The organism is Neorhizobium petrolearium, assembly GCF_017873175.1.
Taxonomy (GTDB): Bacteria; Pseudomonadota; Alphaproteobacteria; order Rhizobiales; family Rhizobiaceae; genus Neorhizobium; species Neorhizobium petrolearium.
The window spans coordinates 1-54,707 of sequence record NZ_JAGGJW010000023.1; the positions used below are offsets into that span (position 1 = coordinate 1).

The following is a 54,707-nucleotide window of genomic DNA, read 5'->3' on the forward strand; positions in this document are numbered from 1 at the left end:
AAATCGACTTGACGCAGGACCAGATCGACATTCTGCGCGCTCGCGCTCAACGTAATAGACGATCGAGGAAACAGGCATCATGAAATCATTGGTGATGCCAAGATGACCACCGCGCTTCTCGACCGGCTCACCCATCATTGCCACATCCTTGAAACCGGAAACGACAGCTTCCGCTTCAAGAACAGTTCAGCGCATGAACCAAAATCGACAAAGGAGAAACGGAGGAGCTTGACCACCACGACGGACACGAACGATATCTAAAAGGCGGGTCACTTCTCGGTGCAAATCCCGGGTCAGCTCTCAACGCAAATCAACAGCATCGACGAACGCGAAACCTCGGAAAAGCCTCGCGATTACTATTATTCTGCTCTCTGGTCACCTTACCGGCCCACCATCGTCTACATAGGGACGATCGCCGTGGGATTGACGATCGTTGAAGCGTCGGAAAAAGTCCTGATGCGGTATATCGGAAACAGCAAGTACATTCGCGAGGCGGATTATACTCCGCCAAGACGATCGCGATATGCAGCCGACCATACGTGGACAACGACAAAAGAAATCCCGTCTGGCCGTCTAAAGCTCGTGATCTGCTGCCCATACCATAGCGTGACCTGGCTCGAGGAATGGGTGGAAACTTCCAAATCGTCGCTGAGTGGCCGTATTCCCGAGATTGTCAGACGTATTGAGAAAGCTGCGGAGGAACTAGTTCCGAAACTCCAGGAAGCGGACCGTCAGGCGGAAGTCCGGCATAAGGAATGGCTTGCCGCCGTCGAACGCTCTCAACGCCAGGAGGACAGGCGGAAAGTGGAACAATCGGTCAAGGATAGCCGTGAAGATCTCGCGCAGATAATTCAACGGTGGTCACATGTTATTTCGGTCGAGCGATTCCTAACGGGGGTTGAGCAGCGCGCGAACGAATTGGACCAGGACAGGCGGGGGCAAGTCCTAGAGCGACTAAACATGGCCCGCGACTTCCTCGGCACGCAGGATCCATTGGATTTCTTCTTGAGTTGGCGAACGCCGGTTGAACGCTATCGCCCCCAGTATCCAGAGGCAGAAAACAATTGAGACCTGAACTCCGATCCTGTGGCGCGATTTCTGTCGGGCGCCATTCTCACCCGCCCGAGTGGTGCTTGTTGAATGGTGCATACGCAGGATTTTGCTTCAACGTGCTTCCGCGTGATCCAACGGGACTGAGCGTGATGCACAACCATCCGAGCGGCGACCCGACGCCCTCGCGCGCCGATATCGATATGACAAAGACGATCATCGACACCGCCAAACCGCTCGGGATCACGGTGCATGACCATATCATCATCGGCAAGGACGGGCATGTCAGCCTGAAAGGCCTCAGGCTGATCTGATTTCCCGGACGTTAGGCCACCTGCACCAGGTGCCCCGCCGATACCTCACGATATTCCCGTTTCGGCGGCCGGTAATCCATCGGGCGCACGGGGCTCTTCAGTTCGTCGTTGGAAATGCCGCGGCGGATGCCGCGCCGCGCCGGGTCCGGCACCGGAACGGCAGCCATCAGTTTCTTTGTATAGGGATGTTGCGGGTTCTCGAAGACGGCAGCCCGCGGTCCGATCTCGACGATCTCGCCGAGATACATCACCGCCACCCGATGGCTCACCCGCTCCACCACCGCCATGTCGTGAGAGATGAACAGGAAGGCGAGGTTCAGGCTCTGCTGCAGGTCGAGCAAAAGGTTGCAGACCTGCGCCTTGATCGACACGTCGAGCGCCGAGACGCTTTCGTCCGCCACGATCACCTTCGGATCAAGCGACAGCACCCGGGCGATAGCAATGCGTTGCCGCTGGCCACCGGAGAATTCGTGCGGATAACGGCTCGCCATGTCGGGTGAAAGCCCCACCTTGCGCAAGAGGTCGGCGGTCTTCTCCCTCGCCTGCTTCACCGTGCCGAGCCTGTGCTTGATGAACGGCTCGGCGATCGCCTGGCCTACCGTCATGCGGGGGTTGAGCGATGAAAACGGATCCTGGAAGATCATCTGGATCGTCTTGCGCATATTGCGCAGGCCGAGCTGATCCAGCCGCAGCACATCGTAGCCGTCGAGCGCCACCTCGCCACCGGTCGGCTCGATCAACCGCATGATTGAACGGCCGGTCGTCGACTTGCCACAACCGGATTCACCGACCAGTGACAAGGTCTCGCCCTGGAAGAGGTCGAAGGAAATGTTCTCGACCGCATGCACGGCACCGGTCTGGCGCGCGAAGAGGCCGGAGCGGATCGGAAAGCGGGTGATAAGGTTCTTCACCGCGAGCACCGGCGTCTTGCGCGTATCGACAGTGCCCGCGACCTCGGCGGGTTCGGCCGCCTCGCCGGTCGAAACATCGACCACGGGGAAACGCGTCGGCCATTCGCGGTTCCGCATCGAGCCGAGCCGCGGCACAGCGGAGAGAAGTGCGCGCGTATAGGGATGCTTGCCGCGGTGGAAGATTTCCTCCGTCGGGCCGCTCTCCACCGCCTCGCCCCGGTACATGACGATGGTGCGGTCGGCGATCTCGGCGACGACGCCCATATCATGCGTGATGAAGAGGACGGACATGCCCTCTTCTTCCTGCAGCACCTTGATCAGATCGAGGATCTGTCCCTGAATGGTGACATCAAGCGCCGTTGTCGGTTCGTCGGCGATGAGCAGTTTCGGCCTCGAGGCGAGCGCCATGGCGATCATCACCCGCTGGCGCATGCCGCCCGAGAACTGGTGCGGGTAATCATCGAAGCGCGCCGAGGCGTTCGGAATGCGCACCTTTTCCAGAAGCCGCACCGTCTCGGCGCGCGCCTCCTGCTTCGACAGGCCCTTATGGCGGGTCAGCACCTCCGAGATCTGCCGACCGATAGTGAAAATCGGGTTGAGCGAGGTCATCGGCTCCTGGAAGATCATCGAGGCATCGTTGCCGCGCACGCCGCGCATCTCCTTCTCGGAGAGCGCCTGCAGATTCTTGCCGGCCAGCAGGATCTTTCCCTCGATGCGGCTCGACCCCGGCGCGAGCAGCCGCATGATCGAAAGCGAGGTGACGCTCTTGCCGGAGCCGGATTCCCCGACGATCGCCACCGTTTCGCCGGGGCCGACGTCGAAGGAGATGTCTCGCACGACGCTCTTCCATTCGCCGTCGACCAGGAAGGAGGTCGTGAGGTTCTTGACGGAAAGGACGGGTGTTTCGCTCATTGGGGCTTCCAGGGCGTGGCAAAGGAGGCGGAGGGGCGGCCTTCCGCCTCGCGGGCGGCTTCAAGTGCTGCGATCTTCTCGTCGATCACCCGGCGGTCGATCATGCCGTGCGGGTTCTCGCGGGTCGGCATGGTCTCGGCGACATGCAGGTAACGCTCCTGCGCCACCGCGTAGAGCCGCCGCAGTTCATGCAGCGGATCGGCATGATCGTCGGCGTGGATGCGCAGCCACGGATAATCCTGGTCGCGATAGATAACCATGGCGGCGGATTGCTTGCCCCGCTTGTCGCCGCCGGCCGCCTCGCCCGCGTCCATGGCATCGAGCAGCCGTTCGGCAAGCGGCGCGCCGACCGCCGCCCTCTCCTTGTAGACGCGCAGCGTCTCGGCGATCACCTGCGGCCCCGCCAGCATGTTGCCAGCGACGGACACATTGTCGTCCACCAGATGGCCGGCCCAGTCGACGCAGTTCTCGCCGGTATAGGCGGCGTTGCGGCCGCTCGCGTCGATCAGGTGGAACTGGCGCTGCCGCCGTCCGTCATCGCGGGCCGTCAGCGTCCCGATGATCTCTTCCGGCAACTTTCCCTCTTCGAGCAGTTTTAGCCCCTCCGTACCGTAGAGCGGACTGACGAAGGCTTGGGTAGCGACCGCGCCCACCCTGCCCCTGATATGCGGCACGGCGGCACCGACGGCGAAGAAGCGGCTCGCGACGGCAATCCCCAGATGACCCGTTTGCGGGTCGCGTGCGACGATCGACCAGGTCATGGACTACCTCCCCACCGCATAGGCTTGCATCAGGCGCGGCGTCGCCGCTGCCCGCATCAGGCCGTCTGCATCGCGGCGGGCGGCGGTCAGACGACCAACGCTCCAGGGATCGGCGACGGTGATCTGGTGGCCGCGGCGGCGCAGTTCGTCCAGGACCTCGGCGCCGATATTGCTTTCCACCATGATGTTTCCCGGCTGGCTGGTGCGCGGATAGAAAGAGCCCGGGAAGTGCGTTGTGTGGAAGAGCGGCATGTCGATCGCCGCCTGCAAGTTCTTCTTGTAGTGGACGTACCGCAGGAAGAACGGCAGTTGCCACTGGTCCTGCTGATCGCCGCCGGGCGTGCCGAAAACCAGTGTCGGCCGGCCCTGGTGCAGCGCAAGCGATGGCGTCAGCGTGGTGCGCGGCCGCTTGCCCGGTGCGAGCGAGGTCGGCAGGCCGGGCTTCAACCAGAACATCTGGGCACGCGAATTCAGTGCGAAACCAAGGCCGGGCACGATCGGCGAAGACTGCAGCCAGCCACCGGACGGGGTGGTCGAGACCATGTTGCCCCAGCGGTCGATGACGTCGATATGTACCGTGTCGCCGCGCTTTTCGGTGAGGTGCGACATGGTCGGCTCGTAAACAGCCCCCTTGCCGCTTACTTTCGCCAGCATCGCCATCGTCAGGTCGAACTGGTTATCGTAACCCGGCACGCGGCCGGGGCGGAGTTCAAGCGAGGCTTCCTTGGTGATCAGCTTGCGGCGCTCGGCGTTGTAGCCTTCCGACAGCAGGTATTCGGTCGGGATCTGGGCAAAGTCCGGATCGCCGTAATAGACCTCGCGGTCGGCATAGGCGAGCTTCATGGCTTCCACCACCACATGCACGAAATCCGGGCCGGCCGGGTCCATCGACGACAGGTCGAAACCCTTCAGGAGCGCCAGCGATTGCAGCAAGACCGGTCCCTGCCCCCAGGCCGGCGTCTTGGCGACGGTCCAGTCGTGGTAATCATAGGTCTGCGGTGCCTCGACGGTGGCACTCCAGTTCGCCATGTCGTCGGCGTTGAGAACGCCCTTATGCCTGGCGCCGCTCGCATCCATCACCGCGGTGGTGCTGACATACTTGTCGATCGCCTCCGCCACGAAGCCGCGGTAGAAGGCGTCGCGGGCAGCCTCGATCTGGTTTTCGCGGCCGGTCTTCGCCTCGGCCTCGGCAATGATGCGCTTCCAGGTTTCGGCAAGGACCGGGTTCCTGAAATTCGCCTGCGGCTCGGGTGCGGCGCCGCCCGGCAGCCAGGTCGCATAGGAGGTCGGCCATTCCTTCTCGAAGAAGCCGGCGAGCCCCTTGATGGTGGCGGAAACACGGGCAAGCACCGGATGGCCGTTTTCGGCGTAGTAGATCGCCGGCTCCAGCACTTCGCGAATGCTCATCGTGCCATAGTCACGCAGCATCAGCATCCAGCCGTCGAAGGCGCCCGGGATGACGGTCGCGAGCAGCCCGTCGCCGGGGATTAGCGTCAGGCCTTCCGACGTGTAATGCTCGATCGTCGCGCCGGCCGGCGCCGGCCCCTGCGCGCAGATGACCTCGACCTTGTCTTTTCTGCTCGAATAGAAGACGGCCGGCATGTCACCGCCCGGACCGCAGAGATGCGGCTCGACGATCTGCAGAACGAAGCCGGTCGCAACCGCCGCATCGAAGGCATTGCCGCCCTTTTCCAGGATCGCCATGCCGACAGCGGATGCGATCCAGTGGGTGGAGGTGACGACGCCGAACGTGCCGAGGATTTCGGGCCGTGTGGTGAATTCGGTCATAATATCGATATTCCTTTCAAATCAGGATTCACGCGGGTCGAGCGCGTCACGCAGACCGTCGCCGAGCAGATTGAAGCCGATGACGACGAGGAAGATGGCCGCGCCGGGCCACATCGCCATCCACGGCGCCTGGGTGAGAAAATTCTTGGCGACGTTCAGCATCGAACCCCAGGAGGGCGCCGGCGGCTGCTGGCCGAGGCCGAGGAAGGACAGGCTGGCCTCGGCTATGATGGCGGTCGCCACCGTCAGCGTCGCCTGCACGATGATCGGTGCGAAGACGTTCGGCAGGATGTAACGAACCATGATCTCCACATGGTTCAGGCCGACGGCACGCGCGCCTTCGACATAATCTTCAGTCTTTACCGCAAGCACCTGGCCACGGGTCAGCCGCACGAAGATCGGCATGGCCGAAAGCCCGATGGCGATCATCGCATTCATCAGGCTCGGGCCCAGGAAGGCGGCGAGCGCGATCGCCATGATCAGGAACGGCATGGCGAGCAGCGCCTCGGTGATGCGCGAGATCACCATATCCACCCAGCCGCCGAAATAACCGGAAACGAGGCCGAAGGGCACGCCGATCACGACGGCGATCGCCACCGAGACGACGCCGGCCATCAGCGATGCCTGCGCACCCCAGATCATCCGGGAGAGGATATCACGGCCGAGATCGTCGGTGCCGAGCCAGTACGCCGCGGACGGCGCCTTGCGGATCGCCGACCAGCTCGTGGCGATCGGATCGATGATCGGCAGGATCGGGGCGGCGACCGCCAGAATGGCGAAGAAAAGAACGATTGCCGCGCCGACGAGCGAGCTTCTGTTTCGCTTCATCTTGCGCCAGGCGCGGCTTTCCCCGCGCTTTGCCACCGTTATGGACGGCACTTGATCGATCGTGGTCATAGCGTTGCCCTCAGACGCGGATTGAGCAGAACGTAGAGAACGTCCGCGATGAGATTCATGAGGATGAAGCCAACGGCCGTGCACAGCACGACGCCCTGCACCACCGCGTAGTCGCGGTTGAAGACGGCATCGACGATCAGCTTGCCGAAACCCGGAATGGTGAAGATCTGTTCTGTCAGGACCGCGCCAGCAAGCAGCTCGCCGAAAAGCAGCGCCGAGAGCGTGACGACGGGAAGCAGCGCATTGCGGAAACTATGGCTCAGGACGACCTCGCGGGGCGAAAGCCCCTTGGCGCGGGCGGTGCGGATATAATCGGCGCTCATGACGCCCACCATGGCGGAGCGCGTATGGCGCATGAGCTGGGCTGCGAGCGCGGTGCCGAGCACAAAGGCCGGCATGATCATGGTCTGTAGAGAGCGCACGGGGTCGACAAAAATCGACTCGTAACCGGAGGCCGGCAACCAGCCGAGATTGACCGAGATCAGCAGGATCAGCATGATTCCGAGCCAGAAATTCGGGATCGACAGCCCGGAAAGCGCGAAGATGTTCGCGATATAGTCGAGGGCCGTATTCTTCTTGACGGCGGCCAGGATGCCGGCCGGTATGCCGATCACGAAGGCGATGATCATCGACATGACAGCAAGCTGAATGGTCACCGGCAACTTCTGCAGGATGAGTTCGAGCACCGGTTGATTGGTTCTCAGTGAAATCCCGAAATCGCCCTGCACGATGCCGCCGAGCCAGCGGACATACTGCACCGGCACGGGATCGTTCAGATGGTATTTCTCGCGCAGGAATTCGATCACCGCCGGATCACGCTCCTCCCCGGCCATGGCGAGAATCGGATCGCCGGGTAAGAGCTTCTGCAGCGAAAAGACGAAGACGGAGATGATCAGCAGGGTCGGGATGGCGACCAGCAGACGCTTTCCAATATAGACAGGCATGATGCCGTCCCTTGTTGAAGTATGCGTTTCAAAGGTGCGAGGGAAAGGTGCCGCACGGGAATCCCCGCGCGGCACCGGCAGATCAGCCTTCTTTCTTGATGCCTTGCAGGCGGATCATCCCGTCGGGGCTCGGCACAAAGCCGCTGACGCTGTTCTTGTAAGCCCAGATCCATGACTGGTGGCCGAGATAGATGACCGGCAGTTCGTCGTTCAGGATGGCGGTCGCCGCGTCGTACTTCTCCTTGCGGATCGCATCGTCGGTCGAGGCGCGCGCCTCGTTGAGCAGCTTGTCGACTTCCGGGTTGCAGTATTTGGTATCGTTGATGCCACCCTTGCAGGTGACGAACTGATGGATATTGCCGTCGGGATCGACGCGGCCGGACCAGTCGGAGCGGCTGAGCTGGTAGTTGCCACGGGTCTGCTCGTCGAGCAGGGTCGCAAATTCCGTCGACTTCAGGCTGACGTCGAAACCGGCTTCCGCCACCATCGACTGGACGATCTGCATCATCTGCTGGGCGACCGGGTTGTTCGGAATCTGCATCTCGATCGGCACACGGTCGAAGCCGGCTTCCTTGATCAAGGCCTTGGCCTTTTCGACATCGCGCGCCGGGACCGGAATCGCTTTGTTGAACCACGGGCTGTTCGGCGGGAAAGGCTGGTTGCCGCCGACGGCCGTGCCTTCATAGACGATCTGGGTCAGGGCATCGCGATCAATCGCCAGCGAGAAGGCCTGGCGCAGGCGCTTGTCCTTGCCGAACGGATTGTCGGCGCGCGGGCCGTTGCCGATGTTCGCATAAAGCGCCATGTAACCGATGTTGACGACGGCATCATATTTCAGGCCGGAATCCCCCTTGACGGACGCAACATCCGTTGGCGCCAGACGCTCGATGAAATCGAGGTCGCCGGAACGCAGGTTGGCGAGGCGAACGGTCGTGTCCGGAATCGGGAGGTAGGTGACCTTATCGATGAAGATCTTGTCCTTGTCCCAGTAATCGGCGAACTTTTCGAGTACGATGCGGTCCTGCTGGACGCGCTCGACAAATTTGAACGGGCCGGCGCAGGCGGGCTTGGAGCCGAAATTGGCGCCGAGTTCCTTGGCAGCCGTCGGCGAGACGATCATGCCCGCGCGGTCGGAAAGCTGGGCGAGCAGCGTCACGTCGGGGGCCTTCAGCGTAAACTTGACTTCCAGCGGGCCGGTCGCCTCGACCTTTTCCACCGAGGAGAGCTCGCTCTTGCGTCGGGATTCGGGCAGCGTCATGTTGCGTTCGATCGTGGCGACCACGGCAGCCGCATCGAGCGGCGTTTCGTCATGGAACTTGACGCCCTCGCGGATCTTCATCGTCAGTTCCTTGCCGTCGGCGGACCAATTCCATTCGGTCGCAAGCTGCGGAACGATTTTCAGATCCGGGGAGACATCGACCAGCTTGTCGCACATGGCGGTGTAGACGATGCGGCCCACGAAGGTGCGGGACTGGGCGGGGTCGAGAACATCCGCATCGTCCTGTAGACCGATACGGAGTTCGGCGGACATGGCCGGAAGAGCAAACAGCGCGCCGGCAAGCAACGCTGTCGTCAGCTTGGCAAGTCGTTTCATATGGTCATTCCTCTCTTTTGGTTTTCTGATTCCTGTTTTTCTGCTGTCCGGCTTGGCTGCCGGCTTCTCATGCAGTCACGTTCCTTGTCTTCAAATCCTCCGGGGCAGTCTCTGCGCCCGTGTGATCGACGGAGGTCGCACGGATCAGCACTTCCTGGAGCCCGAGAAGATGTTCGCGCATCGCCTCCCCGGCTCGCGCCGGGTCCCGTACCTCGATCGCGTCAATGATGCCGGCGTGCTGGATATGGATGGCGCCCTGTCGGCGGTTGCTGGCACGCGCCCGCTCCCGGATAGCCTGCCAGGCTTCGTCCTGGCGAACACGGTTGATGAGGTCGAAAATCGACAGGAAGAGCTGGTTGCCGGCCGCCTGCGCGATCTGGCGGTGAAACGCGCCGTCCCAAAGCTCCTTCGAATCCGCGTCAGTGCTCTCGGCGATCTTGCGGGCAAGATCGCGCATCTTCTCCACATCGCGAGGCTTGGCGCGCATGGCCGCAAGCTGGGCAAGCTGCGGCTCGATCCTCAACCGGACTTCCATGATTTCCATGAAATCGGTGCCGGCGACGAGATCGCCGAGATGTTCGCTCCAGCGAGCGGGCCGTTCGCCGATGAACGTTCCCGAGCCCTGGCGGCGCCAGATCAACCCCTCGGCTTCCAGCACTTCGAGCGCCCGGCGTACCGCGCGACGGCTGATCCCGAGCATCTCGGCCAATGCCCGCTCGGTCGGCAAACGTCCCTCGGCGCCGAATTCCCCGGCAGCCATAAGCTCCCTCAGGCGATCAAGCGCATAGTTCGAATTGTCGTGAGCCTCGCTCGTTTTCCCCTGAACCATTTTTGTACCAATTCTTGATTGGTTCAAGTGGATGGCATTTCGCGTGCACAGTCAAGACACTTTTTCATCATTTTTTGCAACGCACAAAATTTGTGCAGAAAGGTCGAAATCGAGGCTTGGACGCACCGCAATCAAAACTTTAGAATAGGTGGTTACAAACGGAATCGTGAGCGCTGCCGCAGTGCGGCAGCCGGAGTTTCGAAGCGGAGTAATCCATGAACCAATACGACCTCATCGTCGTCGGCAGTGGCCCGGCAGGCCGCCGGGCGGCCATCCAGGCAGCCAAACTCGACAGGAAGGTGCTTGTCATCGAGCAAGGCCGCCGGGTTGGCGGCGTCTCCGTCCATACCGGCACCATTCCGTCGAAAACGCTTCGCGAAACGGCTCTCAACCTGTCCGGCTGGCGCGAGCGCGGCTTCTACGGACGCGCCTATCGCGTCAAAGAGGAAATCAGCGCGGAGGACCTGCGCCGCCGCCTCCTGATCACGCTCGATCACGAGGTCGAGGTCCTGGAGCATCAGTTCGCGCGCAACCGGGTCCAGCACATGCGCGGCAAGGCCAGTTTCGCGGCGAACGAGACATTGGCCATCGTCAAGGACGACGGCGACATCATGCACGTCACCGGCAAGTCGATCCTGCTGGCCGTCGGCACGCGGCCCTTCCGGCCCGACTACATACCCTTCGACGGCAAGACGGTTCTCGACAGCGACGAGTTGCTGGAAATCGAAGAGCTACCGAGGTCCATGGTGGTGATCGGCGCAGGCGTCATCGGTATTGAATATGCGACGATCTTCAGCGCACTCGATACCGCCGTCACGGTCATCGATCCCAAGTCGACCATGCTCGACTTCATCGACAAGGAGATCGTCGAGGACTTCACCTATCAGCTCCGCGACCGCAATATGAAGCTCCTGCTCGGCCAGAAAGCCGAGAAGGTGGAGCGCCTGCCCGGCGGCAAGGTCTCGGTGACGGTCGACAGCGGCCGCCGCCTCGTCACCGACATGGTGCTTTTCGCCGCGGGCCGCATGGGCGCCACCGACACTCTGAATCTCGCCGCCGCCGGCCTGGAAGCCGACAGCCGCGGACGTTTGAGAGTGAACCCCGAGACTTTTGAAACCAACGTTCCGGGCATCTATGCGGCCGGCGATGTCGTCGGCTTCCCGAGCCTTGCCTCGACCTCGATGGAGCAGGGCCGCATCGCCGCCCGTGTCGCCGTCGGCGCGATCGCCAAGGAGCCGCAGAAATATTTCCCCTACGGCATCTATGCCGTGCCGGAAATCTCCACTTGCGGCCTCACCGAAGAAGAAATGAAGGAGCGCGGCATCCCTTATGAATGTGGCATCGCCCGTTTCCGCGAAACCTCGCGAGGCCATATTATGGGCCTCGACACCGGCCTTCTGAAGCTCATCTTCTCGCTGAAAACCCGCCGCCTGCTGGGCGTGCATATCGTCGGCGAAGGCGCCACCGAACTCGTCCATATCGGCCAGGCCGTACTGAACCTCAAAGGCACGGTGGAATATTTCGTCGAGAACACGTTCAACTATCCCACACTCGCCGAAGCCTACAAGATCGCCGGCCTCGACGCCTGGAACCGCATGGGCGAACTGCCGAAGGAAGCACCGATCGCAACCGCCCAGCCGCTCGACACGGCAACCACCGTGACGGGGGCCGAAACCGCAACGACGGAAAAGAAAAAAGCCGCCTCAAAATGAAGCGGCTTTTCCGGAGCCTCGATATGAAAATGGCCCCTTCCGGGGGCCATTTCGTCAGGATCAACGCGAATAGAATTCGACGACCAGATGCGGTTCCATGATGACCGGATACGGCACGTCGGAAAGGCTCGGAACGCGGACGAAGGTTGCCGTCATCTTGTTGTGGTCGGCTTCGATATAGTCCGGAACGTCGCGCTCAGCGAGGCTTACCGCTTCCAGAACCGAAACGAGCTGCTTCGACTTCTGGCGGACTTCGATCACATCACCGGCCTTGCAACGGTAGGAGCCGATGTTGACGCGAACACCGTTGACGGTCACATGGCCGTGGTTGACGAACTGGCGGGCCGCGAAAACCGTCGGCACGAACTTGGCGCGGTAGACGATGGCGTCGAGGCGCGATTCCAGAAGGCCGATCAGGTTCTCGGACGTGTCGCCCTTGCGGCGGTTGGCTTCGTCATAGGTGGCGCGGAACTGCTTCTCGCGGATGTCGCCGTAATAGCCCTTCAGCTTCTGCTTGGCGCGCAGCTGCACGCCGAAGTCGGAAAGCTTGCCCTTGCGGCGCTGGCCGTGCTGGCCCGGGCCGTATTCGCGGCGGTTGACCGGGGACTTCGGACGACCCCAGATATTTTCGCCCATACGGCGGTCAATTTTGTACTTGGACGATTCGCGCTTGCTCATCGCATTTCCTTCTCAATAGGTTACACCGGTTTGTTGCCAAACCGGATCAAGGAAACACGCCCTCCTCTGAGCCTCGATCGAGAAGCTCTGACAGGTTTCTCACGAAAGCGATCGGAGACAACCACGGGACATGTCAAATGAAACACCGGGCGTTGCCACCCGGTGCTGGCGGGGTCTTTAGGCGGATGTCATGGAAATGTCAACAGCAGCGGTTCCTTAACCTCTCAGCAAGGCTGTTTCCAAGGTCGGTTTGACTCTTCGAATCTTCAACCCATCTCATACCTGAGGGAGGTAATGTGTCATGAGACGCACAAACTGGACCAGCCCGTTGAGAGTCGAGGATCCCGAAACCGGCATCATCCGCACTGTCAGGACGGTGCGACAGGCAAAGACCGTACTGGACCGCTTCTGGCCGGCCTATCACGGCAGCCAGCATCATCGGGCCGAACAGGCCTGCGAGGATGCCCTGAAGGGAAAATCCGATCCCACGGAAGCGCGCCGAGCCTTCATCGCCGCTGCCGTGGAAGCGCATTTCCACATTCAGTAAGATCTATTCGGCTGCGGCTCTCGCTTCGCCCTCGTCGGCCGCATCTGCATTGCCGGGCGCGGTTTCCGCCTGCAGGTCCGGGAAGGCGACGACGCGTTTTCCCGAAAAATCCGTGTGGACGACGATCAGCCCCTGCTCCTCGAAGTAACCGAGCAGACGCCGCGCACGGCGGGCCGAATGGGTGCCGTAGGCCCGTGCGATCCGGGCATCCGACGGGCATGGATCGCCGGCAATCGCCGCCTTGGCAATCATCAGGAAAACGCCCTGCAGGTCATCGGAAACACCGGCAGACAGGGACACCGCCGTGGCCCAGGCCTCGCCCGCGGCGGTCTCGGCATCGACGCCCGAGCGGGCGATCGCCGCACGGCGCCGGAATTCCGAAAGCGACAGCGGTGGGCCCGGCAGACGCCGCATGCGGGCGCGCACCAGGAAATCCTGGTAAAGCACTGAATCGGTCCGGTAACCCGATTGCGGATCGTCCAGGATTTCCGAGAGCACGGCGGAAAGCCGTTCCTCACGCTCCTCCGGCGATATCTCCTGCTGGGCGGCGCGCGGCTCCTGCGGCGCGGACGTAGCGGCCGGCATGGAGCGGGAAAGCTCGGCAAGGATATCCGTCGTCGGGCGCAGCGCAGGCGTTGCCCGGCGCACCACGATCGGCCGGGTGAATTCTTCCGGGTCGGGCGTGAAAATCAGATCCTCGACGTCCTGAGGCGCGTCCGGCAGCGGCATCAGCTTCGGGCTCGACGAGCGGGCGGACGTTTCGACCGCGCCGATCACGATCGGCAGCGGCCGCCGCGAGAGCGCCGGGCCGAGGGCGACGAAATTGCCGCGCTTCAAATCCCGGAACATTTCAGCCTGGCGGCGGTCCATGCCTAAAAGGTCGGCGGCACGCGCCATGTCGATATCGAGGAAGGTGCGGCCCATCAGGAAGTTCGAAGCTTCCGCTGCAACATTCTTGGCAAGCTTCGCCAGGCGCTGGGTGGCGATGACACCGGCGAGCCCCCGCTTGCGGCCGCGGCACATGAGGTTGGTCATCGCACCAAGCGACAGCTTTCGCGCATCTTCGGACACATCGCCGCCGACGGAAGGCGCAAACATCTGCGCCTCGTCCACCACGACGAGCACCGGATACCAGAATTCCCGGTCGGCATCGAACATGCCGTTCAGGAAAGCGGCGGCAGCCCGCATCTGCTCCTCGAGGTCGAGGCCTTCGAGCGTCAGCACGCAGGAGACCCGGTGCTGGCGGATGCGATTGGCAATGCCGGCAAGTTCGGCTTCGGTGCGTTCTCCATCGACCACCACATGGCCGAACCTGTCGGAAAGAGTGACGAAGTCGCCTTCCGGATCGATCACCACCTGCTGCACCCATTGGGCCGATTGTTCGAGCAGGCGCCGCAGGAGATGCGACTTACCTGAGCCGGAATTGCCCTGCACGAGCAGGCGGGTGGCCAGAAGCTCCTCGATATCGAGCTTGGCCGGATCGCCCCCGGACACAATTCCCATATCGATGCCGACTTGCAATGCACTTTCCTCTTACGCCGTCTCTTCGCGGCTCCTCACTGGGCCGCGACTCTTGAGCCTTAACAGAGATCGGGATTCGTTTCGCCGGGCAAGAGCGAAAATGCACAGGGCTTTGCAGCTACTCGAAATTGATCTGCCAGGAAACGCCGAAGCGGTCGTTCAGCCAGCAGAACTTTTTGCTGAAGCCGTAATTGTCGATCGGCATCAGAAAGGACCCGCCTTCACCCAGAGCTCCAGCCAGCCGCTCAAGTTCCTCCTCCGTCCCGCATTCCACAAAGAACGAAAAGGATGGCGTGAAATCGAAGGCGTGCCTGACCGGACTGTCGATGCAGTCGACCTTCTGGCCGGCAAGCTCGAAGGTGGCGCGAAACACGCTGCCTTCCGCTCCCATCTCGCCTGGTTTGTAATGCTTGATGTCGATTACCCGGCTTTCCGGCAGAACCGAGGTGTAGAAAGTGATCGCTTCCTCGCATTTGTTGCCCTGGAACATCAGGAAAGGCCGGACGGATTTGGTCGGGCTTACCATTATATTCTCCATCAGGATGCGGCTCGACGGTAGAACGCAAGCGAACCGGCAAGCGCCAGAAGTGCGCCGCCGCAGGCACGGTCCAGCCAGAGCGCGCCTTTCCGCTTCAGCAGATGCACGGCCCGTGACCCGAGCAGCGCATAGGCAAACATGACCATAAAGTCGATCAGAGCAAAAACGATCGCGAGAATGGCATATTGCGGAACCTGCGGCGCATCAGGCGCGATGAACTGCGGCAGGAAGGCCGAGAAAAATAGATACCCCTTGGGATTGGTGACAGCGACGAGAAAGCTCTTCAGGAAAATCGACCTTGCAGACCCCGAGCCTGACGCCGTCGCACCTTCCGTAACGTCAAGCGACCCCTTCGACCTCAAAAGCATGATACCGAGGAAGGTGAGATAGGCCGCTCCCAGCCATTTGACGATCGTGAACCAGAATTCCGAGGCGGCAAGCAGCGCGCCAAGACCGAGCGCTACAGCACCGATCAGCACGAAATCCGAGAACATGGCACCCGCCATGCCGGGAAGCGCGCGGCCGAGACCGTAGCGCGAGCCGTTTGTGAGCGCCAGCAGCACGGTCGGTCCGGGCGTTGCGATACCAATGAAGGCGACGATCGCGAATGCGAGCAAGGTCACTTCACTCATCTCTCCCTCCTACCAAAGATTCTTGCCGTCGATGACCGTATGCGGCCACTCCTCGGCGTCGAAATCGTCGAACAGACGCGCGTTCACCCCGAAGCGGCGCGTCTTGCCATCCCAGGTGCCGTCCATCTGGAAATCCGGGCTGTCGCTATAAGTCGTACAGCCACAGATGCCGCAGAAATGGTGCGCCACCAGCTTCGTATTCCAGCGGTAGACGCTGTCGCTCGCGGGATCCGCCTTCACGCGAACCTGCTTCGGCTCGTAGTAGGCGTAAAGCGTGCCGCGCCTGGAGCAAAGGGAACAGGTGCAGCGGGTGAGCGCCTGCGGCAGTTCGCCGTCGATTTCGAAAACGGTCCCGCCGCAATGACAACGTCCGGTCAGCATCGGATACTCCTCCCAGATTTCCTCAGGCGGCGGCGCGCTTGAAGCCGATCGACAGGAGGCCTGCGCCGATCATCAGCGAACCGCCGGTGCGGTTCACAATCCTCTGGACCTTCGGCTTGCGGATCTGATTGCGCGCCAAAGCGGCAAGCAGCCCGTAAAGGGTGGCATTGAGCGTCGCGAGCGTCAGGAACGTTACCTCGAAAATCGCCATCTGCATAAAGAGCGGCTGGGTCAGATCCAGAAACTGCGGCAGGAAAGCCACGAAGAAGACGATGCTCTTCGGGTTCAGCGCCGTCACCGCGTAGGCATGCAGGAAGATGCGGAAGGGTTTTGCCGATGGCGTCTCAGCCTCTTCCAAATCGGCCGCACGTTCGGAGACCGGAGCGCGCCAAAGCTTGATGCCGAGATAGATGAGATAAGCGGCCCCCGCCCATTTCAGAACCGTAAAGAGCGCCGCGGATGTCGCAAGCAGCGCGCCGAGGCCGAGCATCGAGGCCGTCATCGCGGTGAAATCACCAAGCGCGACCCCTGCCACAGTCGCCGAGGCGACATTTCGTCCGTGGCTGAGCGCATAGGAAATGACGAGCAGGATCGTCGGGCCGGGAATGGCGAGCAGGACGGACGAAGCGGCGACGAAGGCGAGCCAATGTTCAAGCGACATGCGGAATTCCTCTCGATGGGAACGCGAGCAAGCCACCGATTTTTCCACTTGGCAAGCGGTGTTTTGTTCAGTTTTCACGTACCCATCGATAAAGCACGTCCGGCTCCTTTTCCTCGTTCGCCGCGCCGTCGGTCTGTGCGACGGCCATGAAGCCGTGCCGCTCATAAAAGCGGCGGGCAGCGATATTGCGCTGAAAAGTCCAGAGGAAAAGCCGCGAATAGGCCGTCCTGGCGATATCCAGAAGCGCCGAACCAATCCCCTGCGCCTGCGCTTCCGGCAGGATATAAAGCTGGTCGATCCAATCCTCGCGAAAAGCGATAACGCCGAGCAAGGTCCCGTCCCGCTCGGCGCCCCATATTTCGCAGACCGGGAAGAGATGATTACTCCAATAGCCGTGATCCTCCTGCGGCGTATGCAGGCCGGCGAGCCAGGGCAATCGTTCGTCAAAGGCGGCGCGATGCACGCGCGCGGCAGCCGGTATGTCGGTAAGGGTTAGTCTGAGGATGTTCTGCATCATCGTATCGTCAGCCGAAAAGAGCCCCGGCGAACAAGCCGTCAGGGCCCAATCGTATCCCATCTCAAGGCCGGACGTCCCAAAAGGAACGCCTCGCCTCGCCGGGCGCGTCCTCGCTTTCCGGCAAGCCGATATCCCGGCGCATCCGGTTGGACAGGTCGGCGATGTCGTTCCTCACCCGGCGACGCCTCCAGACAGCGAGGAACAACGCATGCGCCGTTTTCCAGGCGCCATGTTCCCGGCACAGTTCATCGACCGTCGCCGAAAGAGATTCGGCAACCAAAGATTGCATTCTGGACATAGTTTTTCCGTCCCGGCGCCGTCACGCGGCCAGGTCCTCTCGAAGAGAAAGACGCATGCGGGCAGACGACGAAATTCCGTCAGCCGCTCACGTCAGTTCAGGTTTGGGAAACGCCAAAAGGCGGATTACGAGCGTATATCAGGCCCGGAAGCAGATTCCGGTTGGCTTGGATACGCCAAGCATCGACCCTGCAAGGGTCGCTCCGCCAAACAGGCGTACAGACACGGTCATCGATTCCATTGCACGCCTCCTTTATTCGAGTTGCGGATGGCGTTCATGATACACGAGCGCCGGCGCTCGGCAAGAACACAATCGCGAATTGCAAAGATCCCGCGAATCCGTTGCGGAAATACAACACAAACCAAGGACACTTACGCCCGCAAGCCGAACCCCTGCATCAGCCGCCGGGTCGCGAAATCCGGATTGCCGGAGGTGAAGACGGCGAAGTCGGAATTGTCCGGATGCTCGGCCCCATCCATGAGCGGTACTTTCCGTCGCGCCTGTCTTGCGATCGCCTCTGCCGGATCGAGCCAGTCGACCGGCCATGGCGCCAGCCGCCGGAAGACATTGGCCATGAAGGGATAGTGGGTGCAGGCAAGCACGACGATATCGGTCTTCCTGCCGTCCTTTTCGATGAAGCAGGGAGCGATTTCTGCCATCACCGCTTCGTCGGGGATCGTCTCGCCGCGGATATAGGCTTCCGCCATGCGGGCGAGGTTTTCGGAGCCGACGAGCCGCACGTGGCATTGCGTCGCGAAGGACTGAATGAGGTCGCGCGTATAGGCGCGCTTCACCGTACCCGGTGTGGCGAGCACCGAGACGAGGCCCGAACGGGTGCGTTCCGCCGCCGGCTTGATCGCCGGCACCGTGCCGACGAACGTCATGTTCGGGAATTTTTCGCGAAGGTCCGCGCCGGCCAGCGTGAACGCCGTGTTGCAGGCGATGACACAGACTTCGGGATCGTAGTCCTTCAGGAGCTTTTCGAAGAGTGAAAGGATGCGCTCCTTCAGCGCGGGCTCCTCCCGGCCGCCATAGGGAAAGCCCGCGTCGTCGGCCACGTAGATGAAGCCGCGTTCCGGCATCAGCACACGCGCTTCACGCAGCACGGTCAGCCCGCCGATGCCCGAATCGAACATCAGCACCGGCTTCAATTCATTTCGCGTCTCCGTCATCCCCCATCTGCTCCCCTGGCTCGCCGGCCTTCGTCTGCTGTTTCGGCCATCTGCGCGGAAAGCGGTCGAGCGAATTGATCACGCCCCGAAACACGCTGATCTCCTGTTCCGTGAAATCCCGCCGCGAGAGGACGGCGCGGAGATTGTCGATCATTTTGGGCTTTTTCGCGGGCGGATGAAAATAGTTGCGGGCGTCGAGCGCCTCTTCCAGATGTTCGAACAGGCCAAAGACCTGTTCCTTTGTGGAAGGCCGCTGTTCGACCGGCTGGAAGAGAGTTTCGGACAGGTCCTCCATGCCCGACTTCATCCACTCATAGGACATCAGCAGCACGGCCTGGGCGATGTTGAGCGAGGCGAAGGCTGGATTGACCGGAAAGGTGACGATCTCGTCGGCGAGCGCCACCTCCTCGTTGGTAAGGCCCCAGCGCTCGCGGCCGAAAAGGACGCCGGTCTTTTCGCCGGCCCGGAATTTCGCCCGCAATGTCTCGGCCGCGACCACCGGCGAGCGTACCGGCTTGAAGCCGTAGCGCTCCCGCGCGGTCGTGGCATAGACGAAATTGAGGTCGCCGATCGCCTCCTCAAGCGTCTCATAGACCTTGGTTCCGTCGATGACATGATCGGCCTTGGAGGCGGCGGAACGGGCCTTCTCGTTCGGCCAGCCGTCGCGCGGGTTGACGAGACGCAGTTCGGCGAGCCCGAAATTGGCCATGGCGCGCGCCACCATGCCGATATTTTCGCCAAGCTGTGGCTCCACCAGGACGACCGCCGGCCCCTCGGCGATCAGTTCGCGCTCGCTATTCGTGCCTGACATGGTCCCTTTCCGATGATTGTCCGCGCGGAAATAACCAGCGCGGCCCGGATCGGCAAGGGGGTTGAAAGCTGTTAGCCGCTGTCGAAGCCTTATTCGCCCTTGGCGATCGACTGCATTTCCTCGATGAGAGAATCCCGCTCGCCATCAGCAACGCGATGGATATCGTCGATGACCGGCCTGCCATCCTCCTCGACCACGTCGAAATGCACTTCGCTGACGCTGTCCTTCACCTCCGGTTCGTCGACACAGGTCCACATCTTGAAGGTGACCGTCACGTCCGTTGATCCGTTGGCGCCTGGCGCGGAGTTCATCGTGATGTCCTTGAGCGGACAGCCGTCCTGCGAACTGGTGATAACGTCGTAACCGAAGGGATCGCCCGGCTGATTGTTCTCGGTCTCATAGGCCGGATGCTTGGCGGCTTCCGCATAGGCACCCTGAAATTTCCTGCTGAACAGTCGCGCCAGCGGGTCCGGATCGAAGATGTACTTCCATTCGCTGTCGACAGTGTTCCAGTTGTCCTCGGTGACCTTCATCACCTCCTTGATCGGATCGGTGGCGTCAGTCGCCATGGCGAAGATGGAGGTCAGCGAAAAGACGATGGCGAGCGGCAAGGTCCGCATGGCGATGATCCGATTTGTTCGAGAGGGATTCCGGCGGACATTAAACCGGGTTTGTGGTTTGGCAAGGGCAATCCTTCGCGAACGCGAAGACACGGCGATTTCTCGCGCGAAAACCCGCGCGCAGCGAGCCGAATGCCTTTGCGTTCCGGCCCGGCGATGCTATAGCGCACCCCACTGGTGTCCACCCGTCGGGATCAACGGTCCCCCTTAGTCTCAAGAGGAATTCCATGCAAAAGATCAAGGTAGCAAACCCTGTCGTCGATCTCGACGGCGACGAGATGACCCGCATCATCTGGCAGCTCATCAAGGACAAGCTGATCCTGCCCTATCTCGATCTCGACATCGAATATTACGACCTTTCGGTCGAGAACCGCGACGCAACCAACGACCAGGTGACGATCGACGCCGCCAACGCCATCAAGAAGCATGGCGTCGGCATCAAGTGCGCCACGATCACACCGGACGAAGCCCGCGTGAAGGAATTCAACCTCAAGGAAATGTGGAAGAGCCCGAACGGCACGATCCGCAACATTCTCGGCGGCGTCATCTTCCGCGAGCCGATCATCTGCAAGAACGTGCCGCGCCTCGTTCCGGGCTGGACCAAGCCGATCGTCGTCGGCCGCCACGCCTTCGGCGACCAGTACCGCGCCACCGACTTCAAGTTCCCCGGCAAGGGCAAGCTGACCATCAAGTTCGTCGGCGAGGACGGCCAGGTCATCGAGAAGGAAGTCTTCAACGCGCCGGGCGCCGGTGTGGCCATGGCCATGTACAACCTCGACGAATCGATCCGCGAATTCGCCCGCGCCTCTATGATGTACGGCCTGATGCGCAAGTGGCCGGTCTATCTCTCCACCAAGAACACCATCCTGAAAGCCTATGACGGCCGCTTCAAGGATATTTTCGAAGAAGTCTACCAGACCGAGTTCAAAGCCGAGTTCGACAAGATCGGTATCACCTACGAGCACCGCCTGATCGACGACATGGTCGCCTCCGCCCTCAAGTGGTCCGGCGGCTATGTCTGGGCCTGCAAGAACTATGACGGCGACGTCCAGTCCGACACGGTCGCGCAAGGCTTCGGCTCGCTCGGCCTGATGACCTCGGTGCTGCTCACCCCGGACGGCAAGACGGTCGAAGCCGAAGCAGCCCACGGCACGGTCACCCGCCACTACCGCCAGCACCAGAAGGGCCAGGAAACCTCGACGAACTCGATTGCCTCGATCTTCGCCTGGACCCGCGGCCTCGCACACCGCGCCAAGCTGGACGACAATGCCGAACTCGCCAGGTTCGCCCAGACGCTCGAGGAAGTCTGCGTCGCAACCGTCGAGTCGGGTTTCATGACCAAGGATCTCGCGCTCCTCATCGGGCCGGACCAGCCATGGCTCTCCACCACCGCCTTCCTCGACAAGATTGACGAGAACCTCCAGAAAGCGATGGCTGCGTAAGCCCCAAAAATCGGCTAGACATCGAACGGCAGGACGCAAGTCCTGCCGTTTTCTTTTGGGGAATCAGCCATGACAACCACCGTCCGCCCGCTTGAACCCTCCGACCGCCCCCAATGGGAGCCGCTCTGGGAGGCCTACCTGCGTTTCTACGAAACCGTGCTGCCGAAGGAGCAATACGACCTCACCTGGAGCCGGCTGCTTGATCCCGCCGAGCCGATGCATGGTTTCGGCGCCTTCAACGAGAGCGCAAAAATGGTTGGCATCGCGCACGTGATCTTTCACCGCTCCTGCTGGCTGCCGGACTGGACCTGTTATCTGCAGGACCTCTATGTTGCGATGAGCGAGCGCGGCAAAGGCACCGGCGAAGCGCTGATCGACGCTGTCGCGGATCTCGCCCGCAGCAACAAGGCCGGCCGGCTTTACTGGCTGACCCATGAGAGCAACGCTACCGCCCGCAGGCTTTACGATCGCGTCGCGCAGAATTCCGGTTTCATCCAGTATCGCAAGCCGCTGTGAGCGCATCTGTCTTGATTCTGCAACATCCGGATTTTAGCACTGAGGCAAAGATCAAGAGGAGGACGTCATGACGGATGAGCTGATCCTTTACACCAACCCGATGTCGCGCGGGCGCATCGTCCGCTGGATGCTGGAGGAAGTCGGCGTTCCCTACCGCACCGAGATCCTTCAGTTCGGCACGACAATGAAGGGCGACGCCTACAAGACCGTCAATCCCATGGGCAAGGTGCCGACGATCGTTCACAACGGCAAGGTCGTGACCGAATGCGCGGCGATCTGCGCCTATCTCGCCGATGCCTTTTTCGAAACGGGCCTTGCGCCCCCGACCAACCGACGCGCCGATTATTACCGCTGGCTCTTCTTCGGGGCAGGCCCGCTGGAAGCAGCCGTCAGCAACAGGGCGCTCGGCTTCGAGGTGCCGCCCGAACGCGAGCGAATGATCGGTTATGGCAGCTATGCCGACGTGATGGACACGCTCGAAAAGGCAGTGCAGGCGAACCCCTATATCGCCGGGGATATGTTCAGCGCCGCTGACGTCTATGTCGGTGCCCAGATCGGATGGGGCTTGCAGTTCGGCACGATAGAAAAACGTCCGGCCTTCGAGGAGTATTTCGGGCGGCTCGCTTCGAGAGAAGCTTGCCGGCGCGCCAATGAAAAAGACAATGCCGCGGCGGCCGAACTGCAAAAGGCAGGGTGATACTGCCAGAATACCCGATTTCAATCAGACTTCCGACAAGCAAGGGCTGCCTTGGCGCCTTTCTAATGCCTGGAGCGCTCGCAATTGGGGGCGGTAGAGATTCGGACGCCGTCGGGACGGCCACGATTACTGCCTCTCTTGCCGTACCCGTCGATATCATAGTATCGGCGGTGCACCGACCTGATACGCGGATCGTCCAGATATCTCGAAGCCGCGGCCAGAGCCTGACGGGGGCTGCAGCCTGGCCGACCATATTCGCCATATCTGCGCTCGTACCGCCGATCGTCGCGCCACTCATCACGGCGGTAATATCGCCTGTCGTCGTCCGGTCTGACGATGCGAACGTCGCCATCGCCGAAGTCGAATTGCACGACCTGGGCGACTGCCGGTCCCGGCAGGACGCCCAAACCCACAAGCATGGCGGACATGCCCGCCAGCAAAGCCAGTTGTTTCGCTTTCATGTGTTCCTCCCAGCTGGGCTCAAAAACGAGTTCCAATTTAGTGTCGGCAAAATGAACGGGAGCATAACAAGTTCCATCCCACCCTCCCGGCCGCCAGATTACTGCACAGGCTGTATAGAAGGCTCCAGTCCGAGAAGCGCGCCGGATCTTCGGCCAAATGGCGAATGCTTTTCGGGAAGCAGACCTTGCGTGACCTACAAAACAACGCCGATTACTACCGCTGGCTCCGCTTCGCGGCCGATCGGCCGGTAAACGCCAGGTAATCCGCAAATACACATTTAAGATTCATGATGAATCCGCCCACGCGTTGCCGCCTGAATAGATTATGTTAGGAAGACCTTGCCCGATTCCGGGCTGAGGGGATTTATCCGTGACAAAGTTTATGTATGCCACTGCGGGCGCTCTCGCAGCTATCTTCATATCGGCCAGCGCATCGCAGGCCGAGGACCTCGTCTTCATGCTGACGAACAAGACGAAAGGGACGCTCGAGCGCTTCTATACATCGCCAGTCGGCATCGACGAGTGGGAAGAGGATGTTTTCGGCGATGACGTACTCGGCCCGGGCGAGAGCATCGAGATCACCATCGCCGATGGCCGCGCGGTCTGCAAATACGACATGCGTTTCGAATTCACCGAGGACTCCGATTTCGAAGACCTCGAAGACACGCAGGACCTTTGTGAGATGGGCTCCTACACTATCACTGCCAAGTGACAAGCGTCCGCTTCGACCTGCTCACAACCCCGCCTCGTGCGGGGTTTTTGTTGTCGGAAAAGCTTTCTTCTGCCGGCGCTATTCTTCGGCATCGAACGCCAGAGATGTCGCAAGATATCCGAGCCCGAAAACCGAGCCGAAGCCGTAGATCGTCAGCCATATCTCCAGGAGCCCGATGGAAAGGATCGAACCGGATAGCGACTGCGTCAGTATGGCGACTGCGGTCGCAGCGCCCAGCGCAAAGCCGATCGACACTCGAATGAGGATGTAACTGATCAGAGCGGGCATGTTTCTGCTCCGGCATGTCCCCTGGAGCAGATAACCGGAAATGCCGGCAAAAGTTCCGCCACCGGATTTCGCCAGGACGCCAGACAGCCGCCTGCCCCAGCGGCGCGAACGGATTCGCACCTGAGCGCGTCAATCAAGCCGGATGCAGGCGCCGGAATGCTGCAAGGCAAACGCAAGAACCGGTGCTCTTGCTCAAAAGCGCCGGCTGGAACCGGCGCGGCAAGCATAACCCCGGCTGTATTATCCGATTTACAGGGAGCCGCTCAGTTTGAGGGAGCAGGCGTCGTCGGCGCAGGCGTGGTCGGGGCTGTCTCCGTCCCCGTCCCGGTCCCCGCAGGCGGCGTTGTGGAGCTCGGCCACAGGAAAAGGGCCAGCAGGATGACGACGATGACCACGATGATGCCGATGATTGCGTTTCTGCTCATGGGTTCCTCCCCTCACGAAACGATCGGTGGAACAATCATGGCCGACTGTGGCGAGAGTGTGGACTGATGAGCGGCTTTTTGGAAGGGACGGCAACTCCTTTTCGGGTTCGCCGCCAGTATTCCGCTGTTTCGACGCTCATCATCCTCCGCCTGGCTGATGTCAGCGGCAGCATGGACCGGCTATCGGTCGTGAGCAACGTCTGAAGCCGGCGCAGAATCCGAAATGGTCGCAACACAAGCGCTGCAATGTCGACCGTCAGATCGAGATATGTGCCTGAATGTAGTCGATATTCTCCTTGATCGGGATATCGCCTGCTGCCGTCACCAGTTTGGTAAACTGACCATCCTCGTGCGGTAGGATTGCAACCACCTGTTCAAAGTTGACCAGAAGGTTCACGCCGTCGGACCGCGTGACTTTTAGCCATAGGCCCTGATTGTTCATCTTATCCTCCCAAGGGGCAGGGTTTTCCGTAATGCCCCATTCGTGGTGCGAGCCGTTCAATCGCTCTGCACCGGCAAGGATCTATCTTTATCTCTATTTCTGTCTTCTGAGGAATCGCAATCGACTGCATCGCGGACAAAAGCGCCTTGAGCGCGCAAGGTCGACTGCAACTCCGCAATCTCGACATCCCGCGGTGTCACACCGCGGTTGGCCGCAATGCCTGCCGCCGCTCCCGCCGCCTGCCCCGTCAGCCAGCATTGGGGAATTTCCCGCATGAAACCATGGCTGTTCGCATCGCAGGAGATGTGACGCCCGGCCGCCAGCAATCCGTTCAGCCTCAGAGGCACAAGGGCTCCGTAAGGCACGGAAAGGACCGGAAACTTCGGAGAAACCGAGGGACTGACGCCCACCTCGTCGGGTTGGATCGCGCCGCTCCCCCACTGACTGCGCTCGATCCGCCCGACACCCGCCAGACGCCTCGTGTGCCGGACGCCGAGTTGCGGCGCACTCAGGAGCATGTAGGCGTCCTTGAAACCCGGCGCATGCTTCCGGAAGAATTCGCAATGCGACTGCATGAAACGATGCGAGCGGATTTCGACTTCGGTCATGTCGTCCACGTTGAGCGCCGAGAGGCCCGATTGCCGGGGACCCAGGAAAAGCGCAATGTCGTTGCGCCAGGAAACGTAGGGCGTCTGAAAGAAGCCGAGCTGCTCGCGTCCCAACGTGTTGAAATCCGCAAATGCCTGTTCTTCCGTTCCGCGGAAAGCCAGCCATGTCTCCATGTCCACGCCGCCCAGCATAAAGCCCGTATTCATCGAGTGATGGACGTCGCCTTCCTCGATGTCGGCCTCGAAGCTTGCTCCCGCACGCGCAAAGATGTCGCCGTCGCCGGTACAGTCCACCACGACCTTGGCCAAGATCGCCTGGCGCCCCTCTTTGCTTTCGAAGATCACGCCCTGGACGGCGCCGTCCTGCACGACCGGCATCGCTGCCCAGGAATGGAAGACAATCCGCACCCCTGCCTCGATCAGCATTTCCTGTGAGGTCAGTTTCAGTCTCTCGGGGTCAATGGTCGGGGCCCAGGTGACGATGCCGTGAAAGGCGGATGTTCGGAGCCGCCAATGTTTCGCAAGATCAGGGTCCCGCACGCCCCAAAGCGCCCTGTCCGGGCCGGCCACGGCTTCAGGGGGAAGTCGGCCGATCGCCTCCTCGGCAAATCCGCGAATGACCTGCCGCCCTTCCCAATCGGTCATCCGGTCGATCCAGATCACGACGCCGCCCGTGGAAAGTCCGCCGAGATGATTGTAGCGCTCCAGGACCACGACCTCCGCCCCGGTTCTGGCCGCGGCAAGTGCGGCCGCGGTTCCGGATGGTCCGCCGCCCACGACCAGCACATCACAGCGATGATAGAGGGGAATATCGCGCGCTTCTTCCCTCAGAACCCCCTCGCCGTTGCGACGGGGGAAAACATACTGCCCCGATTCAAAGATGTCAGAGCTCAGGAAGCGGTTTTCGCTCTGGCGTATCTCCTTCACCGATACGTTCCGCTCATTCATGGCATCCTCCCTCATTTCCGCCGGCCACCGCTCCCGCGCGAGCCGAAGCGAAATTAGCCCGGGAAAAGGAGCCTCGGAAAGATACCAATATGCCGATAGAGCTTTCTCGATTCACGATAGATGATGGGGCTTCGGTGTCGGTATAGGTTGGGTGGGAAAGCCATGCCGCTCGTGATCTCCCCCCTTGGGGGAGATGCCCGGCAGGCCAGAGGGGGCGGACACGGCACGCCCTCTCCTGAAAGCCGGTCACTTAACTCCGCAAACCCGGCGCCTCGTAGCCCGTCCGCTCGACATATTCCGTATACCCGCCGTCATAACGGTGGATGCCGTCGGGCGTCAGTTCGAGCACGCGATTGGAAAGTTCGGCGAGAAAATGCCGGTCGTGGCTGACGAACAGCATCGTCCCCTCGTATTCCGAAAGCGCCCTGATCAGCATTTCCTTGGTGTCGAGGTCCAGGTGGTTGGTCGGCTCGTCGAGGACCAGGAAATTAGGCGGATCGAAGAGCATCGCGGCCATTACCAGGCGTGCCTTCTCGCCGCCAGACAGCACCCGGCACTTCTTCTCCACGTCGTCACCGGAAAAACCGAAGCAACCGGCGAGCGTGCGCAAAGCCCCTTGGCCCGCGCGCGGAAACTCGGCCTCCAGCCATTCGAAAACCGTGAGATCCCCATCAAGCAGGTCCATTGCATGCTGGGCGAAATAGCCCATCTTGACGCTGGCGCCCACCGTCACGCTGCCCGTATCCGGTTCGGTCGCGCCGGCCACCAGCTTCAAGAGCGTCGACTTGCCGGCGCCGTTGATGCCCATGATGCACCAGCGTTCCTTGCGGCGGACCATGAAGTCCAGCCCCTCGTAGATCGAACGACTGCCGTAAGCCTTGTGAACGTTCTTGAGGTTCACGACGTCCTCGCCGGAGCGCGGCGCCGGCTGGAATTCGAAGGCGACCGACTGTCGGCGCCTGGGCGGCTCGACACGCTCGATCTTGTCGAGCTTCTTCACCCGGCTCTGCACCTGCGCGGCGTGACTGGCGCGCGCCTTGAAGCGCTCGATGAATTTGATCTCCTTGGCGAGCATCGCCTGCTGGCGCTCGAACTGCGCCTGCTGCTGCTTTTCGTTCTGGGCCCGCTGCTGTTCATAGAAGCCGTAGTCGCCGGAATAGGTCGTCAGCGACCCCGCATCGATCTCGATGATCTTGTTGACGATGCGGTTCATGAACTCGCGGTCGTGCGATGTCATCAACAGCGCACCATCATAATCCTTCAGGAAATCTTCGAGCCAGATCAGGCTTTCGAGATCGAGATGGTTCGACGGTTCGTCCAGCAGCATCACGTCGGGGCGCATGAGCAGGATGCGGGCGAGCGCCACGCGCATCTTCCATCCGCCCGAAAGCTTGCCGACATCGCCATCCATCATCTCCTCGGTGAAGCTCAACCCCGCCAGCACCTCGCGGGCGCGGCCTTCCAGTCCGTAACCGTCGAGTTCCTCGTAACGGGCCTGCACCTCGCCGTAACGCTCGATGATGGCCTCCATCTCGTCCATGCGGTCCGGATCGACCATGGCTGACTCGAGTTCGCGCAACTCGGCGGCGACGACACTTACGGGACCGGCACCGTCCATCACCTCGGTGACAGCGCTCACGCCCGCCATCTCGCCGACGTCCTGACTGAAATAGCCGATGGTGATGTTCTTCTCCGTCGCGATCTGTCCTTCATCCGGCAACTCCTGCCCGGTGATCATCCGGAAAAGCGTCGTCTTGCCGGCGCCATTCGGACCGACGAGGCCGACCTTTTCGCCGCGGTTCAGCGCCGCGGAGGCTTCGATATAGAGAATGCGGTGGCTGTTCGATTTGCTGATGTTCTCGATGCGGATCATGGAAGGACTTCATTCGTTCACGGCAATAAAAAAGCCGGATCGTCTCCGACCCGGCTTTCCTATCTCTTGTCTGCGAAATTTATTCGGCGCTGTCTTCAGCAGCCTTCTTCTTCGGCGCAGCCTTCTTCTTCGGAGCGGCAGCTTCCTCGCCTTCGGCCGCATCAGCAGCCTCAGTCTTGGCGGCAGCCTTCTTCGGAGCGGCCTTCTTCTTGGCCGGCTTCGCGGCGGTTTCGCCTTCTTCGTCTTCGGCGAGCAGTTCTTCCTTCGTCACCGTCTTGTCAGTGACATTGATTTCGGAGAGCAGCTTGTCGACGACCTTTTCTTCGAAAATCGGCGCACGCAGCGATGCGGAAGCACCCGGCGTCTTGCGGAAGAAGTCGAGGATTTCCTTCTGCTGGCCCGGGAACTGCTGGAGCTGAGCATAAAGAGCGCGCTGCATTTCCTCCTCGGTCACCTCGACGCCAGCCTTTTCGCCGATCTCGGAGAGAACGAGGCCGAGACGAACGCGGCGTTCGGCGAGCTTGCGGTATTCGGCGCGGGCGTCTTCCTCGGTCGTGCCTTCATCCTCGAAGGTCTTGCCGGACTGCGAGAGATCGGTGTTGATCTGGCGCCAGATGTTTTCGAATTCCGCATCGACCAGGCTCTGCGGGGTGTCGAACTGATACATCTCGTCGAGCTGGTCGAGAATCTGGCGCTTCACCTTCTGGCGGGTGACGTTGCCATACTGGCTTTCGATCTGGCCGCGGACGATCTCCTTCAGGCGATCGACGGATTCGATGCCGAGCTTCGTGGCGAGCTCATCATTGATCTCGATGGCGGCCGGAGCTGCAACGTCCTTGACGGTAATGTCGAAGGTTGCTTCCTTGCCAGCGAGGCTTGCCGCCGGATAGTCGGCCGGGAAGGTCACGGTGATCTGCTTCTCATCACCGGCCTTGACGCCAACCAGCTGATCTTCGAAGCCCGGGATGAAGCGGCCGGAGCCAAGAACCAGTTCGGCATCTTCGGCAGCGCCGCCGTCGAAGGCTTCGCCGTCGACCTTGCCGAGATAGTCCATGGTGACGCGGTCGCCTTCGGCAGCCTTGCCCTTCTTGCTCTCGTAGGTGCGGGCGCTTTCGGCGACCTTCTCGATCTGCTCGTTGACCTCGTCTTCGGTGACTTCGACGACTTCACGCACGACGGAGAGACCGCTGATCGGCTTCAGCTCGATCTGCGGGATGACCTCGTAGGAGACCGTGAATTCGAAATCGGTCTGGGCGTTCAGGATCTTCTCGGCTTCAGCCTCATCCTCGGTCATCGTGACCGACGGCTGGGTAGCGGACTTTTCGCCGCGATCGGAGAGGATCTGGGTCGGGCGTTCGTTGACGATCTCCCTGACCAGGTCGGCCATGATCGACTTGCCGTACATCTTCTTCAGATGCGCGACCGGAACCTTGCCCGGACGGAAACCATTGATGCGGACCTTGTCCTTGGCGTCGGCGAGGCGCTGGTTGAGCTGCGCTTCCATATCCCGCTTCGGGATAACGACCTTGATTTCGCGCTTCAGCCCTTCAGCGAGCGTTTCGGTAACCTGCATTTTTAAACCTTCATATCGTGGCGGCGGTGCCCAAATATCTGGCGTCTACAGCCGTAGTTTCAGTGAGCACATCGCCGGAACTTCAAAGAGACCAGCCGCGGCTTTGCGGAGCGCATGTCGTCCAGCCGAAAGCGGCTCCGACCGCACTCCCGGCGGTTCTGGTGCGGGTAGAGAGACTTGAACTCCCACGCCTTGCGGCACCAGAACCTAAATCTGGCGTGTCTACCAATTTCACCATACCCGCGCCCCAAACCGCGTCGAAAATCCTCGTGGCCAGAGGCCTTCCGGAGCGCGCGTCTCTATATCACCCGTTTCAGCCCACGCAAAGGAAAAATGACGCTTTTTTGGCGCTTCCGGAAAAGCCGGGTTTCCAGCAGCGGAAGCAGACCGAAACCGGTTTGAGGAAGATCAATAACTTTTTATTAAATTCGAATATGCATACTTAAAGTCGCGAGCAATGGAAGCCATGCATCAGTCGCATGCCATCCATTCGGATATTGCACTGCACAATGACAGCGCAGTCTCATAATATGCAGATACAGAGATTGATTGGAACCGATTTCGGTCTCTCTGGTTCGGGCGGTCTGGCACCCGCCCTGAAAGAATGGTGCCCTCGGGATTGAACCCGTGACAAGAATTCGGGCCACGCACTCCTCCTCCCAGCGTAAGCCCGATGGGACTGGCGACCTCCTCCTCCCAAATCGCCAGTCATTACAAATGACGCCCACCGGACCTCCTCCCCCGGTGGGCGTTATTTTTTGCTCAGCAGCATCGAGCCTTGCAAACTTGCCTATGATTTACCCAGGGAGCCCTTTGGTTAATCGTTTCGTAATGCGCAGGACGCATAGGTGGCATACGTAATGAGCGCTGTTTCTTTTTGCGGCGCAACATATATTAACGGTCATGAGATCGAAGTCAGCGCCGAATGGGCTGCTGGCAAGGACCCGAGAAAAGGACATGACCATGAACATCGCACAGAAGATCAGCAGCTGGCGCAAGTACCGCGAAACTGTCAACGAGCTCGGTCGCATGACCGACCGTGAACTTAGCGACCTCGGCATCGGCCGCGCCGACATCCGCCGCGTCGCTCGGACCGCAGTCGGCTTCTAAGCCGCTCTACATATTCGCGTCAGCGACCTTTGGAAAGCGCCTCCTCCGGGAGGCGCTTTTCGTTTGTGCCCGGAAATTTTACGCCTCAAGCACCTGCCCACTTTTCAAGCTGAGCCGGAAAATTCATCAACCCCCTGCACATTTGCATGGCAGTCGCACATTTTTTGCACTGCACTTTCTTATTATGCGGTTGTATAAGACAGTCATCGCTGATGCCGAGACAGAGCGTCAGGACAAAGATGAAATTTGAGGAAACAACCATGAACCCGATCCGTATCGCTAAGAACTGGATCAGCTACCGCCGCACGATGAACGAGCTTGGGAATCTTTCCAACCAGGCCCTCAACGACATCGGTCTGACCCGGTACGACATCCGCCACATCGCGGCCCGTTCTTTCCGTTAATCCGCTTCTCGCAGGCGGACCCGCGCGGTATCACGCCGCTGCGGCGAGAGGAACAAGTCCGGGAGAACATCCAAGGACGTATCAAAGGCACCTTCTGAGGTGCCTTTTTGATTCCGGCCCATTTTTGATTCCGGTCGAGCAAATGGCGTGATATTGAGCCGGCCATGAACACGAATTCTCTCTCCCCTATTCATGTCGTTGGCGGCGGTCTGGCCGGTTCCGAGGCCGCCTGGCAGATTGCATCGGCCGGTATTCCGGTCATTCTCCACGAAATGCGCGGCGTGCGCGGCACGGACGCCCACAAGACGGATGGCCTGGCCGAGCTTGTCTGTTCGAATTCCTTCCGGTCGGACGATGCAACGTCCAATGCGGTCGGCGTCATTCACGCGGAAATGCGGCTCGCCGGTTCGCTGATCATGGCCTCGGCCGATAGGAACCAGGTGCCGGCCGGCGGCGCACTTGCCGTCGACCGCGACGGTTTTTCGGGCGCCGTCACCGAAGCAATCGAAAAGCACCCGCTGATCACCATCGTGCGCGAGGAAATCCAGGGCCTGCCGCCCCGAGAATGGGATCTCGCGATCATCGCGACCGGTCCCCTCACCTCGCCGGCCCTCGCCGCGGCGATCCAGAGCGAGACCGGCGAGGATCAGCTCGCCTTCTTTGACGCGATCGCGCCGATCGTGCATCGAGATTCGATCGACATGGACATCTGCTGGTATCAGTCGCGCTATGACAAGATCGGTCCCGGCGGCACCGGCAAGGATTACATCAATTGCCCGATGGACGAGGCGCAGTACAATGCTTTCGTCGATGCGCTGATCGCCGCCGATACGGTGGGCTTCAAGGAATGGGAGGGCACACCCTATTTCGACGGCTGCCTGCCGATCGAGGTGATGGCGGAGCGCGGCCGCGAAACCCTGAGGCATGGGCCGATGAAACCGATGGGCCTTACCAATGCCCATAATCCGACGGTCAAGCCCTATGCGGTCGTGCAGCTCCGCCAGGACAATGCGCTCGGCACGCTTTACAATATGGTCGGTTTCCAGACGAAGCTGAAATACGGCGCGCAGGTCGACGTCTTTCGCCTGATCCCCGGCCTCCAGAATTCAGAATTCGCGCGTCTCGGCGGTCTGCACCGCAACACTTACATCCATTCGCCGGTGTTGCTCGACAGGACGCTGACGCTGAAAAGCCGGCAAGGCCTACGTTTTGCGGGCCAAATCACCGGCTGCGAAGGTTATGTGGAAAGTGCCGCGATCGGGCTGCTCGCCGGCCGTTTCGCCGCCGCCGAACGCAAGGGTGAACCGCTTGTTGCCCCACCAGCCACAACCGCCTTCGGCTCCCTGCTCGGCCATATCACTGGTGGGCACCTGGTTTCAGAGGACGAGCCGGGCAAGCGCTCCTTCCAGCCGATGAATATCAATTTCGGGCTTTTCCCCGAGCTGGAGCCGGGCTCGATCGTCAGGCCGGAAGGCGTCAAGCGTTTCCGCGGCAAGGACAAGACGATCGTAAAGCGGCAATTGCTCTCCGCCCGTGCGCTCAGGGACTGCGCTAGCTGGCTCGGTCCGGAGTGACGTTTTCGGCCGGGGCCTCCGCCTCGGCTGGCGCCTCCGCAATCTCATCGATCTCGCGATCCGTGACGCTGACGTAGTTGTCAAGCAGCCAGAGGGAGACTTCGGCTGCCTCCTTCTCTGTCGGGAAGACGAAGGTGCCGTTCTGGGTTGGCGCATCGAGAAACTCGACGCTGAAACCCTTGGCGTTCGGAAGGGGCGTGACACGCACACGTCCCGGCTCGATCAGATGGCAGGCATAGTGGTTGCGTCGGCTGCGCATGAAGCCGGCCTTGTTGTCGTGCAGACGCACGAAGATCGCCTCACCATCCGCCGTGACATGCAGGCTGCGGATCGCTTCATTGGGAAAGGCACGGCCGAATTCCAGGATTGCCAGACCGGTATCGTGACGATTGCCTTCGGTGCGCTCCCCGCTGACGAGTCGGGTCACGTAATAGGCAAGCCCCATCAGGAGCACGAAGATGATCGACCAGACGATGATGGGGCTCACATCGCTTCTCCTTTGATGGGCCTACCTCCGCCTTCTTTAGCCTGCGAGGCTTGTGCGAATTTGGTGTCCGTCAAAAACGGCGGCTGACCGCTGCTTTCAAAAGGCGGAGCTGACGCCGCCATTGTGGAGATTGCAGGGGCGTATCTAGCACAGCCGCGCCTGCCCGCACGGCCTGGCGCAGAACAGGTCCGGCAAGCGCCACCGGCAGGAAAGCCGGTAACACGGAGGCCGGAACGGGACCTGCCTTTCGCGCCCTGGCCAAATGTTCGAGCCCCAGCCCGGCGAAAGCCTCGATGGCAGCGGAGATACGCGGCTTGTCTTCGCCGTCCAGGAACGTGTCGCGGTCCAGTCCAGTCGCCGAGAGAATATCGAGCGGCAGGTAGAGCTGGCGGCGGCGGCGATGGATCGGCATCAGCAGCAGGAAACCTGCAATCGCCTGCGCAACACCGGCATGACCGGCCGCTTCGGCTGAACGGGCGGCATCGTCGGCGCTGAGGATCAGGCTCGCGAGCTGGATCAGCGCCGAAGCCGTCTCGCCGGCATATCCTTCGAGCGCGTGTCTGTCGGTCAGCGGGTCGTCGTAAAGATCGAAGATACGCGCTTCGATCATATCGACGAAGGTCTGGCGCGGCAGACGGTACTTCTCGATTGCGCCGAGCAATTCGACGGCCACCGGATTGCCGCCGCTGTCGCCGTGGGCATTGCCTTCCAGAAGGTCGCGCCACCATTGCAGGCGGATCTCGCCCGGCAGCGGTTCCCGCACCACGTCGCGCACGCGAGCAATCTCGGCATTGAATGCATAGAGCGCGGCCAGCGCGCCGCGCTTGTCTTCCGGCGAGAGGAGGCAGGCAAGATAGCGGTCACGATCCGTCTCGCGGAGCATGGCGAGGCAGGGATTGGAGGTCTGTTTCAGACTTTCAGCCATATCAGACTGCAATCAGTGCAGCCGCCACGGCGCGCGATTCGGCCAGCATAATATTGAAGGTGCGGACCGCGGCCCCGGTGCTCATCGGATCCGATGTGATGCCTCTCGCCTTTAGCGCGGCTTTCAGATCGGCGGGGATCGGCTTCAAATTCTGGCCGGAGCCCACCAGCAGGACTTCGATTTCGCCGGATTCGGCAAGCACCTTGGAAAAGGCCTCAACCGTCAGCGGATCGCCCTCCTTCATATCCCAGCCATAGATGCCGGATGGCAAGCAGAGCAATGAGCCGCGATGCGACATATCGGCAAAGCGAAACCCGCCGTTGCCATAAGCATCGATGGGAGCGCGACCGGGAAAATGGGCTTCGCGAATTTCGATGCCTTTCGCCATGGTCGAAAGCTTTCTTGAGAAAGTTTCGGGCCGGACGATCCGGCCCTCGGGACGTTCAACGGATTTGCGGCAACCGCGTTCCGATTGTCCGATCAGGCTTCGGTCTTGACCGGCTCGCCCTTGACGCGGACTTCCGCAATATAGGCGCGCATGGCGCGGATCTTCACACCGTCGGCGATTTCGACTTCCAGTTCGGCGTCGTCAATGACCTTCGTGACCTTGCCGGTAATACCGCCACCGAGCACGACCTGATCGCCGCGGCGGATGTTGGAAAGCGTCTCGGCACGCTTCTTCTGCTGGGCGCGCTGTGGCCGGATCAGGAAGAAGTACCAGACCACCATCAGCGGGGCGAAGAGGAAAAGCATTTCAAGGCCGGAGCCGAATGCCGAGCCTCCGGGTGCGGCGCCTTCGGCCTGGGCGAATGCTTCGGTAATGAACATCAACAACTCCTAAGATTACCGGAGACGTCGAAGCCCCCGTTTCAAGCCGCCGGAATATAGTTGTGATAGACTGGAATGCAACAGAAACACGCCTTCCCAGTACCAAATCCACGGCTCTCAGGCTTTTGATCCACAAACGAGCGTGTTACCGCACCGGAAAAACGGCTCCAAGCGGGCCGACAGGACCGGAGAAACATCATGAGCGACGATTTCAATACCCTGATCCTGGCCGAGGTCCGCAGGCTGGCGGATGCGCTGGAGCGGCTTGCCGGCCCGCCGCCCGCGGTCAACGACTGGAATGCGGCCGAGTGCTTCGTGTGGGTGCCGGCGAACCAGCACCTCCAACCGGTCCCGCGTCCGAACCGCGTGGCGCTGAAACTGATCCGCGGCGTGGACCACGTGCGCGATATCCTGCACGAGAACACCCTGCGCTTTGCCGAAGGCTTCCCGGCCAACAACGTGCTTCTCTGGGGGGCGCGCGGCATGGGCAAATCCTCCCTCGTCAAGGCGGTCCATGAAGACGTGCGGGCGGCGACCGGCATTTCGCTGAAGCTCGTCGAGGTACATCGTGAGGACATCTCCTCGCTGCCGGACCTCCTCGATATCCTGAAAACCTCCGGACGCCGGGTTATCGTCTTCTGCGACGACCTGTCCTTCGACCATGACGACACCGCCTACAAGTCGCTCAAAGCGGCGCTCGACGGCGGTATCGAAGGCCGCCCCGACAACGTGCTCTTCTACGCCACGTCCAACCGGCGCCATCTCCTGCCGCGCAACATGATCGAGAACGAGCAGTCGACAGCGATCAACCCTTCCGAAGCCGTCGAGGAAAAGGTGTCGCTTTCCGATCGATTCGGGCTCTGGCTCGGCTTCCACAAATGCAGCCAGGACGATTACCTGACGATGATCGACGGCTATGCCGATTATTTCGATCTCGGCCTCGACCGTGAGGTGCTGCACGCGCAAGCGCTCGAATGGGCGACGACGCGCGGGGGCCGCTCCGGCCGTGTCGCCTGGCAATATATCCAGGACCTCGCCGGTCGGATCAGGAAGCCGCTGGACCGGAACTAAACCGGGATTTCCACAGTTCGCCAAGCCGGTGAGATCTCCTGCCGAGCGGGAAACCCTCTCCGGTCATTGCCGACCGTTGCGTCGATCGCCGATGCCCCAGGCCGTTCGGGCGGTCTTCCCACATGTGCGGCTTGACTCTTCTAGGTCAATCGTCCTAAATTGCCTAGGACAATTGACCTATAGCTCTCACAGCGATGCGGGGCCGAAGTGAGTCAACGGTATATGCCGGAGGAGGAGAACGGGCAGCATGAGCGCAGCGGATACACGCCAGGAAATTGTGGACGCTGCCGACCGGCTCTTCTACGAGCAGGGTTTCGAAGCCACGTCGTTTGCAGACATCGCATCGGCCGTGAATCTCTCGCGCGGCAATTTCTATTATCATTTCAAGACAAAGGATGAAATTCTCGGTGCCGTGATCGCCCTGCGGCTGGCCAATACGCGGCAGATGCTCGAGGCATGGGAGACCGAGGGCAGAGAGCCGGCGGACCGCATCCGTTCATTCATCCACATCCTGATCATGAACCGGGTGAAGATCATGGCTTACGGCTGCCCGGTCGGCACGCTCTGCAGTGAACTCGCCAAGCTCGACCATATCGCCAAGGAAGAGGCGGCCAAGCTCTTTATCCTGTTTCGCGACTGGCTGGCGCGCCAGTTCGCAGCCTTCGGCCGGGAAACAGACGCCGAAGCACTTGCCATGCACATCCTCATGCGGAGCCAGGGCGTTGCGTCGCTCGCAACGGCTTTCCACGACGAGAGCTTCATCCGGCGCGAAGTCGAAGACATGTGCGACTGGCTGGAGGCGCTGCGCCCACACGAAACCGTTCAATCCTAAACCACATAGAACCATCAAGCCTGAAAGGGGCTCAGCATGTTCATCGTCACGCTCAGATTTTCAGATAGCAAAGCGAAAGCTCCGCAATTCATGGAGGGCCACAATGACTGGATCAAACGCGGCTTCGAGGATGGTATTTTCCTGTTGACCGGAGGCCTTCAGCCGAGTCTGGGAGGAGCGATCCTTGCGCACCGGATATCACGCAGCGAACTCGAAGCAAGGGTTCTGGATGACCCGTTTGTGGCTGAGGGTATCGTGAGCGCTGAAATTCTCGAAATCGCACCGGGCCGCACCGACGAACGGCTGGCTTTCCTGAAGGCATGAACGACCGCCTGCTGCTTCACGCTCCCAAGACGAAAAAAAGCCCGGCACTGCCGGGCTTTTCTTCATCCCCCTTGAGACGCACTACTCTATTCAAGGTAGGTGACAGGGTTGACCGGGGTGGCGTCCTTGCGCACTTCGAAATGGACCTGCGGACGCTTGGCGTCGCCGCTCATGCCGGAGGCGGCGATCGTTTGGCCACGGGTGACCTTCTGACCGCGGGCGACGTTGATGCTGCCGGCATGGCCATAGACTGTGACCTTGCCATCATCGTGGCGAACGAGAACCGTGTTGCCGAGCTGCTTCAGGCCGTTGCCGGCATAGATGACGACGCCGTTCTCCGCAGCCTTGATCGGCGTGCCTTCCGGTACCGAGATGTCGATGCCGTCATTGCGGTTGCCGTCGACATTCTGGCCGTAACCGGCGATGACTGCGCCATTGACCGGCCAGCGATACTTGCCGATGCCGGTGGACTGGGGAGCCACGGCGGCGACGTCCGCCTTCTTCTCGACCTCGGAAACGGAAGCCGTTTCGACTGGCGGCTTTGCGGCAGCCGGAGCGGACGCCTGGACAACCGGGGCGACGGCGGCAGCCGCAGGCTTCGGCTGAGCCACGGGCTTTGCCGCCGATTGCTGCGGAATGGATGCCGTCTTTAGCGTATCGGCGGAGCGTGCTGGTGCACCCTTCGCCACCTTCAGCGTCTGGCCGATACGAATATTTCCGGTCGTCAGGTTGTTGACCGCCTTGAGCTGATCGACCGACGTGCCGGTCTCGCGAGCGATTTTTGTAAGGGTGTCACCCGGCTTGACCGTGTAGGTATCGCCAAGCGGCTTGCCGCCTGCAGGAGGCGTCAGCTTGGCAGGTTCGGCAAGCGCCTTGTCCCGTGACGGCGTCGGCAGAACGGCAACCTTCTGTTCAGGTTCACGCGCGGGGGCCGGAGCCTTGTTCTGCAAGTCGATATCGCCGGCTGCGGTCTTGGCGGAGTTGGGAGCCGTCCCGAATGTCGGGATGATGACGGCCTGGCCCGGAGCGAGCGACCCGCCATTCGCCTTCAGGATTTCCTTTTCCGGCACACCATAGCGCCCGGAGAGCGTCGAGACGGTTTCACCGGGCCTCAATGTCACTCTCGGCGCGTTGACGGTGGACCAACCCGACATGGGCTTCACGGTTCCGGTCGTGAGATTGTCCGTTTTTGAGGCAACCGCAGACGGAGCGGCCAGCCTCGGCGCGCTCGACCGACCACCTGGGAACGGCTGCGCCAGGGCTTCCTGACGGCTCACAGGATCGCGGACGGCGGACGGAGCGGAAAGCTCGGAACGCTGGACGGAAACAGGAGCGGAGGCAACGCGGGCAGGAGAAGAGTAACCGCCGGAATTACCCGGATAGGGTTGAGCCATCGCAGCGCCACGCGAACCATAATCGTTCTGCGGGATCGGCGGCAGGTTCTGGCCGGAACCAAGGTCGGCCTGCGGCGTCGGCGCCTGACCGTAGGCCCCTCCCCCCTGGCGCTGCGGAATGGACGCCGTCGTGATATTGTCGGAATTCGAGAAGAGGCCCGAGAAGCGTGTCGCATCCGAGCTGCACCCTGTCGCCGCGCTGGCGAGAAGCACTGCCACGGTAAGCTTGACAGTGGATTTTCCGATTTTCGGAGAACTCTTGAAACGCATGACTCGACCTACAGATACGCAACCATCGTGTAGGTGATTAAAACCCGTTAGTCTTACCGTCGGGTTAAAGCACGCGTCTTGCTCCAAGATTTTTGTCAAATTGATAACCATGACTCCCGGAAGGCTTCCGCGTCACGGCAAACATGGCTGTCTTCGGGATCAAAGCGCCGCCGCGATATGCGGCACGATCGGGAGATACGGGACGGTAAAGAGGTCTTCCCGTTCGAATCGGCTGCCGGTCTTGGTCAGCCTCAGCATCATGCAGGTTTCGTCATCGATCATAAGCGGTGCAATCATCGAACCGCCGTGAGTCAATTGCTCGGCATAGAATCGCGGCAGCGATGGAAAGGCGGCGGTGACGAATATGCGGTCGAAGGTCCCCTCGCCAGCCATGCCGTTACTGCCGTCTGCTTGGCGCACCACAACATTGCGCAGCCCCAGCGTATCCAGTCGGCCCTGAGCGGCTGCCACCAGCGTGCGGTAACGCTCGACAGTCAGCACCCGCTCGGCAATACGCGCCATGACCGCAGCGGTAAAGCCGCTACCCGTGCCGATTTCGAGCACGCGATGGCCGGGCTTCACCTGCAGGCGGTGGAGCAGCCGAACCGCCAGATCGGCTCCCTCCATGAAGGAACCGCAGTCGATCGGCACTGTCCGGCTGGAATAGGCTTCGTCTGCGAACGGAGCCGGGACGAATTGCGAGCGTGGCGTCTGCTCAACGGCCGTCAGAAGGTCCAGGTCGGAAATACCTTCCGACCGAAGGCGTAGCACGAGCGCCGCAAATCCTTCTTTTTCGACCATGCCCGATTTCAATCGGTCGCTCCGAATCCCAATGCTTCTGCCAGTCGATCCTGAACCGAATGATCGGTCAGGTCCAGTTTCAGCGGCGTCACGGAAATCTTGTTTTCCTTCAGCGCCTGAATATCGGTACCATCGCGGAAGTGCCCCTTCCGGTCACCGAAGCGCAGCCAGTAATAAGGCAGGCCGCGGCCGTCATGGCGGGCGTCGATCGTCAGGCCGAAATCGAGCTTGCCCTGGGACGTCACTTCGACACCCTGGACATCTTTCGGGTCGCAATTCGGAAAGTTGAGGTTCAGGAACGTGCCGTCAGGCAAGTCCACATCGGCAAGCTTGCGGATGAGATCGGGCGCATAAAGCTCGGCCACTTCCCAAGGAGCAAAACGGCCGTTGTCCCGGCGCACGGCCTGGCTTAGCGCAAGCGAACGGACACCCTGCAACGTGCCTTCGATCGCACCCGCGATCGTGCCCGAATAGGTGACGTCATCTGCCATGTTGGAACCGTCATTGACGCCCGAAAGCACGAGATCCGGTTTTTCCGGCAGAATTTCGCGGATGCCCATGATCACGCAATCCGTCGGCGTGCCCCGCAGCGCAAAATGCTTTTCGCCAACTTTTCGGAGCCTGAGCGGCTCGGACAGTGTCAGCGAATGGGCAAGACCGCTCTGGTCGGTCTCCGGCGCGACGATCCAGACGTCGTCCGAAAGCTGCCTTGCGATGCGCTCCAGCACCGCCAGACCTTCGGCATGAATGCCGTCATCGTTCGTCAGCAGGACCCGCATCAGGCGCGCTCGATCTTCTTGATTCCGCCCATATACGGCAAAAGAGCGTCCGGAATTGAGACGGAACCATCCTCGTTCAGGTAGTTTTCCATGACTGCGATCAGGCAACGGCCGACAGCGACACCCGAACCGTTCAGCGTATGGACGAATTTCAGGTTCTTGTCGTCCTTCACCCTATAGCGGGCATTCATGCGGCGTGCCTGGAAATCGCCGCAGACGGAGCAGGACGAGATTTCGCGATAGGCGTCCTGGCCCGGCAGCCAAACTTCGATGTCGTAGGTCTTGCGCGCGCCGAACCCCATGTCGCCGGTGCAAAGCGTCACGGTGCGAAAATGCAGGCCGAGACGTTTTAGGACATTCTCGGCGCATTCGGTCATCCGCTCATGCTCGGCGATCGAGCTTTCGGCATCGGTGATCGAAACGAGCTCGCATTTCCAGAACTGGTGCTGGCGCAGCATGCCGCGCGTATCGCGGCCGGCCGAGCCCGCCTCCGAACGGAAAGACGGCGTGAGTGCGGTGAAGCGCAGCGGCAGCTTCTCCTGCTCCAGCACTTCGCCGGAAACGAGGTTGGTGAGCGTCACCTCCGCGGTTGGTATCAGCCAGCGGCCGTCAGTCGTGCGGAACAGGTCCTCGGCGAACTTCGGCAGCTGGCCGGTGCCGTACATGGCTTCGTCGCGCACCATCAGCGGCGAGGAGACCTCCGTATAGCCATGCTCGGTCGTGTGCATGTCGAGCATGAACTGGCCGAGCGCGCGTTCGAGCTTGGCGAGCTGGCCGGTCAGCACCGTGAAACGGGCGCCGGAGAGTTTTGCGGCGCGCTCGAAATCCATGAGCCCGAGCGCTTCGCCGATCTCGAAATGCTCTTTTGCGGCATGGTTCCAGCGCGGCTTCTCACCGACGAGGTGCTTGACCACGTTGTCGTGCTCGTCCTTGCCGACCGGCACGTCGTCGAGCGGAATGTTCGGAACACGCGACAAGGCATCGTCGAGGGCGGCGATGGCTTCGCGCTCCTCCTGCTCGGCAGCCGGCATCGTGTCCTTGATCTCGGCGACCTCGGCCTTCAGCTTCTCGGCGAGCTCGGTGTTCTTCTGCGCCATGGCCGCGCCGATCTCCTTGGAGGCGGCATTGCGGCGGGACTGCATGTCTTGAAGCGTCTGGATGACGGAGCGGCGCCTGTCGTCGAGCGCCACGAGATTTGCCGCCATGGGCTCGGCGCCGCGCTTCTTCAGCGCTTCATCGAGAGCCCCTTCGTTTTCACGGATCCACTTGATATCGAGCATCGTCCCTTGCCTTCAAAGCGAAACGCCGCGTGCCCGGCGGGAGACGGAAACTCAAGCCTTTTCCGTCTCGGCGACGCTCGAAGAGTCCTGTTCTGCGAGAACCTCTTCAGCACGTTTGCGCTCCACGAGTCGCGCGGCGTAGATGGAAATCTCGTAGAGAAGGATGGTCGGCAGCGCAAGGCCGATCTGGGACATCGGATCGGGCGGCGTGAGTACCGCAGCGACCACAAAGGCGATGACGATCGCGAACTTGCGTTTTTGCCTTAGCCAATCGCTGGTGAGCAGTCCGACACGGGCAAGCAGCGTGGTGACGACCGGAAGCTGGAAAACCAACCCGAAGGAAAGTACCAGCGTCATGATCAGGCTGAGATATTCCGACACGCGCGGCAGGAGCGAAATGCCGAGTTCGCCTTCGCTCGGCGCCTGCTGCATGGCCAGGAAGAACCACATGACCATGGGCGTGAAGAAGAAGTAGACGAGCGCGCCGCCCGTCAGGAACAGGATCGGCGAAGCAATCAGAAAGGGCAGGAAGGCCCGCCGCTCGTTCTTGTAGAGACCGGGAGCGACGAACTTGTAGAGCTGTGAAGCAATGACAGGAAAAGCGATCACCAGCGCACCGAACATCGCCACCTTCACCTGAGTGAAGAAGAATTCCTGCGGCGCGGTGTAGATCAGTTCCGACTTCGCAAGGTCGAGTCCGGCCCAGACGACCGCCCATTTGTACGGGATGACCAGCAGGTTGAAGAGCTGCTTGGCAAAGTAGAAGCAGATCACAAAGGCAATGAAAAATGCGCCGATCGACCAGATCAGCCGGGTGCGCAGCTCCATCAGGTGCTCGATGAGTGGCTGCGGCTTGTCTTCGTAATCACCGCTCATGCGTCGCCCTTCTGGGTATCGGTCTTCTTTGGTGCACGCTTGCGGACCGATGTCTTCGCGGCCGCCTCTTCCGTGGCCTGAGTGACCGGGGCCTCAGTAACCGGCGCGGACTTCACCGAGCGGCTGCGTTTCGGTTTTTCAATCGCAGCGGCTGCCGGAGCCGAGACATCGGTAGCGGATTTCGCCCTGGTCACGGTCTTGCGCCCAGCCTTCGGCTTTTCGGCGATGGCGGCAGGCGCCACGACCTCCGGCGCGGCCGGAACCGGCGTCAGTGGCCGACTTGTCGCGGGCGCCGGGGCCGATGACGGCTCGCTTGCCGGAACGTCCGGCACGGCTTCACCTGCGGACGAGCCCTCAACAGCCTGCTGTGCCTCGGCATCGACCTTGGCTGCAGCGGGATCCGTCACTTGCGTCGCCTTCTGCAGATCGGCCTTGATCTCCTGCCCCATCTGCCGGAGCGGATTGATCGCGTCGCGCAGGGCATTCGTCGGATTCAGACGCTGCGCGTCCGAAATTGTCTTGCGGACATCGTCAAGTTCCGATTCTCGCAAGGCCTCATCGAACTGCGTCCGGAATTCGCCAGCCATCTTGCGCAGATTAGCCGTCATCTTGCCGAACGCCCTCAACATGGGCGGCAAGTCTTTCGGACCAACAACGACAATCAGGATGATTGCGATGACGAGTAGCTCGGTCCAGCCGATATCAAGCATGCTAATGAGGCTCCTGAAACCCTAAACCCGATCTTAGGACCGGCCGGTTTCCTTGACCTCGTCAGGCTTGTGATCGACAGTCTTCGCCGTCGTCGCGTCCGGGGCGTCGTCGTCAGTCATGCCCTTCTTGAAGCTCTTGATGCCTTTTGCGACGTCGCCCATCAGCTCCGGAATCTTGCCGCGCCCAAAGAGGACGAGCACGATGACCAGAACGATCAGCCAATGCCACACACTGAAAGAACCCATAGTTCAACTCCATTAGATCTGTTTAATCGATGTAAGCTCTTTATGATGCTTTTTCAAACACCAAAATATCCTCGATAAGTACCGTTATCGAGACGTCATTGACCCCGGTCGGCAAGCGGTCCGCGCGGATGCGCGCGCGGATCGGCTCCTCGATGCCGGGAACCGCAAGCGTCAGGAATTCCACCACCCCCAGAAACCGCCTTGAAAGGACACGAGCCGGGATCGCCCCACCCGCCGGCATGACATCAACGTCGGACAGGCGGACTGCAACGGAGACCTCTCTGCCCTCACCGAGGTCACCGGCGGATACGTTTCCAAGCGGCGTTGCCACTCTACCGCTCCTAACCACGCCGTCGAACTCATTGAGTTCCGAGAAGAAACCAGCGGAAAACAAGCTGGAGGGCCGACGATAGAGGTCATCCGGCGTACCCACCTGCACCAATCGACCATCCTTCAGAAGCGCGATCCGATCGGCCATCCGCATCGCCTCTTCTGCGTCATGCGTGACGACGATCGCAGTCGCGCGGCTTTCCTTCAGGATCGTCAGTGTGTCGGCGCGTATGGCATCCTTTAACCTGGAATCGAGGCCGGAAAAGGGCTCATCCATCAAAAGCACGCCCGGTCGTGGAGCAAGTGCACGGGCGAGCGCGACGCGCTGCTGCTCGCCACCGGAGAGTGCATGGGGGTATTTTTCCGCATAGTGCGACAAGCCGACGCGCCGCAAAGCCGCCCCGGCCTCCGCAATCGCCTCCCTGGCTGTAAGCGCCGTCAGGCCGAAGCGGATATTCTCCAGAACCGTCATATGCGGAAAGAGCGCAAAATCCTGGAACATCAGCCCGACGCCCCGCTTTTCCGGCGGAAGAAACACGTCCGGGCCGGCCACTTCCCGACCATCGATGGTAACCCGGCCATGGCTCTGCGCCTCGAGGCCAGCGGCAATCCTGAGCAGCGTCGTCTTGCCCGAACCGGAGGGACCGAGCAGGCACAGGACCTCGCCCGGCTCGGCCGTCAGCGAAATGCCGCGGATCGTCTCCTTGCCGTGATAGGCATGGCGGATGTCCTCAAAGGTCAACCGCGAGGCGAACGTGACGCTGACTTTCTGTCTGGTCTCCTTGGTGGCCGACTGTGCCGATTTCATCATATTCCTGCCCGCTCGCACCCGCCAAGCCGGGCCTTCAAAGAAATCTGACGCTATTCCTCCGCTTCACCGCCCGGTGTCAAGAGGCCGAGCTCTTCGAGGTCGAGTTGCGTAATCGGGTCCTCGTCCTCCGTAAGCTCCTCAACATCCTGCGGGATCGGAATCGCAAAGCCCGGTGGAATGCGGCCGGACAGGAGACCCGCACCCTTCAATTCTTCGAGACCGGGAAGGTCGCGCAGTTCTTCCAGGCCGAAATGATCGAGGAAGTCCGTCGTCGTACCGAGCGTCACCGGTCGGCCCGGAGTACGGCGACGGCCGCGGAAACGCACCCAGCCCGCCTCCATCAGTACGTCAAGCGTTCCTCTTGAAGTCTGCACGCCGCGGATTTCCTCGATCTCGGCGCGTGTCACAGGCTGGTGATAGGCGATGATGGCGAGCACTTCGAGCGCTGCACGCGATAGTTTCTTTGCTTCGTCTTCGTCCTTGCGGATGACGAAGGAGAGATCGGCCGCCGTGCGGAAGGCCCAGCGATCGCCCGTCCTGATGAGATTGACGCCGCGCGGCGCATAAGCGTCCACCAGCCGCCGCATCACACCCCCGATATCCGTGCCGCGTGGCAAGCGTTCGGTGAGAAAAGCCTCCGAAACCGGCTCGGCGGAGGCGAAGACCAGTGCTTCCGCGATCCGCTCGACATCCGTCAACGGAAGATATTCAGGCCCGGCCCCTTCCACCACCGCAACCGGCAGATCGTCGTCCTCTTCAGGCGTCAATCGGCGCCTCCCGTGACAGACTGCGGCATAGGCCGCCTGCCGGACGCCTGCCCCTTGCGCAGATAGATCGGTTGGAAAGCGCCCTCCTGGCGGATTTCAAGCTTGCCCTCACGCACCAGTTCCAGCGAAGCGGCGAAGGCACTGGCTGTCGCAGTCACCCGGTCCTCCGGGGGAAGGTAAGGCAGGAGATAATGCTGCAACGCCGTCCAGTCGGCGATCTCGCCGAGCATGCGGGTCAGCAGGTCGCGGGCATCGACCAACGACCAGACCTTGCGCCTCTCGATCGTGACCTGCGTGACCGCGTTGCGCTGCCGGAGGTTCGCGTAAGCCGACAGCAGATCGTAGAGCGACGCGTCGTAGGCGGACTGGACGTGATGCGGAATATGTTCGGGCGCGCCGCGGGCGAAAACATCGCGGCCAAGCCGATTGCGGTTAATGAGGCGGGTCGCGGCTTCCCGCATCGCCTCCAGGCGCTTCAGGCGAAAGGCGAGCGTCGCCGCCATTTCCTCGCCGCTCGGGCCATCGTCGCCCTTGGCCTGTTGCGGAATGAGAAGCTTGGACTTGAGGTAGGCAAGCCAGGCCGCCATGACGAGATAATCGGCGGCAAGCTCGATGCGTACCCTCCGGACGCTTTCGATGAACTGCAGATATTGTTCGGCCAGCGCCAGGACGGAAATGCGGGAAAGATCGACCTTCTGGTTTCGGGCAAGATGCAAAAGCAGGTCGAGCGGGCCTTCGAAACCGCCGACATCGATCACCAGGGCAGGCTCGTCCGTCGCCCTTTCAACGCCCTGCCAGAGCTTGTCCATCGGAATGGCATTCTGCGATGTAACCATAGCCATTCCCTTATCCCTTCCGCCTCAGGAAGTGGCGAGCAATCCATGAAACTCTGGCCGGATCACGTCCTCGTCGGCGCCGTCGCCCGGTCCGAAGGCGGCCTCCACCGCCTTTGCGCGCCTCAGCGCCTCGCCGGCAAGCGGGATAGCCTCTTTCACCACCGCCTTCATTTCCTCCATGACGCCGTTGCAATGCAAGACGATATCGCAACCACCCCCAACTATCCTCGCGGCACGCTCACCGATCGTGCCTTTCAACGCGTTCATCGACGTGTCGTCGGACATCAGGAGGCCGTCGAAACCGATATGCCCGCGAACGATCTCCTCGATCACCTTGCCGGAAATCGTGGCCGGTTCGTTCGGGTCGATCGCCGTAAAGACGATATGGGCGCTCATCGCCATCAATTCGTCCTTCATCGCCGCGAAAGGCAGGAAATCGTGCGCTTCAAGCTCGGCACGCGAGGCGGTGACGACCGGAAGCTCATGATGGGAATCCGCCATGCCGCGGCCGTGGCCAGGCATGTGTTTCATGACCGGCAGCATGCCGCCGGCCTTCAGCCCTTCGGCCGCCGCCTTGCCCATCTCGGCCACCGCCTGGGGATCATAGCCGTAAGCGCGGTCGCCGATGACGTTGCTCGCCCCTTGGACCGGTACATCGAGAACCGGCAGGCAGTCGACATTGATCCCGAATTTCATGAGATCGAAGGCATGCAGACGCGACATCAGCCAGGCTGCGCGCAGGCCCTTGGCACGATCCTGCCGGTAGAGTTCGCCGAGTACCGCGGCGGACGGATAACGCTCGATCGTCGGCGGGCGGATACGCTGCACGCGGCCGCCTTCCTGATCGATCAGCACCGGCGCATCCGGCTGGCCGACGCTGTCGCGCATCGCTGCCACGAGATCGGTGATCTGTGCCGGCTCGATGCAATTGCGGGCGAAGAGAATGAAGCCCCAAGGCCGCTCGTCCCTGTAAAGCGCGATTTCGTCCGGAGTGAGGGTCGGGCCGCTCGAGCCCAGGATCATTGCTTTTGATTCGCTCATGGTCCGATCTTAGATGATTGGCTTGAAACGAAAAACGGGGCGCTGGACGCCCCGTTCGATCGCTTTCGATGGCAGGTTCCTATCGGGCAACCAGGCAGTTCCCGCCCGCTGCCCGATATTTTTCGCAGAGCGCCACGGCATCATTCTTGCTGCCGGCCGGAATACGGACACGGTAGAATGTCCCCTTGCCGGCGATTTCGGCTGCCTTGATGTCGACGCCGCGGCCACCGATCACACCGGCATATTTAGCCGACAGGTTCTGATAGGACTTCTGCGCCTCGGCCTCGGACGGCAGCGAGGCGATCTGGATTAGATACCCGCCAGCGCCGACCGAAGCACCCTGGGCCGACGTGGAAGCCGGTGTTGCGACTTGCTGGTTCGACGCGCGGACATTGCCCTGATCCGTCACGGCAGCGACCACATTGACCGGCTGTTCCGCCGGGCGTGCGATCGGAACCGGAGCCCGGATCACCGGTGCGGGATCCGAGGCTTCAACCGGAACTTCCGGCGCTGCAGCAGGCTCGACCGGAGCCGCTTCGACCGGAGCCGGTGTGCCGGCCGGCGCTACCGGGTCCACCTTCGCGACATCGACCGGCTCGGCTGCAGGAGCCTGCGTGGAGACCGGAACGATGCCGGCCGCTCCGGCGCTGGAAGCAGCGGGAACCTGAGCGGGAGCTACGGGAATCGAGGCCGCCGCGGGCTGAGAAGCGGCGGCAACATCCACCGGCTTGGTGCCGGCTGCCGGCATTTTTTCAGGCGCAGCGAGCGCCGGCGCCGCGACTTCCTGTTCCACCAACTTGCCATCCGGACGGACGATCATCGTCTTCACCTTGCGCGGCATGACCGTTACCGGCTGCTGCTCGGCAGGTGCGGCCGCCTGTTCGGGCTGCTGCGGCAGAAGGCGCGGATCGTCGGTCTCACCGACCTCCGTCGCTTCGATCTCGTTTTCCCCTTCGAGCGGCAAGGTATCGGGCATCAGGGTCTTCTGGACGACGTCGACCGGCTCTTCGTTGGAAGAAATCAGCGTCTCCTGCTTCGGTTCCTGCGATGCGACACCCGCTACCCGGTCGTAGACAGCCTTGTCCTGGTTGGGAACGGTCTTGCCGCCCGGATTTTCCGGGGCGACCTTCACCGGATCGGTGTCGGCGGCGATGACGACCGGCTCACCGCCCGAAACGGCGTCCGATATGCCGCTACCGAGCCAGGCATAGGCACCGACGCCGCCAAGAACGACGACACCGGCAACAACCAGCGGAACGGCCCATTTCTGCATGACGGAGCGACGCGCATTTTCCACTGTCGCAAGATAATCGGTTTCAGCGTATTGCAGCTCTTCATGCTCTGCCGGTGGCAAAGGAGTAGCAAGGCTGCGTCGGAAATCCTCCTCCAGCGCGCGCTCGAAATCGTCAAGATCGCCGCTCGACGGACGATTGGCTTGAGTCCTGCGCTCTCCTCCCGCCTGCACCGAGGCCGCTATGTCGATTTCAGGCTTCCGGTGTTGCGCGGTATCTGCCTTGTCCGGCGTCATCAGAAGCGTCGCCAGTTCGGCATCGATATCGAGGTCGTAGTCCGGACGATAGACTGCCGGCTGCTCCGGCTCTTCAGCCGGCAGCGAGGGTACGTCAAGCTCGGCGATCGCCTCAACCTGATCTTCGGAATCGGCAATCTGGGCAGGGTCAAACGGTAAGTCGGCGAACAGCTCGACCTCTTCGACAGCCTCGGCAGACACTGTTGCGGCAGCCGCCGCGGCAACAGGTGCAATAGGTGCAATCCGCGCGGCGGGCACTTCGAGCTTGGCAGGTGCCGCTTCGGCAGCTTTCGCAGCGGGTGCCGCCGTAACCTCTGGCTGCTTGTTGGTTTCCGCCACGACGATATCAGCGAGATCGAGTTCGAGATCATCGAGGGCAAGCTCGAATTCCTCGTCGGAGAAAGGATCCTTCTCTTCGACGAGCGGTATCTCGGCCACCGGAGCTTCAGCAGCCGGCGCGACAACTGCTGACGCCACAACGGATGCTTCCGAGGCCTTGTTGACGACTGGGGGTGCAAGCGGCCTGGCCTCTGACGGCAGTTCATACCGCTGGACGTCGTAGATCAATTCATCAAGCTCAGAGAACCGATCAGGCGCTGACGCTGGTTCAGCTGTGGCAACGGGAGCTGGAGGGACAGACGCGGCAGGAACCTCCTCTGTCCCGGCCGTCAGATCAGGAACCGGGGAGTCTACGGCAACCTCGGGAACAAGAGCTTGCTCCCGTGCCGCGGCCGGAAAGTCCTCTGGAGCTTGCACATCGAAGGCGTGCCCAGTCGGTTCCGGCGCGACCGGCTCCTGCCTGGGAGCAGGCGTCGGCGCCTGTGCAAAATTGAAATTGGCGAGCGGCATGCGGAAACCCGGAGTATATCCTCGGGCTTTCGGTTCCGGCTTCACCTCCGGCTCATTTTCGACAACCTGTTCGCCCATGGAGCTTTCCAGCTCCGCAGCAAGATCGAATTCCTCGATGAGCTGCTCCGCAGGCTCTGCGAACGAAGCAGACGCCGCAACCGTGTTGTCGGGCACATCGGCAATCGGCTCAACGGAATTGACGTCCAGAGCCGGTCCGGCCACGGGCTGAGAGGCATCCACCGCCTCGACCGCGAGCAGCGGCTCCTCGTCACCGAAACCGAAATCGTCACGGTCGCGCATGTCGCCCCTGGATGGCGGGAAATCCGGCGACAGTTCCGTAACACTCGGCTCTGCGGGGATGAAGTCCGGCTCCTCAAGCTCCACCGGCGGGCCGGAAATGGAAACAGCGGGGGCAGGTTCGACCGAAGCATATTGTGCGTCGTCCAGCGTGATATCCTGGACAGGATCGAGACGGGGCGCATCATAACGTTCGAACTCGCGAAGAAGCTCGTCTTCGAGGTTGATCGTCGTTTCGTCCTGCGGCGCGGGCGCCGCAGCAACCGGCGCCGCCGGTTTCGGGACGGGCCGATCCTCGTAACCTACGATGCGGGCGAGTTCTGCCAGCGGGTCGTCATCGGCAAAGAAATCCGGGAAATCATTCCGGCTACGCACAAGGTTGTTATCTGCCATTACCTCGTCCACTCACCTACATTGCTACGCATATGCCAGTGCAATGTGGGGAAATGGTGGCGTTTCTTACCGCATTTCTTCCGGTGCTGCTGTGCCCGTAATTGCAAGTCCTGACTTCAAAACGGAGGCGACAGCATGCACCAGCCCAAGCCTGGCAACGCTCAATTCTCGGTTTTTATCGTTAACAAAACGTAATTCCGGTTGTTCCTTACCTTTATTCCAGTGGGCGTGGAAGAAACTTGCCAGATCATAGAGGTAAAAAGCAAGGCGATGCGGCTCTTGTGCGAGCGCCGCCGCCTCAACAATCCGGGGATATTCAGCAAGCTTGGCAATCAGCTGCAATTCATTGGGATCGGTGATCAGTCCGGTCGAGGTCGACAGGTCCAGCGAATCAATGTCAAGATTCGGAAATGCTTCCTTCGCCTGACGGAAAACTGAAGCACAGCGGGCATGCGCATACTGCACGTAGAAGACCGGATTGTCCTTCGACTGTTCCGTCACCTTGGCGAAATCGAAGTCGAGCGGCTCGGAATTCTTGCGATAGAGCATCATGAAGCGCACGGCGTCGCGCCCCACCTCGTCAACCACGTCGCGCAGCGTCACGAAATTACCCGACCGCTTCGACATCTTTACAGGCTCGCCGTTGCGGTACAGCTTGACGAGCTGGCAGAGAAGCACGGTGAGCTTCGCCTTGCCGCCCGACACGGCGCGCGCCAGTGCTTCGAGGCGCTTTACGTAGCCGCCGTGATCGGCACCGAGCACGTAGATCATCTCGTCGTAGCCGCGGTCGTACTTGTCCTTGAAATAGGCAACGTCAGCCGCAAAGTAGGTATAGCTGCCGTCCGACTTGATCAGCGGGCGATCCATGTCGTCGCCTACTTCGGTCGAACGGAACAGGGTCTGTTCGCGATCTTCCCAATCCTCGGGCAACTGCCCCTTCGGCGGCGGCAGAGTGCCCTTGTAGACATGTCCCTTGAACGTCAGGTCGTTGATCGCCTGACGAATGCGCTGGGCGCCGTTCGCATGCAGCATCCGTTCCGAGAAGAAGACGTCGTGATGAACGTTGAGCGCAGCCAGGTCGTCGCGGATCAGCGCCATCATGGCGTCAATCGCCGTATCCTTGACGATCGGCATCCATTCTTCTTCCGGCATATTGTGGAGCCGCGGGCCATATTCCGCCGCCAGCGCCTCGCCAACCGGAACGAGATAATCACCCGGATAAAGCCCTTCCGGAATTTCACCGATATTCTCGCCGAGCGCCTCACGGTAACGCAGGAAGACCGAGCGGGCGAGCACATCGATCTGGCTGCCGGCATCGTTGATGTAATATTCCTTGGTCACGTCGTAGCCGGCGAACGCCATGAGGTTCGCAAGCGCATCACCCACCACGGCGCCGCGGCAATGGCCGACATGCATTGGGCCCGTCGGGTTGGCGGAAACGTATTCGACATTCGCCTTCCTGCCTTGCCCCAGCGTCGAGCGGCCGTAGCCCAGCCCGCCCGCAATCACTGAAGAAAGCAGGCGCTGCCAATAGCCGGTCGCGAGGCGGATATTGATGAATCCGGGGCCGGCGACGGAAACTTCGCTGACGTCGGAATCATTGCGCAGCGACGCGGCGATGATATCGGCAAGCGCGCGTGGATTGGTGCCGAGCGGCTTTGCCAGCACCATGGCCGCATTGGTGGCCACGTCGCCGTGACTCGGGTCACGCGGCGGTTCGATGGCAATACGTCCAAAATCGACTTCGCTTCGCTTTTCCTTGATGATATCAAGAGCTTCCAAAGCGTTCTTAATTCTAGTTTCGAAGTCGGCGAACAGATTCATGTCACTCATCCGCGCGGAAAACCCGCACGGGCCCCTGGAAAGCCGTTGTTGTTGGCCGGGTGCCTAGCGCAAATCGGGTGTGTGGTCAAACAGCGCGGCATGCGCCTTTATGGCATAGGTATCGGTCATGCCAGCCAGATAATCCCCGACATGACGTGCCCTCGCTGCTTGGCCGAGCCCGGCGATATGATCGACCCAGTAGTGGCTGCGCATCAATGTCGGATCGTCCATATAGGCCTTGAAAAGGTCCTGGACGATCTGCGTGGCGCCGGCGCGGATGCGCATGATGTCCGGATGGCGGTAGATGTGCGAAAAGAGGAGCTTCTTGATGCGGCGGTCGGTCTCCGCCATTTCTTCGGAAAAGGTGGCGATCACGTGGTTTGCAGTGCGGATGTCGTCGGCGCTTTGCGGTTTCAGCTTCTTGAGATTGTCCTGCGCCACGCCGATCACATCCTCCACCATGTGGGTGATCTGCCGGCGTGTGACCTCATAGGCAAAACGGCTGGGCTCGAGATGCGGATAACGCCCCCTCACCTCCGCCATCAGGCCGGCCAGAAACGGGACCTCCTCCAGCATCTCGAAGGTCAGGAGGCCGGAACGCAGCCCGTCGTCGATATCATGGGTGTTGTAGGCGATGTCGTCGGCAATCGCCGCGACCTGCGCTTCGAGGCTTGCATAGCTTGCAAGTTCCAGGTCGTGCAGTTCGCAATAGTCCCGGATCGGCTGCGGCACCGGTCCGTGTATCCCCTTGCGATCCTTCGTCAGGAGCGGGCCGTTGTGCTTGACGAGCCCTTCGAGGCTTTCCCAGGTGAGGTTGAGCCCGTCGAACTCCGCGTAACGGCGCTCGAGCTTGGTGACGACCCTAAGCGACTGCGCATTGTGATCGAAGCCGCCATAAGGCTTCAACATCTCGTCCAACGCGTCCTCGCCTGTATGACCGAAGGGCGTGTGACCGAAATCATGTACGAGCGCCACCCCCTCGGCGAGGTCCTCGTCAAGCTTCAGGGCACGCGCCAGGGCACGGGCGATCTGCGCCACCTCGATCGTATGCGTAAGCCGGGTACGATAGTGATCGCCATCCGGGCTGATGAAGACCTGCGTCTTGTGCTTCAGCCTCCGGAAGGCCGTCGTGTGAACGATACGGTCGCGATCGCGCTGGAATTCCGAGCGCGTCGGGCTCTCCTCCTCCGGGAACATGCGGCCGCGCGACGCCCAGGGATTGGCGGCATAAACCGCACGTTCGCCGCTGCCAAACCCCAGCGTCCCGGTATCGATCATCATGCCTTCACCTGTTTCTTCACCAACGCCCTGCCGCCCATTGACGCGCGGTTCACGTCTTCATACCTATAGTGGAGCCGTGCGCAATGCCGGTGACAGTTATTCCCCGGGCCTTGAACCCGGCAGGAGACGGATATGGATGCAAATGTAACTCTCTCGGATGCAGCGGCAAAGCGGATTGCCGAAATCGTCAGCGCGGAAACCGGCAAACAAGCCCTTCGTGTTTCCGTCGAAGGCGGCGGCTGTTCCGGTTTTTCCTACAAGTTCGACCTCGCCGAGGCGCCGCAGGACGACGATGTCGTGGTCGCAAACGGCGATGCCAAGGTGCTGATCGACAGCCTCTCGCTCGTCTATATGGCGGGTTCGGAGATCGACTTCGTCGATAACCTGCTCGGCCAGTCCTTCCAGATCAAGAATCCGAATGCAGTCGCAAGCTGCGGCTGCGGCACCAGCTTCTCCGTCTGACATCCATCTTCTCCCTTCCCAACGCTTCCGCTTTCGCTAAAAGAGGAAGCGGAAAACGGAGGGACGGCCCATGAAGATCGCCACTTGGAACATCAACGGCGTCAAGGCGCGCATCGACAACCTGCGCCAGTGGCTCACCGATTCCCAACCCGACATCGTCTGCCTGCAGGAAATCAAATCCGTCGACGAGGCCTTTCCGCGGCTGGAAATCGAGGCGCTCGGCTATCATGTCGAGACCCACGGCCAGAAAGGCTTCAACGGCGTGGCCCTGCTTTCCAAGATCCGTCCGGATGAAATCATGCGC

General features: G+C 61.1%; 58 protein-coding genes, 1 tRNA gene and 2 pseudogenes (1 of these 61 running past the window's edge). 17 read left to right on the plus strand and 44 right to left on the minus strand.

The features are described from left to right. Positions 1-84: 84 nt before the first annotated feature. The 3 genes and pseudogenes from J2046_RS30450 to J2046_RS30460 form a co-directional block, all read left to right on the plus strand. Positions 85-261: pseudogene (locus J2046_RS30450) on the plus strand (ATP-binding protein); the annotation flags it as partial. An 18-nt stretch (positions 262-279) separates the two neighbouring features. Next, positions 280-1,068: a hypothetical protein gene (locus tag J2046_RS30455; RefSeq protein WP_210058240.1), complete on the plus strand. Its 789-nt coding sequence runs from the start codon at positions 280-282 to the stop codon at positions 1,066-1,068. 119 nt (positions 1,069-1,187) lie between these two features. Further along, positions 1,188-1,364 (plus strand): annotated as a pseudogene (locus J2046_RS30460) (JAB domain-containing protein); the annotation flags it as partial. Between the two features lie 11 nt (positions 1,365-1,375). Here the strand turns inward: J2046_RS30460 and J2046_RS30465 are convergent. The 7 genes from J2046_RS30465 to J2046_RS30495 form a co-directional block, all read right to left on the minus strand. After that, positions 1,376-3,187 carry an ABC transporter ATP-binding protein gene (locus tag J2046_RS30465; RefSeq protein WP_210058242.1) on the minus strand — a complete coding sequence of 604 codons (1,812 nt, stop codon included), beginning with the start codon at positions 3,185-3,187 and terminating at the stop codon, positions 1,376-1,378. Beyond that, a complete protein-coding gene (locus J2046_RS30470) occupies positions 3,184-3,948 on the minus strand; it encodes a DUF1028 domain-containing protein (RefSeq protein ID WP_210058244.1) in 765 nt (254 codons plus the stop codon). Before J2046_RS30470 ends, J2046_RS30465 begins: the two co-directional genes overlap by 4 nt. A gap of 3 nt (positions 3,949-3,951) precedes the next feature. After that, entirely contained in the window at positions 3,952-5,736 is a 1,785-nt protein-coding gene (locus tag J2046_RS30475; RefSeq protein ID WP_210058246.1) for a gamma-glutamyltransferase family protein, read from the minus strand. 21 nt (positions 5,737-5,757) lie between these two features. Continuing rightward, positions 5,758-6,633 (minus strand): ABC transporter permease, encoded by an 876-nt coding sequence (locus tag J2046_RS30480; RefSeq protein WP_210058248.1) that lies wholly within the window; start codon positions 6,631-6,633, stop codon positions 5,758-5,760. Continuing rightward, entirely contained in the window at positions 6,630-7,577 is a 948-nt protein-coding gene (locus tag J2046_RS30485) for an ABC transporter permease (RefSeq protein ID WP_210058250.1), read from the minus strand. The genes J2046_RS30480 and J2046_RS30485 overlap by 4 nt, the downstream gene beginning before the upstream one ends. A gap of 82 nt (positions 7,578-7,659) precedes the next feature. Beyond that, a complete protein-coding gene (locus J2046_RS30490) occupies positions 7,660-9,171 on the minus strand; it encodes an ABC transporter substrate-binding protein (RefSeq protein ID WP_210058252.1) in 1,512 nt (503 codons plus the stop codon). Between the two features lie 67 nt (positions 9,172-9,238). Continuing rightward, entirely contained in the window at positions 9,239-10,000 is a 762-nt protein-coding gene (locus tag J2046_RS30495) for a FadR/GntR family transcriptional regulator (RefSeq protein ID WP_210058253.1), read from the minus strand. A gap of 215 nt (positions 10,001-10,215) precedes the next feature. Here J2046_RS30495 and sthA point away from each other — a divergent pair, with 215 nt between their 5' ends. Then, complete coding sequence (gene sthA, locus J2046_RS30500) at positions 10,216-11,712, plus strand: Si-specific NAD(P)(+) transhydrogenase (protein ID WP_210058255.1); 1,497 nt, start codon at positions 10,216-10,218, stop codon at positions 11,710-11,712. A 60-nt stretch (positions 11,713-11,772) separates the two neighbouring features. On the opposite strand, the gene rpsD is transcribed toward sthA, so the two are convergent. Next, positions 11,773-12,390, minus strand: coding sequence for a 30S ribosomal protein S4 (rpsD, locus tag J2046_RS30505; RefSeq protein ID WP_210058264.1), 618 nt, complete (start codon positions 12,388-12,390; stop codon positions 11,773-11,775). Between the two features lie 301 nt (positions 12,391-12,691). Between rpsD and J2046_RS30510 the strand changes: the two genes are divergently transcribed. Continuing rightward, entirely contained in the window at positions 12,692-12,937 is a 246-nt protein-coding gene (locus tag J2046_RS30510) for a DUF982 domain-containing protein (protein ID WP_210058266.1), read from the plus strand. A gap of 3 nt (positions 12,938-12,940) precedes the next feature. Here J2046_RS30510 and J2046_RS30515 read toward each other — a convergent pair whose 3' ends face one another. From J2046_RS30515 to J2046_RS30560, 10 genes are all read right to left on the minus strand, one after another. After that, on the minus strand, positions 12,941-14,458 hold the full coding sequence (locus J2046_RS30515) for a helicase HerA domain-containing protein (protein WP_210058268.1): 1,518 nt from the start codon (positions 14,456-14,458) through the stop codon (positions 12,941-12,943). Between the two features lie 118 nt (positions 14,459-14,576). After that, positions 14,577-14,984: a VOC family protein gene (locus tag J2046_RS30520; RefSeq protein WP_233470398.1), complete on the minus strand. Its 408-nt coding sequence runs from the start codon at positions 14,982-14,984 to the stop codon at positions 14,577-14,579. Between the two features lie 11 nt (positions 14,985-14,995). Then, positions 14,996-15,628, minus strand: a complete 633-nt coding sequence (locus tag J2046_RS30525) for a LysE family translocator (RefSeq protein WP_210058271.1) — start codon at positions 15,626-15,628, stop codon at positions 14,996-14,998. A 9-nt stretch (positions 15,629-15,637) separates the two neighbouring features. Further along, on the minus strand, positions 15,638-16,009 hold the full coding sequence (locus J2046_RS30530) for a GFA family protein (protein ID WP_037154822.1): 372 nt from the start codon (positions 16,007-16,009) through the stop codon (positions 15,638-15,640). Between the two features lie 22 nt (positions 16,010-16,031). After that, positions 16,032-16,670, minus strand: coding sequence for a LysE family translocator (locus J2046_RS30535; protein WP_210058273.1), 639 nt, complete (start codon positions 16,668-16,670; stop codon positions 16,032-16,034). 67 nt (positions 16,671-16,737) lie between these two features. Then, on the minus strand, positions 16,738-17,184 hold the full coding sequence (locus J2046_RS30540; protein WP_210058275.1) for a GNAT family N-acetyltransferase: 447 nt from the start codon (positions 17,182-17,184) through the stop codon (positions 16,738-16,740). Between the two features lie 64 nt (positions 17,185-17,248). Beyond that, positions 17,249-17,485 carry a DUF1127 domain-containing protein gene (locus tag J2046_RS30545; protein ID WP_210058277.1) on the minus strand — a complete coding sequence of 79 codons (237 nt, stop codon included), beginning with the start codon at positions 17,483-17,485 and terminating at the stop codon, positions 17,249-17,251. 371 nt (positions 17,486-17,856) lie between these two features. Further along, positions 17,857-18,657: a glutamate racemase gene (gene murI / locus J2046_RS30550; protein WP_210058279.1), complete on the minus strand. Its 801-nt coding sequence runs from the start codon at positions 18,655-18,657 to the stop codon at positions 17,857-17,859. Next, complete coding sequence (locus J2046_RS30555; RefSeq protein ID WP_210058281.1) at positions 18,638-19,468, minus strand: RNA methyltransferase; 831 nt, start codon at positions 19,466-19,468, stop codon at positions 18,638-18,640. Before J2046_RS30555 ends, murI begins: the two co-directional genes overlap by 20 nt. Before the next feature lie 89 nt (positions 19,469-19,557). Continuing rightward, positions 19,558-20,088: a hypothetical protein gene (locus tag J2046_RS30560; RefSeq protein ID WP_210058283.1), complete on the minus strand. Its 531-nt coding sequence runs from the start codon at positions 20,086-20,088 to the stop codon at positions 19,558-19,560. Between the two features lie 227 nt (positions 20,089-20,315). Here J2046_RS30560 and J2046_RS30565 point away from each other — a divergent pair, with 227 nt between their 5' ends. The 3 genes from J2046_RS30565 to J2046_RS30575 all read left to right on the plus strand — a co-directional run bounded on the left by J2046_RS30565 (position 20,316) and on the right by J2046_RS30575 (position 22,743). Continuing rightward, positions 20,316-21,530: an NADP-dependent isocitrate dehydrogenase gene (locus J2046_RS30565; protein ID WP_210058285.1), complete on the plus strand. Its 1,215-nt coding sequence runs from the start codon at positions 20,316-20,318 to the stop codon at positions 21,528-21,530. Between the two features lie 69 nt (positions 21,531-21,599). Beyond that, positions 21,600-22,046: a GNAT family N-acetyltransferase gene (locus tag J2046_RS30570; protein WP_210058287.1), complete on the plus strand. Its 447-nt coding sequence runs from the start codon at positions 21,600-21,602 to the stop codon at positions 22,044-22,046. 67 nt (positions 22,047-22,113) lie between these two features. After that, a complete protein-coding gene (locus tag J2046_RS30575; RefSeq protein WP_210058289.1) occupies positions 22,114-22,743 on the plus strand; it encodes a glutathione S-transferase family protein in 630 nt (209 codons plus the stop codon). A 62-nt stretch (positions 22,744-22,805) separates the two neighbouring features. Here J2046_RS30575 and J2046_RS30580 read toward each other — a convergent pair whose 3' ends face one another. Next, positions 22,806-23,204, minus strand: coding sequence for a hypothetical protein (locus tag J2046_RS30580; RefSeq protein ID WP_210058291.1), 399 nt, complete (start codon positions 23,202-23,204; stop codon positions 22,806-22,808). Positions 23,205-23,586: 382 nt separating this feature from the next. Between J2046_RS30580 and J2046_RS30585 the strand changes: the two genes are divergently transcribed. Continuing rightward, a complete protein-coding gene (locus J2046_RS30585) occupies positions 23,587-23,916 on the plus strand; it encodes a hypothetical protein (protein ID WP_210058369.1) in 330 nt (109 codons plus the stop codon). A gap of 78 nt (positions 23,917-23,994) precedes the next feature. Here the strand turns inward: J2046_RS30585 and J2046_RS30590 are convergent, their stop codons facing one another. From J2046_RS30590 to J2046_RS30620, 7 genes are all read right to left on the minus strand, one after another. Beyond that, positions 23,995-24,204 (minus strand): hypothetical protein, encoded by a 210-nt coding sequence (locus tag J2046_RS30590; protein WP_210058293.1) that lies wholly within the window; start codon positions 24,202-24,204, stop codon positions 23,995-23,997. 263 nt (positions 24,205-24,467) lie between these two features. Continuing rightward, on the minus strand, positions 24,468-24,629 hold the full coding sequence (locus tag J2046_RS30595; protein ID WP_200883984.1) for a hypothetical protein: 162 nt from the start codon (positions 24,627-24,629) through the stop codon (positions 24,468-24,470). Positions 24,630-24,885: 256 nt separating this feature from the next. Next, positions 24,886-25,071, minus strand: coding sequence for a hypothetical protein (locus J2046_RS30600; protein WP_210058295.1), 186 nt, complete (start codon positions 25,069-25,071; stop codon positions 24,886-24,888). Positions 25,072-25,127: 56 nt separating this feature from the next. After that, a complete protein-coding gene (locus J2046_RS30605) occupies positions 25,128-26,627 on the minus strand; it encodes an FAD-dependent oxidoreductase (RefSeq protein WP_233470399.1) in 1,500 nt (499 codons plus the stop codon). A 250-nt stretch (positions 26,628-26,877) separates the two neighbouring features. After that, positions 26,878-28,500, minus strand: coding sequence for an ABC-F family ATP-binding cassette domain-containing protein (locus J2046_RS30610; protein WP_210058296.1), 1,623 nt, complete (start codon positions 28,498-28,500; stop codon positions 26,878-26,880). 79 nt (positions 28,501-28,579) lie between these two features. After that, a complete protein-coding gene (gene tig / locus J2046_RS30615; RefSeq protein WP_210058298.1) occupies positions 28,580-30,073 on the minus strand; it encodes a trigger factor in 1,494 nt (497 codons plus the stop codon). Positions 30,074-30,232: 159 nt separating this feature from the next. Beyond that, positions 30,233-30,317: transfer RNA gene (locus tag J2046_RS30620), tRNA-Leu, on the minus strand. 719 nt (positions 30,318-31,036) lie between these two features. On the opposite strand from J2046_RS30620, the gene J2046_RS30625 reads away from it, so the two are divergent. From J2046_RS30625 to trmFO, 3 genes are all read left to right on the plus strand, one after another. Next, positions 31,037-31,183, plus strand: coding sequence for a DUF1127 domain-containing protein (locus J2046_RS30625; protein ID WP_210058300.1), 147 nt, complete (start codon positions 31,037-31,039; stop codon positions 31,181-31,183). Positions 31,184-31,443: 260 nt separating this feature from the next. Further along, entirely contained in the window at positions 31,444-31,587 is a 144-nt protein-coding gene (locus tag J2046_RS30630; RefSeq protein ID WP_081952840.1) for a DUF1127 domain-containing protein, read from the plus strand. Between the two features lie 164 nt (positions 31,588-31,751). After that, positions 31,752-33,161, plus strand: coding sequence for a methylenetetrahydrofolate--tRNA-(uracil(54)-C(5))-methyltransferase (FADH(2)-oxidizing) TrmFO (trmFO, locus tag J2046_RS30635; protein ID WP_210058302.1), 1,410 nt, complete (start codon positions 31,752-31,754; stop codon positions 33,159-33,161). Here the strand turns inward: trmFO and J2046_RS30640 are convergent. The 4 genes from J2046_RS30640 to yajC all read right to left on the minus strand — a co-directional run bounded on the left by J2046_RS30640 (position 33,139) and on the right by yajC (position 35,401). Beyond that, positions 33,139-33,606 (minus strand): hypothetical protein, encoded by a 468-nt coding sequence (locus J2046_RS30640; protein ID WP_210058370.1) that lies wholly within the window; start codon positions 33,604-33,606, stop codon positions 33,139-33,141. The genes trmFO and J2046_RS30640 overlap by 23 nt on opposite strands. A 112-nt stretch (positions 33,607-33,718) precedes the next feature. After that, entirely contained in the window at positions 33,719-34,573 is an 855-nt protein-coding gene (locus J2046_RS30645) for a phytoene/squalene synthase family protein (protein WP_210058304.1), read from the minus strand. A 1-nt stretch (position 34,574) separates the two neighbouring features. Further along, positions 34,575-34,961: an Mth938-like domain-containing protein gene (locus tag J2046_RS30650; RefSeq protein WP_210058306.1), complete on the minus strand. Its 387-nt coding sequence runs from the start codon at positions 34,959-34,961 to the stop codon at positions 34,575-34,577. A 92-nt stretch (positions 34,962-35,053) separates the two neighbouring features. Continuing rightward, positions 35,054-35,401: a preprotein translocase subunit YajC gene (gene yajC, locus J2046_RS30655; protein WP_037151367.1), complete on the minus strand. Its 348-nt coding sequence runs from the start codon at positions 35,399-35,401 to the stop codon at positions 35,054-35,056. A 198-nt stretch (positions 35,402-35,599) separates the two neighbouring features. Between yajC and J2046_RS30660 the strand changes: the two genes are divergently transcribed. From J2046_RS30660 to J2046_RS30670, 3 genes are all read left to right on the plus strand, one after another. Next, complete coding sequence (locus J2046_RS30660; protein ID WP_233470400.1) at positions 35,600-36,472, plus strand: ATP-binding protein; 873 nt, start codon at positions 35,600-35,602, stop codon at positions 36,470-36,472. A gap of 247 nt (positions 36,473-36,719) precedes the next feature. Beyond that, positions 36,720-37,304 (plus strand): TetR/AcrR family transcriptional regulator, encoded by a 585-nt coding sequence (locus tag J2046_RS30665; RefSeq protein ID WP_210058308.1) that lies wholly within the window; start codon positions 36,720-36,722, stop codon positions 37,302-37,304. Positions 37,305-37,340: 36 nt separating this feature from the next. Beyond that, positions 37,341-37,628, plus strand: a complete 288-nt coding sequence (locus tag J2046_RS30670) for a YciI family protein (protein ID WP_210058309.1) — start codon at positions 37,341-37,343, stop codon at positions 37,626-37,628. Positions 37,629-37,714: 86 nt separating this feature from the next. On the opposite strand, the gene J2046_RS30675 is transcribed toward J2046_RS30670, so the two are convergent. From J2046_RS30675 to J2046_RS30740, 14 genes are all read right to left on the minus strand, one after another. Then, a complete protein-coding gene (locus J2046_RS30675; protein WP_210058311.1) occupies positions 37,715-39,292 on the minus strand; it encodes a peptidoglycan DD-metalloendopeptidase family protein in 1,578 nt (525 codons plus the stop codon). Positions 39,293-39,451: 159 nt separating this feature from the next. Further along, positions 39,452-40,093 (minus strand): protein-L-isoaspartate(D-aspartate) O-methyltransferase, encoded by a 642-nt coding sequence (locus J2046_RS30680; RefSeq protein WP_411828571.1) that lies wholly within the window; start codon positions 40,091-40,093, stop codon positions 39,452-39,454. Positions 40,094-40,101: 8 nt separating this feature from the next. Beyond that, on the minus strand, positions 40,102-40,872 hold the full coding sequence (surE, locus tag J2046_RS30685; protein WP_210058315.1) for a 5'/3'-nucleotidase SurE: 771 nt from the start codon (positions 40,870-40,872) through the stop codon (positions 40,102-40,104). Continuing rightward, entirely contained in the window at positions 40,872-42,152 is a 1,281-nt protein-coding gene (serS, locus tag J2046_RS30690; RefSeq protein ID WP_210058317.1) for a serine--tRNA ligase, read from the minus strand. The genes surE and serS overlap by 1 nt, the downstream gene beginning before the upstream one ends. A gap of 51 nt (positions 42,153-42,203) precedes the next feature. Continuing rightward, positions 42,204-43,028 (minus strand): twin-arginine translocase subunit TatC, encoded by an 825-nt coding sequence (gene tatC, locus J2046_RS30695; protein ID WP_210058319.1) that lies wholly within the window; start codon positions 43,026-43,028, stop codon positions 42,204-42,206. Beyond that, positions 43,025-43,738 (minus strand): Sec-independent protein translocase protein TatB, encoded by a 714-nt coding sequence (gene tatB / locus J2046_RS30700; RefSeq protein WP_210058321.1) that lies wholly within the window; start codon positions 43,736-43,738, stop codon positions 43,025-43,027. The genes tatC and tatB overlap by 4 nt, the downstream gene beginning before the upstream one ends. 33 nt (positions 43,739-43,771) lie before the next feature. Further along, on the minus strand, positions 43,772-43,984 hold the full coding sequence (locus J2046_RS30705) for a twin-arginine translocase TatA/TatE family subunit (protein ID WP_210058323.1): 213 nt from the start codon (positions 43,982-43,984) through the stop codon (positions 43,772-43,774). A 40-nt stretch (positions 43,985-44,024) separates the two neighbouring features. Then, positions 44,025-45,125 (minus strand): ABC transporter ATP-binding protein, encoded by a 1,101-nt coding sequence (locus J2046_RS30710; protein ID WP_411828572.1) that lies wholly within the window; start codon positions 45,123-45,125, stop codon positions 44,025-44,027. A 50-nt stretch (positions 45,126-45,175) separates the two neighbouring features. Beyond that, complete coding sequence (gene scpB / locus J2046_RS30715) at positions 45,176-45,868, minus strand: SMC-Scp complex subunit ScpB (protein ID WP_233470403.1); 693 nt, start codon at positions 45,866-45,868, stop codon at positions 45,176-45,178. Between the two features lie 20 nt (positions 45,869-45,888). Further along, positions 45,889-46,734: a segregation and condensation protein A gene (locus J2046_RS30720; RefSeq protein ID WP_210058329.1), complete on the minus strand. Its 846-nt coding sequence runs from the start codon at positions 46,732-46,734 to the stop codon at positions 45,889-45,891. Between the two features lie 18 nt (positions 46,735-46,752). Then, a complete protein-coding gene (gene nagZ, locus J2046_RS30725) occupies positions 46,753-47,769 on the minus strand; it encodes a beta-N-acetylhexosaminidase (protein ID WP_210058332.1) in 1,017 nt (338 codons plus the stop codon). A 79-nt stretch (positions 47,770-47,848) separates the two neighbouring features. Beyond that, the gene (locus J2046_RS30730) at positions 47,849-50,836 is read right to left on the minus strand and encodes an SPOR domain-containing protein (RefSeq protein ID WP_210058334.1); all 2,988 of its coding nucleotides are present in this window, start codon (positions 50,834-50,836) and stop codon (positions 47,849-47,851) included. 66 nt (positions 50,837-50,902) lie between these two features. Beyond that, entirely contained in the window at positions 50,903-52,660 is a 1,758-nt protein-coding gene (gene argS / locus J2046_RS30735; RefSeq protein WP_210058335.1) for an arginine--tRNA ligase, read from the minus strand. A 63-nt stretch (positions 52,661-52,723) separates the two neighbouring features. Further along, positions 52,724-53,941, minus strand: coding sequence for a deoxyguanosinetriphosphate triphosphohydrolase (locus J2046_RS30740; RefSeq protein ID WP_210058337.1), 1,218 nt, complete (start codon positions 53,939-53,941; stop codon positions 52,724-52,726). 132 nt (positions 53,942-54,073) lie between these two features. Here J2046_RS30740 and erpA point away from each other — a divergent pair, with 132 nt between their 5' ends. After that, positions 54,074-54,403, plus strand: a complete 330-nt coding sequence (gene erpA, locus J2046_RS30745) for an iron-sulfur cluster insertion protein ErpA (protein WP_210058339.1) — start codon at positions 54,074-54,076, stop codon at positions 54,401-54,403. Between the two features lie 70 nt (positions 54,404-54,473). After that, positions 54,474-54,707, plus strand: partial view of an exodeoxyribonuclease III gene (xth, locus tag J2046_RS30750; RefSeq protein WP_210058341.1) — the 5' end (the start) only. 555 nt of this gene lie beyond the right edge of the window; 234 of the gene's 789 nt are visible here — the first part of the coding sequence; the start codon lies at positions 54,474-54,476; its stop codon lies off the right edge, out of view.

Excerpts from the sequence above, each read along its gene's own strand:
- nagZ (WP_210058332.1), bottom strand. The coding sequence starts at position 47,769 with ATGAGCGAATCAAAAGCAATGATCCTGGGCTCGAGCGGCCCGACCCTC.
- J2046_RS30640 (WP_210058370.1), bottom strand. The coding sequence starts at position 33,606 with ATGGGGCTTGCCTATTACGTGACCCGACTCGTCAGCGGGGAGCGCACC.
- tatC (WP_210058319.1), bottom strand. The coding sequence starts at position 43,028 with ATGAGCGGTGATTACGAAGACAAGCCGCAGCCACTCATCGAGCACCTG.
- rpsD (WP_210058264.1), bottom strand. The coding sequence starts at position 12,390 with ATGAGCAAGCGCGAATCGTCCAAGTACAAAATTGACCGCCGTATGGGC.
- tig (WP_210058298.1), bottom strand. The coding sequence starts at position 30,073 with ATGCAGGTTACCGAAACGCTCGCTGAAGGGCTGAAGCGCGAAATCAAG.
- J2046_RS30710 (WP_411828572.1), bottom strand. The coding sequence starts at position 45,125 with ATGATGAAATCGGCACAGTCGGCCACCAAGGAGACCAGACAGAAAGTC.
- J2046_RS30600 (WP_210058295.1), bottom strand. The coding sequence starts at position 25,071 with ATGAACAATCAGGGCCTATGGCTAAAAGTCACGCGGTCCGACGGCGTG.
- J2046_RS30510 (WP_210058266.1), top strand. The coding sequence starts at position 12,692 with ATGAGACGCACAAACTGGACCAGCCCGTTGAGAGTCGAGGATCCCGAA.
- J2046_RS30535 (WP_210058273.1), bottom strand. The coding sequence starts at position 16,670 with ATGTCGCTTGAACATTGGCTCGCCTTCGTCGCCGCTTCGTCCGTCCTG.
- J2046_RS30545 (WP_210058277.1), bottom strand. The coding sequence starts at position 17,485 with ATGTCCAGAATGCAATCTTTGGTTGCCGAATCTCTTTCGGCGACGGTC.
- trmFO (WP_210058302.1), top strand. The coding sequence starts at position 31,752 with ATGAACACGAATTCTCTCTCCCCTATTCATGTCGTTGGCGGCGGTCTG.
- J2046_RS30475 (WP_210058246.1), bottom strand. The coding sequence starts at position 5,736 with ATGACCGAATTCACCACACGGCCCGAAATCCTCGGCACGTTCGGCGTC.
- J2046_RS30720 (WP_210058329.1), bottom strand. The coding sequence starts at position 46,734 with ATGGCTATGGTTACATCGCAGAATGCCATTCCGATGGACAAGCTCTGG.
- J2046_RS30465 (WP_210058242.1), bottom strand. The coding sequence starts at position 3,187 with ATGAGCGAAACACCCGTCCTTTCCGTCAAGAACCTCACGACCTCCTTC.
- J2046_RS30650 (WP_210058306.1), bottom strand. The coding sequence starts at position 34,961 with ATGGCGAAAGGCATCGAAATTCGCGAAGCCCATTTTCCCGGTCGCGCT.
- J2046_RS30730 (WP_210058334.1), bottom strand. The coding sequence starts at position 50,836 with ATGGCAGATAACAACCTTGTGCGTAGCCGGAATGATTTCCCGGATTTC.
- J2046_RS30705 (WP_210058323.1), bottom strand. The coding sequence starts at position 43,984 with ATGGGTTCTTTCAGTGTGTGGCATTGGCTGATCGTTCTGGTCATCGTG.
- tatB (WP_210058321.1), bottom strand. The coding sequence starts at position 43,738 with ATGCTTGATATCGGCTGGACCGAGCTACTCGTCATCGCAATCATCCTG.
- J2046_RS30490 (WP_210058252.1), bottom strand. The coding sequence starts at position 9,171 with ATGAAACGACTTGCCAAGCTGACGACAGCGTTGCTTGCCGGCGCGCTG.
- J2046_RS30530 (WP_037154822.1), bottom strand. The coding sequence starts at position 16,009 with ATGCTGACCGGACGTTGTCATTGCGGCGGGACCGTTTTCGAAATCGAC.
- J2046_RS30630 (WP_081952840.1), top strand. The coding sequence starts at position 31,444 with ATGAACCCGATCCGTATCGCTAAGAACTGGATCAGCTACCGCCGCACG.
- J2046_RS30555 (WP_210058281.1), bottom strand. The coding sequence starts at position 19,468 with ATGTCAGGCACGAATAGCGAGCGCGAACTGATCGCCGAGGGGCCGGCG.
- J2046_RS30590 (WP_210058293.1), bottom strand. The coding sequence starts at position 24,204 with ATGCCCGCTCTGATCAGTTACATCCTCATTCGAGTGTCGATCGGCTTT.
- J2046_RS30470 (WP_210058244.1), bottom strand. The coding sequence starts at position 3,948 with ATGACCTGGTCGATCGTCGCACGCGACCCGCAAACGGGTCATCTGGGG.
- J2046_RS30645 (WP_210058304.1), bottom strand. The coding sequence starts at position 34,573 with ATGGCTGAAAGTCTGAAACAGACCTCCAATCCCTGCCTCGCCATGCTC.
- J2046_RS30625 (WP_210058300.1), top strand. The coding sequence starts at position 31,037 with ATGAACATCGCACAGAAGATCAGCAGCTGGCGCAAGTACCGCGAAACT.
- J2046_RS30520 (WP_233470398.1), bottom strand. The coding sequence starts at position 14,984 with ATGGTAAGCCCGACCAAATCCGTCCGGCCTTTCCTGATGTTCCAGGGC.
- J2046_RS30605 (WP_233470399.1), bottom strand. The coding sequence starts at position 26,627 with ATGAATGAGCGGAACGTATCGGTGAAGGAGATACGCCAGAGCGAAAAC.
- J2046_RS30565 (WP_210058285.1), top strand. The coding sequence starts at position 20,316 with ATGCAAAAGATCAAGGTAGCAAACCCTGTCGTCGATCTCGACGGCGAC.
- yajC (WP_037151367.1), bottom strand. The coding sequence starts at position 35,401 with ATGTTCATTACCGAAGCATTCGCCCAGGCCGAAGGCGCCGCACCCGGA.
- J2046_RS30570 (WP_210058287.1), top strand. The coding sequence starts at position 21,600 with ATGACAACCACCGTCCGCCCGCTTGAACCCTCCGACCGCCCCCAATGG.
- J2046_RS30580 (WP_210058291.1), bottom strand. The coding sequence starts at position 23,204 with ATGAAAGCGAAACAACTGGCTTTGCTGGCGGGCATGTCCGCCATGCTT.
- J2046_RS30740 (WP_210058337.1), bottom strand. The coding sequence starts at position 53,941 with ATGATGATCGATACCGGGACGCTGGGGTTTGGCAGCGGCGAACGTGCG.
- erpA (WP_210058339.1), top strand. The coding sequence starts at position 54,074 with ATGGATGCAAATGTAACTCTCTCGGATGCAGCGGCAAAGCGGATTGCC.
- J2046_RS30495 (WP_210058253.1), bottom strand. The coding sequence starts at position 10,000 with ATGGTTCAGGGGAAAACGAGCGAGGCTCACGACAATTCGAACTATGCG.
- J2046_RS30585 (WP_210058369.1), top strand. The coding sequence starts at position 23,587 with ATGTATGCCACTGCGGGCGCTCTCGCAGCTATCTTCATATCGGCCAGC.
- J2046_RS30670 (WP_210058309.1), top strand. The coding sequence starts at position 37,341 with ATGTTCATCGTCACGCTCAGATTTTCAGATAGCAAAGCGAAAGCTCCG.
- J2046_RS30680 (WP_411828571.1), bottom strand. The coding sequence starts at position 40,093 with ATGGTCGAAAAAGAAGGATTTGCGGCGCTCGTGCTACGCCTTCGGTCG.
- murI (WP_210058279.1), bottom strand. The coding sequence starts at position 18,657 with ATGACGGAGACGCGAAATGAATTGAAGCCGGTGCTGATGTTCGATTCG.
- J2046_RS30660 (WP_233470400.1), top strand. The coding sequence starts at position 35,600 with ATGAGCGACGATTTCAATACCCTGATCCTGGCCGAGGTCCGCAGGCTG.
- J2046_RS30595 (WP_200883984.1), bottom strand. The coding sequence starts at position 24,629 with ATGAGCAGAAACGCAATCATCGGCATCATCGTGGTCATCGTCGTCATC.
- J2046_RS30485 (WP_210058250.1), bottom strand. The coding sequence starts at position 7,577 with ATGCCTGTCTATATTGGAAAGCGTCTGCTGGTCGCCATCCCGACCCTG.
- J2046_RS30560 (WP_210058283.1), bottom strand. The coding sequence starts at position 20,088 with ATGCGGACCTTGCCGCTCGCCATCGTCTTTTCGCTGACCTCCATCTTC.
- J2046_RS30665 (WP_210058308.1), top strand. The coding sequence starts at position 36,720 with ATGAGCGCAGCGGATACACGCCAGGAAATTGTGGACGCTGCCGACCGG.
- J2046_RS30675 (WP_210058311.1), bottom strand. The coding sequence starts at position 39,292 with ATGCGTTTCAAGAGTTCTCCGAAAATCGGAAAATCCACTGTCAAGCTT.
- J2046_RS30480 (WP_210058248.1), bottom strand. The coding sequence starts at position 6,633 with ATGACCACGATCGATCAAGTGCCGTCCATAACGGTGGCAAAGCGCGGG.
- argS (WP_210058335.1), bottom strand. The coding sequence starts at position 52,660 with ATGAATCTGTTCGCCGACTTCGAAACTAGAATTAAGAACGCTTTGGAA.
- surE (WP_210058315.1), bottom strand. The coding sequence starts at position 40,872 with ATGCGGGTCCTGCTGACGAACGATGACGGCATTCATGCCGAAGGTCTG.
- J2046_RS30525 (WP_210058271.1), bottom strand. The coding sequence starts at position 15,628 with ATGAGTGAAGTGACCTTGCTCGCATTCGCGATCGTCGCCTTCATTGGT.
- sthA (WP_210058255.1), top strand. The coding sequence starts at position 10,216 with ATGAACCAATACGACCTCATCGTCGTCGGCAGTGGCCCGGCAGGCCGC.
- J2046_RS30575 (WP_210058289.1), top strand. The coding sequence starts at position 22,114 with ATGACGGATGAGCTGATCCTTTACACCAACCCGATGTCGCGCGGGCGC.
- serS (WP_210058317.1), bottom strand. The coding sequence starts at position 42,152 with ATGCTCGATATCAAGTGGATCCGTGAAAACGAAGGGGCTCTCGATGAA.
- J2046_RS30610 (WP_210058296.1), bottom strand. The coding sequence starts at position 28,500 with ATGATCCGCATCGAGAACATCAGCAAATCGAACAGCCACCGCATTCTC.
- J2046_RS30540 (WP_210058275.1), bottom strand. The coding sequence starts at position 17,184 with ATGCAGAACATCCTCAGACTAACCCTTACCGACATACCGGCTGCCGCG.